The sequence below is a fragment of the Paenibacillus maysiensis genome, assembly GCF_000520815.1.
Lineage (GTDB): Bacteria > Bacillota > Bacilli > Paenibacillales > Paenibacillaceae > Paenibacillus > Paenibacillus maysiensis.
The window spans coordinates 1-57,671 of sequence record NZ_ASRY01000028.1 but is presented as its reverse complement, the minus strand read 5'-3'; the positions used below and the strand labels follow the sequence as shown (position 1 = coordinate 57,671).

The window sequence follows — 57,671 nt, the reverse complement described above, 5'->3', positions numbered from 1 at the left end:
ATGCAATCGCAAGGGCAAACGCAACGACCCAGCCCGTGCTCAGCCCGGTATATTTTGTCAGCAGTACGCCAGCCCCGCCAAAAGCGGTCATCGCTCCAAGTAAAACGACGGGTCTGAACCAATCTAGGCCCGGCAGCTCCAATCCATCCAGCCAACCACCAAGCACATCCCCGATCAACACACTGACCACAGTAAAGATAGCGCCCCCTGCCAACAACCACCAAAATATGGTTTCCATGCGGCTCCTCCTTCCATGTACCTTTTCAGTCTGGTTTCCAGCCTATAACTATGTTTACGTATTCAACCTTAAAAAGTTTCAAAATTTTCCTCTTAAATTCCAAATCAAACCCAAAAAAAGCACGTCCATACGTCTCAAGACGTACAAACGTGCTTGCAATATCGAATGACTAAATGACTGGATTACAGAGATGCTTTGTAAATTTCCACTACATCTTCGCGATTCAGCTTGTTAAAGCCACCAAAAGAACCGAATTTCACAGCCTTATCAGCCATAACGTCGATTTTGGAATCATCAATATCGTAATCAGCCAGACGGCTTGGCGCACCAATCGAGTTCCAGAAATCACGCAACGCCTGAATACCTTCCAGCCCTACTTCTTCGTCACTCTTGCCTTCCGGGTTCACATGGAACACATTCACAGCCAGTTGCTTGAAGCGTTCAGGCTTTACATGCAAATTGTGCTTCATCCAGTTCGGGAACAAAATCGCCAGTCCTCCGCCATGTGGAATATCATAAACAGCAGACACCGCATGCTCGATATTATGAGTTGCCCAGTCACCTGTCAGCCCCATGTTCAGGAAGCCGTTTAGCGCCATCGTACCACAGTACATAATCGTTTCACGCAGCTCGTAGTTCTCCAGATCGTTGACCAGGCCCGGAGCCGCATCAATAACTGTACGCAAAATCGTTTCACACCAGCCAAGCTGAACCGGAGTGTTAGATTCCAAATGGAAGTAATGCTCCAGCGTATGTGACATCATATCCACGATTCCGTACACCGTTTGATTTTGTGGCAGAGAATATGTGTTTACCGGATCAAGAATGGAAAACGCAGGGAACGCAAATACGCTGCCCCATCCCAGTTTTTCCTGTGTTTCTTCGTTCGTAATGACAGAACCTGCGTTCATTTCGGAACCGGTGGCGGCCATCGTCAGAACTGTACCTAAAGGCAATGCTGCCTGCGGAGTCGCTTTACGCTCTGCAAAATCCCACATGTCGCCATCATATTTCGCCCCGACAGCAATCGCTTTGGAGCAATCCAGCACACTACCACCGCCAACAGCCAGTACGAGGTCGATTTGATGTGTTTTACACAATTCCACGCCTTTATGTACTGTAGACAAGCGAGGATTTGGTTCTACACCAGCCAGTTCCGTTACCTCTGCGCCGATCTCTTTAAGTAGACTTATTACATTATCATACAAGCCGCTGCGCTTAATGCTGCCGCCTCCATATACAAGCAGTACACGTTTACCGTATTTAGGAACTTCACGCTTAAGAGCCTCTAACTGGCCTTTACCGAAGATCAATTGAGTAGGATTATAAAATTCGAATGCTTTCATCGCAAACGTTCGCCTCCAATATTTTCTAAAGTTTAATGTTAAGAAACTTCTCTATTATAACCTTTTCAGTTACAGGAAACAAATTTGCTTCTTTTTCAGAAAAAAAAACCACGCTCCTGAGGAGCATGGTTCCATGTCATATCTTGGGAGGGTTCTCGCACTGTATTATGTGCTGCCTGCATTTATTTTATTCACCTATTATATAACCCAATTGCTGTATAAAACGTCCAAACGCTTGTTGACCTTCCGAATTGCGCTTGTACACCCCTGCATGCTCCAAAATTTCACTGAATTTCAGTCCGACCTCATTTTGTACGGTACGAACAGCCGTCTCCTTGTCAGGCAGGCGACCGAATCGGGTGTTTAACTGGTAAATCCAGTCCACATGCTTGAATAGCGGATGCCCTTCCTGCTGCATAGCTACAGCCAACTCGTCGTTCCCACACAAAATATCTGCAATTTCATCCAGTTCATCCTTAAGCCGCCCCGGCAAAATCGCAAGCCCCATAACCTCGATCAGGCCGATATTTTCCTTCTTGATATGATGCATCTCCCGATGAGGGTGAAAAATACCTTCCGGGTGCTCACTACTCGTCCGATTGTTGCGTAGCACCAGATCCATCTGATACTTTCCTTTGGCATCCCTGCGTACAATCGGTGTCACCGTATTATGAGGCACCGTTTCTCCGTCCTGCTCTGTATGAGAGAGGACATCCGCTGCGGGATCGCTGTATGCCTTCCAGGCTTCAAAAGCGGCATTCCCCGCCTCCAGCAACGCTTCGACATCCGTTGAAGTAAAGCGGATCACTGACATCGGCCAGTTCACAATACCTGCTGTGACTTGCGGGAAGGCTTCATTGCGGTACACAACGTCCACCTCCGCTTTTTCAATAGGGAACGTATGACGTCCACCTTGAAAATGATCGTGAGTCAAAATAGAGCCCCCGACAATCGGCAGATCGGCATTGGAACCGATAAAATAGTGCGGGAACGCTTTCGTAAATGCCAGCAACCGCCGCAGCGTATCCTTCGTAAGCTTCATCGGCACATGATCGTGATGGAACACGATGCAATGCTCGTTGTAGTACACATAGGGCGAATATTGAAAGAACCACGGTTCCCCGTTCAATTCCACCGGAAGGATGCGCAGGTTTTGGCGGGACGGATGATTCACTCTTCCGGCATACCCAACGTTTTCACGGCATAATTGACATTTTGGATAAACAGGCGGCGGAAGAAGCTTCGCCATTGCGATTTCCTTCGGACTTTTCTCCGGTTTGGACAGATTAATCGTGATTTCCATATCTCCGTAAGGTGTCGGCTGATTCCAGTACACATTGCTGGCAACGCGGTCCATTCGGATGTAATTCGAGTCGATGGACAGTTGATAAAAAGCATTTGTCGCCGCCTCTATACCGCGTTCAGCCTCCGTTTGGTGAAACTCACGGATGACTTCAGACGGTCTTGCCATCAGGAGACCCATAATTTTGGAATCCAGCAAATCACGGTACGTAGCTGTGTTTTCCGATATGAGTCCAATCGTATAGCCATAATCAATCAATACATTAAGCACAGGCTGGAGAACTTCGGGGGCTGTAATGCCCCCTGCCTCCCCGCCGGAATAAGGCTCCGAAAACCCGAACTGCTCCAGCAGCAGATTACGGCTGTAATCTGTGTCTTGCGGACCGATCAATCCCCGGTTTTGTGCGAATGCAACCAGTTGCTCAATCGCATACAGAGCGGCTTGCTGTACAGTTTCGTCGATGTCTTGGGCCCCATACCGGGAATGTTCCCGGCCTTGACCTCTATCTGCGGATTGACTCTCGCTCATCATGTCATCGTCTCCCGTCTATTCGTCGCCGTAGCCCTGAGGGTGCGACTGATGCCAGCCCCAAGCTCCGCTAATAATGTCCTCCAGTTGGGTACGTGCCGGACTCCAGCCCAGCACTGAACGTGCCTTGTCAGAAGAGGCAACCAATACTGCCGGATCACCCGCGCGCCGTGGCTCTGTAACGACCGGAATGTCGAGTCCGGTGACCTTGCGTGCCGTCTCGATAACTTCCTTCACCGAGAAGCCCTGTCCGTTGCCCAGATTAAACACGTTGCTGTCATGGCCTTCGCGCAAATAATTCACCGCACGCACATGGGCATCTGCCAGATCGCTCACATGAATGTAATCCCGGATGCACGTTCCGTCAGGTGTAGCATAGTCCTCACCAAATACCGCGATGTGCGGGCGCTGTTTCAGTGCTGTCTGGAGTACCAGCGGAATCAGATGACTTTCCGGACGATGATCCTCACCGATTTTGCCGCTGTCATGCGCACCAGCCGCATTAAAATACCGCAAGGACACATATTTGATGCCCAATACTTTATCAAACCACGACATCATGCGCTCCATCATCAGCTTCGTTTCACCATATACATTTGTTGGCTCCGTACGGTCTCCCTCTTCAATCGGCACCTTCTCCGGTTCGCCATAGGTAGCCGCAGTGGAGGAAAATACGATTCTGCGCACACCAGCATCCTTCATCGCCTCCAGCAAGCTCAACGCGCCGAATACGTTGTTGTCATAATATTTACCCGGATTTTGCATACTTTCCCCAACCAGCGAGTTGGCTGCAAAATGGATAACCGCATCGATACTGTTTTCGGTGAACAGTCTGGACAGCAGCTCTTTATCTCTCAGATCACCTTCATACAGCTTGCCTCCGAGCAGCGCTGCCTTGTGCCCGGTTTGCAAATTGTCCAGCACCACAACTTCTTCTCCCCGATCCAACAGTTCTGCTACGGTATGTGAACCGATATATCCGGCTCCGCCTGTTACTAAAATGGCCATGTCATTCGTCCTCCTTCAGTTCTTTAACTCCGTCTCCTGCCTTGCATACATAAAAGCTGGCTTCCAGCCCTGTCCGGGTCTGATAAGCTTCGCCGACTTCCTTCACAAACCGTTCCACATCGTCCTCATGAACCAGTGAAACCGTACAGCCCCCAAATCCGGCTCCCGTCATACGCGAGCCCAGCGTGCCGAGAATACGTCTTGCTTCTTCCACCATTACATCCAGCTCCGTACAGCTGACCTCATACAGATCGCGCAGCGAATCATGTGAAGCGTTCATCAACTGTCCAAAGGCTGCAAGATCATTCGCCGCAAGGGCATCGACAGAAGCCAGAACACGAGCGTTTTCCTCCACCACATGCTGTGCCCGGCGGCGTACCGTTTCATCCGTAATATAATGCTGGAGCTCACCGAAGCGGGCTTCATCCAGCTGAGCGAGATATTCCAGCGACGGCTCCTGCTGCTGCAATATCGACAACGCCTCGGCGCATTGGCTGCGACGCTCGTTATAGGCTGAGTCTACCAGCCCACGACGTTTGTTCGTATTGCCAATGATCAGCTTATAAACGCCCGTACGGAAAGGCACCGTGCGGTACTCCAGCGTATCGCACATCAGCAGAATCGCATGATCAGCCGCACCGTTCGCTACGGCGAACTGATCCATAATGCCGCAATTGACGCCTACATAATTGTTTTCTGCCCGCTGGGACAACAGCGCAATTTCAACCGTGTCTGTTGCCTGCTTTTCGGCAGTGAGCAGCGCATAGCCTGTTACGACCTCAATGGAAGCAGATGAAGACAATCCGGCACCATTCGGTATTTCTCCATGATAGAGCAGGTCGTATCCGCTAGACGGATAAACTCCCTTTTCAGCCAGCTCCACCAGCACACCCACCGGATAGTCCACCCATTCGTCCGTCTTGTTGTTACCTATTTCTCCGCGCGGTATGGACACTTCATATGACAGGTTTGTCGAAGCAAAATGAATTTCATCATCATTTCGTGCACGAAGAATCAGCGTTGTACCGAATTCCAGTGCAGCCGGGAGTACATAGCCACCGTTGTAGTCGATATGCTCCCCAATCAAATTGACACGCCCGGGAGCATGAAATATCCGCAGCTCATGGCTGCTTTCACCATATTTGTCGATAAAACGTTTCTTTATTTCAGTAGTGTTCATATTCGCATCCACCTCATCACCGTTAGTAAAGGCCCCCTGACTTCCCTGTAACAAACTTAATCAGGTTGGCACTTCTTATGATTTCAGTATAAATGAAAGCGTCAAACAATGTAATGCATCCATGTGTTAAAGCTATGGATAAATGTGACTTTGATATGTACAATGTAAGTATACCGCATCTATTAAACCATTCACAAATCTAGGAAGGATGACCAGATTTGCAAACGCATTCATATAGTTATGCCGTGGCCTCCAATCCGGTCTTTTATGAAAAAAGCCCGCTGCACGTGCTTTTTGCCGGGGAGAGCCAAACTAAATCCGGTCATGCTGTCGGGCCGAAGCTCTATGATTACTATCTACTCCATTTCGTAGAATCGGGAAAAGGCATCTTCCGAACAGAGCAGCACGCATATCAGCTTGAAAAAAACGATTTTTTCCTGATCCATCCCGGTCAGCTTGTAAGCTACACCTCCGATGAAGAGGAACCGTGGCGGTATCGCTGGTCTGCGTTTACAGGACAGCATACCGAACAGGTGGTGCAGGAAGCAGGGCTACACGTGCATCAGCCTGTCTTCCACGCTTCCAGTGAGAGCCTGATCCCCGGCTATTTGGAGCAGATGCAGTTAGCCTTTTACAGCCGAAAATCCAGCTCGCATCTTGCAGCCCTTGGCTACCTGTATCTGATCATGGGGGAAGCGGGTAATCATTTAAGTGACTGGTCTGACCCGACCGGGGCGGATTCGCAAATTCGGCGGACGGTCAAGCAGATGGTCCAATATATGTCCACTCAATACGCGCATCCCGTTTCTATCGAACAAATGTCCGAAGGACTTGGCTATAACCGTGCGTATTTGTCACGCATATTCAAGAAGGAAACGGGCGTCTCCCCTGTTACCTATCTGCTCAAGCTGCGAATTGACAAGTCTCGCCAACTGCTACGCGAGCGTCCCGAGCTTTCGGTGGAGCAGGTGGCCGCTTCGGTGGGATTGACCGACGCTTTGTATTTCTCGCGTCAATTCAAGCGCTTCTGCGGTCAGTCGCCAACCCAGTATCGAAACAAGGTTCAGCAATATCCGCTTCCTGCTCCGTCTGATGATTAATCCTCAGTTGCAGCATAGGCAACAACCAATCCGTATGGTTCGGAACATAGCAAACAGCCCGCATCCTTCAACGATGGGGGCTGTTGCGTGTATATCGGGTATGAGAACATGCATGTTATACCGATGATGATGGAATATTTTTGGGCCTTTAGGCTGTGCCGCCGTCCTGTCCGTTCCCGGCATTCAGAATCGAATCAATCCGATCCAGCTCTTCCTGTGAAAAGTCCAGATTGGACAAGGCAGCAACGTTTTCTTCAATTTGGCTCACACGGCTTGCCCCAATCAGAGCAGAGGTTAAGCGACCGCCGCGCAGAGACCAGGCAAGTGAAAATTGAGCCAAGCTTTGTCCGCGTGCAGCCGCCATCTGATTCAAGGCGCGCACCTTACGGAGCGTTTCTGGCGTCACATGGTTCTCATTTAAGAAAACAGACGTACTCGCCGCCCGTGAATCCTCGGGAATTCCGTTCAAATATTTATTGGTCAGCAATCCCTGAGCCAGTGGGCAAAAGGCAATACTGCCGATCCCATTTTCGTCCAGCACATCCTGCAAGCCGTTTTCAATCCAGCGGTCGAGCAGAGAATATTTGGGCTGATGAATCAGCATCGGTGTTCCCAGTTCCTTCAAAATACGAGCGGCTTCTGCCGTTTGCTCCGCACTATAATTAGACACGCCCACATACAACGCTTTGCCGGAACGTACGATATGATCCAGAGCCTGCATTGTTTCTTCCAGCGGCGTATCAGGATCAAAGCGGTGGGAGTAGAATATGTCGACATAATCCAGCCCCAATCGCTTCAAGCTCTGATCCAGACTGGATATCACATACTTGCGTGAGCCCCATTCACCATAAGGTCCTGGCCACATATAGTAACCCGCCTTGGTCGAAATGACTATCTCATCCCGGTACGGCTTCAAATCACTAGCCAACACTTGTCCGAAAAATTCCTCTGCCGAACCGGCTGGAGGACCATAGTTATTGGCCAGATCAAAATGCGTAATCCCCAGATCAAAGGAGCGGGTAACCATGTTACGACCGTTCTCCGCATTGTTAATCCCGCCAAAATTGTGCCACAAGCCCAGTGAAATGGCGGGCAGCTTAAGGCCCGATCTCCCTGTGCGGTTATATTTCATGCTTTCATAACGATCATCGCTAGCCAAATAAACCATGCTATCCCAGCCTCTCTCGAAACAATGTTATGTCCATTACAACAACATCATCATAGCGCTTTTATCCGGTCGTTGACAAGAAAACGATTACAAACCCAATTGATTGCCGAGTTCTTCCATAACCTTGCCGATGGGATCGGTCATCAGGAGATCCGCCTTGTGATCATAAGAGGTGGGGTCTGTATTGAGCAGCACCGTATGTTTACCGTGAAAATAAGTAATCAGCCCCGCCGCAGGATGCACCGTCAGCGAGGTTCCTCCAATTAACAGCAGATCGGCCTGCGAGATAGCCTGAATGGACCGGACAAGCGTATCCTGATCCAGCTCTTCCTCGTATAAAACGACATCCGGTTTGATAATCCCACCATCTACCGGACATTTGGGCACTACCTCGGAGCTGTCCATCACTTCGTTCAGACTGTAAAAGCGCCCGCACTCCATACAATGATTGCGATGCACCGAGCCGTGAAGTTCCAGCACATTCACACTGCCTGCGGCCTGATGCAAGCCGTCAATGTTTTGCGTCACGACTGCTTTGAGGCGGCCTTGCTGTTCCAGTGACGCAAGGAAACGATGGCAGCCGTTCGGCTCTGCATCCGGATGCAGCATTTTACTCCGGTAGAAGCCGAAGAACACTTCAGGATGCTTCACAAAAAAGGAACGGCTAAGCATAACCTCCGGGGGATATGGCAATTTTTCCTCACTCTGATACAGACCAGCCGCCGAACGAAAATCCGGGATACCGCTCTCCGTCGACGTACCCGCCCCACCGAAAAAAACAATGTTTTGTGATTGCTGTATCCAATCAGCCAACGTTTTTACTTTGTCCATGTTTCACGCACCTCCAGCTCTTCATATCCGTGGACGATGATGTCCGCATCCAGCAAATGACCGGAACGTTCCGGCTCTGGCGCAAATCCGATGGCCCGCCGCACCCCGGCACGCTTGCCCATCTGCATATCCCCGTTGCTGTCTCCGATGACAACCACATCCGCTGGTGACAGTCCCAGCAAGGAGCAAGCTTTTTCAGCCATCTCCGGGTCCGGCTTACCGTATGTAACCCTGTCGTGTCCGATGACCTCGTCAAAATATGACGTCAGCCCCATCCACTCCAGGTGCTCCTGCGCAGCCTCTGTACTGTCAGAGGTCACAACTGCCAGCTTCAATCCGGCACGGCGGCTTTGCTCCAGTAGCGTCCGTAAGCCCGGAAACACCTTCGCTGCCCGATGTCGCCGCACATCAGCCATCGCCGTTTTGTTAAAATCCCGAACCAGCCTTACTGCTTCATTCCATGGTACACCGGCAGTATAAAGCTGCCAAGCCAGTACACCCGTGCTTTCATCCACTGTCCCCATCGCCAGCGGGCCGGAAGGATCATAGCCGATCACGTGCCCCTCAGGGTCGTGGATCGTACCCAGAATGCTGCCTTTTTCCACCATAAAATCTGTACCTGCCACAGCAAGATGCTGTTCCAGCATCTCTAGTATAGAACGGGCCCAGGGACCCCACAACTGAATAAAATCCAGCAGTGTGCCATCCTTGTCCAATAAAATGCCACGGCATGGAAACCGCTGTCCCTGAACGACTAACTCAGACATGCAGCCCGCCTCCTCATTACTGTTTTTTTGGAGCTGAATCTACACTCTCTTTCATCCAGTCCTGCAAAGCTGAAACCGTCTGATTCCATTGCTCGGCTGGGCTAATTTTCGCTGGGTTATCCCCCTTTTGGACTCCGTAGCTGCCGAATTGGGCATGATTGCCGCCCTCAACTGTAAAATACAGCGTATTGGCTGGTAGATAAGCTCTTCCACTCTGAACACTTTCCATTTTAATAACTCCATCATCACTTCCAAGCAGGGAAATGACCGGCAGATTTTTATCCTTCAAATTTCCTTTATTGTCTGGGTAGGAAGCAAGGAAAAATACGCCCTTGACCTGATCGGGATGTGCAGCGGCATAGCGGGCTGCTATAACACCACCTAACGAATGGCCTCCAATCACAAAAGCTTCTTTCGGATATGCCTTCAGTACCTCACCCGCCAAATCCGGGGAAGTCAATGCAAGATTCAGCGGCATTTTTGCAATGATCACATGATGACCCTTTTCCGCCAGACGGCGGGCCAAAGGAGCATAACTTTCGGGCTTCACCAACGCACCCGGATACAAAATAACTCCAGCACCATTTCTTTTTGCAGGCTCAAAACCAACCCAATGCTCCTGTTCGCTCACCTTCACAGCATCGGCTGCTTCTGCTAATGCCGCAGTGGCCGTGTTGTCAGGCTGATAGGGCGTAAATACCTTCCATGCTCCCCAGCCAGCGATAAGCACAATGACAATCAGGATACCCAAAAGAATTTTCCATATTTTCCGGGGACCGCGTGTCCCATATGAGCTGTATGATCTTCTCGTTCTTCTTCTCATTTTAAATGTTCCTTTCGTATTTCTTACCTCGTGATTCATGACTTGTGGATGAAATTTTTTTGCTGCGCAAATCAGCTTATCTATAGCCTTGTTAGGGTACCATCGTTGCGCACACAGGGTCAAATAAGAAGACATTTCCAGACATTAGCCCGGTCTTTTCCCCCTGTTCAAGCTTCCGCCACATATTAAGGACATGATAACGCTTACTATTGTGAATAAAATCACAATGGTAAGGCTCAGAGTATCGTACCTTGTTCCTTGTAAGGATTATTTTATACAGAGTTTACTCGGCTGAGTGCCGTTCGGAGGGAATTACATGACGACAAGCCATGACATACAAGGAGAAAGCTTTTTTCTCAATTTGCGCTTTATGCTGATCATATGCGTATTTGCAGGCAATGCTCTGGAGCCATTGGTCGGCTCGCTTCACATCGCCCAACAATGGTTTAGCTGGATATTCATGTTTCATATGCCGTTGTTTGTGCTCGTTACAGGGTACTTTGCTAAAACATCGTTAGCTGGGCCCGCAGGCCGGAAAGTCTTGCTTCAGATCGGTATGCAATATCTTATTTTCCAAACCCTCTATTCGATATTGGATGCTGTACTCTTCCATGTCCCTCATATTCATCATTCTTTTTTTGCACCTTATTTGCTGCTCTGGTTCCTTGCCAGTCATATTTGCTGGAGACTGCTGATGCTTGCTTTCCAGGGAATGCCGCCTGTTGTTCAAATAGGTATCTCCGTGCTGCTGGGTATCCTTGTCGGGTATCTACCGGTGGATGGCATCTGGCTCAGCATAAGCAGAACCTTTGTTTATTTGCCCTTTTTCGTAGCAGGGTATCATCTGCATTATGCAGATGTTCGTCGCTTCTTCACGACTCCAGTTCGTGTGATCGCAGGCGTTGTGTCCCTTCTGCTTATGGTACTGGCGGGAACGTCATACTACGGGATTCCGGCAGGCTGGCTGTATGGCAGCATGACTTATAGTGAACTGGGCCATACCGAATGGTATGCGGGGATTTACCGCATTGGCCTTTACGGAGTGCAATTCATAGCGGCCATTGCGTTTCTGAGCTTTGTTCCAGCCGTCACTGGACGTATAACTGAAATGGGGCGGCGGACATTATACGTCTTTTTACTTCATGGTCTGATTGTCCGCACCACTGTTGCCAAGGGAATTTACGATTATATAGACACTCCGATAGAAGTGATGCTGATTGTAGCGTGTGCTGCGGGTCTGTGCTGTCTGCTAACTCTGCCTTGGGTGCGGAATGCAACACATCCTTTAATCGAGCCACGGGTCGACTGGATGCTTAAACCGTCTCCTTACCTTTTTAAACGATCCGCATAACTTTTTATGTCCATTCTGATTCAAGTATCTGCACGCGACAATCCGCTATCAGACGGAAAATCAGGCGGACCCTGACCCTCTTTACTTAGCAAAGAGCCTGTTTCATCAAGGCGTGATGTGGTAAGTAAAGGATGCGCGCAACAAAAAACAACTTTTCATAAAGGAGTGATTTGTCATGGCACGTAATCAGGATCAGGGTAAAATGAGTCGCGAAGAGGCAGGTCGTATGGGTGGAGAAGCTACATCTAAGAAGCACAATAAGGAATTTTACCAGGAGATTGGTAAAAAAGGCGGGCAAGCCACTGCTAACTCCCATGATAAAGAATTTTATCAGGAAATTGGTAAACGCGGCGGCGATGCTACGGCAGAGTCCCATGACAAAGATTTTTACAGGGACATTGGACGCAAAGGCGGCAGAAATTAATGTGCAGTACCACATAAAACACCCTTCATCACTTTAAAAGCAAGCTCACGCCCATCCCGCTTATTGCGGAGTGGGCTTTTTCATATTTGGCCGACATCACAAAAATCCAATCGATTACTTTCTATATATGTAGAAAAAAGCTCACATCTATGATAGACTCTTTAGAAAACATCTGCGCTATTACGGCGTCCATTGAACGCCATACTATTTTATACTTTGGGGGGAAACCAGCATCATGACAGCAAAGACGAAAATGCGTTCCGATATGATTAAAAAAGGCTTTGACCGCGCTCCTCACCGCAGCTTGCTGCGCGCAGCGGGTGTCAAGGAAGAAGATTTTGACAAACCGTTTATTGCGGTATGCAACTCGTATATTGATATCGTACCGGGTCACGTCCATTTGCAGGAATTCGGCAAAATTGTCAAGCAAGCCATTCGTGAGGCAGGCGGTGTACCTTTCGAGTTTAACACCATCGGTGTAGATGACGGTATTGCCATGGGGCACATCGGTATGCGTTATTCTCTGCCAAGCCGCGAAATTATAGCTGACTCTCTGGAAACTGTCGTTTCCGCTCACTGGTTTGACGGCATGGTTTGCATTCCTAACTGTGATAAAATCACACCCGGCATGATGATGGGCGCATTGCGCGTTAACATTCCAACTATTTTCGTTAGCGGCGGTCCTATGAAAGCTGGTAAAGACAAGAACGGACGCTCTATTTCCCTGACCTCCGTCTTCGAAGGCGTAGGTGCATATCAGGCTGGTAAAATCGACGATCAAAGCCTGCTGGAATTAGAACAATACGGCTGTCCAACTTGCGGCTCTTGCTCAGGTATGTTCACAGCGAACTCCATGAACTGTCTCGCAGAAGCGATGGGTCTGGCTATGCCTGGTAACGGCACCATTCTCGCAGTAGCGGAAGAACGTAAAGAATTCGTCAAACAATCTGCACGTCAATTGATGGAATTGATCAAGCTGGACCTGAAACCGCGTGATATCGTGACTAAAGAAGCTATTGATAACGCATTTGCGCTGGACATGGCAATGGGTGGCTCTACCAATACAGTATTGCACACATTGGCACTGGCTCATGAAGCTGAAGTAGACTACCCTATCGAACGGATTAATGAAGTGGCGAACCGCGTACCTCATTTGTCCAAATTAGCACCTGCTTCCGACTATCATATCGAGGATGTTCATAATGCAGGCGGCGTAAGCGCAGTGTTGAATGAACTTCTGAAGAAACCGGGCGCGCTGCATGGTGACTGTATTACCGTAACCGGAAAAACACTCCGTGAAAATGTAGAGGGTCAGGAAATTCTGGATACCAATGTTATCCACAAGCTGGACAACCCTTATTCCGAACGCGGCGGTTTGGCTGTATTGTTCGGTAATCTGGCGCCGCAAGGCTCCATCATTAAAGTCGGTGCAGTTGATCCGTCTGTTGGTGGCTATCACAAAGGCCCTGCCATCTGCTTTGATTCACAGGAAGATGCGCTGGCTGGCATCGCAAACGGTAAAATCGCAGAAGGCCACGTTGTTGTTATCCGTTATGAAGGTCCTAAAGGTGGACCGGGTATGCCTGAAATGCTCGCTCCAACTTCGCAAATCGTCGGTATGGGACTTGGTGCCAAGGTCGGTCTGATCACAGACGGACGCTTCTCAGGCGCATCCCGTGGTATCTCCATCGGTCACATTTCCCCCGAAGCAGCAGAAGGTGGCCCTATCGCTTTTGTTGAGGACGGGGATATTATCGAGCTGGATCTGAACAATCGTACGATTGAACTGCAAATTAGTGACGAAGAATTTGAACGTCGTCGGGCGAACTGGAAAGGCTTTGAACCGAAGGTTAAAACAGGTTACCTGGCGCGTTACTCCAAGCTGGTGACCAATGCAAGCAACGGCGGTATTATGAAAATCTAATCCTTATCATGATATGTTTTAAAAACGAATAAACAAAAGCCTCCTGAACACCCTGATCACAGGGGTTGGGAGGCTTTTTAGCGTTAATTCAACTACTTGATCTCGTATCCGCTACTTGATGAGGCTCTGACCGTATCCTGAATAGGGCTAGCTTCATCGGTCACTCCGCTGTGGAGAACATGAGCAGCGTCCCGTGAATCTGTTGTGCTTTGGCCTTGACCCGTATGGTATAAATCTCCTGTCCAAAAACGGTCAAACAGAGTATCAATCGGCATCACAATCATCTTTGGCACCATTACGTCCCTTTTTTCATTCAACTGCTCTGGGCCGGAAGGATGGATAACACTAAATAACAGTTTTAAATATAGGGTTGACACTATCCTGAACAGTCCCTTGGGAAGATCTCGTATCTGAAAACCCAGCTTCTCCGGTCCCCGGTTAATCATACTCACTGCATAGACGGCCTTAATACCGTTCATTTTGGGATCATCTGCAATTCGGCAAGCGAGATCAGGAAGCTGTCGTTTAACAATCCGAATCAGTTGAATAGCCAAATGCACCATAGACTTGGCGGTTGTGCCTAATTGAAACAGCATTTTATTATCAAAATGCAGCTCGACGATGGCATCCCCTTTTTCCAGCCATCTGCCGTTCTCCATATTCACATTTGGCCCATGATAGATACTCCGACGGTAGTAAAAGATCGTATCCTCCTTGCGCACCGGACGCAGACGGAACAAGGCGTGAAATAGCCGCTCATACAGCAACCATCCGAATACCAACGTTTTTTTAAACCAGCCCGTACTGGATATTTCTGTCGTAGCAGGTCTGCTGGCAGACTGACGACAAAATAAGGTATCGACACGTACACTGCGCAGCTTCCGTTCTTGGGCAACCACCAGCAGCTTCTCCAGCGCAATCAGCATATTTTGCGGAGCACCTGCGTCTGCCCCCAATGTTGTACCACAATCATGGAGCAGCATCACCTCGCCACCCCTCAGTTTTTTGAGCATCCGCTCAGCCAACTGTTTTGCTTCTATGCTTGCCTTCCAGTCCCCGAACATGGAGGACCATAATACGATTCGGAGACCATTCGAGTTGGAAATATCAAAGAAATTCACAATTCCCCATGGTGGGCGGTAAAAGGTCGTTCCCTCCCCGGTTACCCGGCGAATCACTGCCTCTGTCCGGGCAATCTGTCTTCTGACCGTGACGGGCCGCATAAGCCAATTCGATTTGTGCACATAATTATGAATACCGATCAAGTGACCTTCGTCATGCATGCGTTTCAAAAGCTCCGGGTGTTTTTCCGCATGCATTCCTACAACAAAAAAAGTAGCCTTGGCATCAAAACGTTTCAGCAAATCAAGCAACTGCGGGGTATACACCGGATCAGGACCATCATCGAAGGTGAGCGCATACTCTTGCTCACTTTTGCCCCGCCGGAACACCCGGAATCCAAACATTCGACTGACCAGCGCCGGAATAAAAGCATAAAAAGTTGAAATGTAAAACATCCATAACAGCAAAGTCTGCACGTTTTATCCCCACTTTTCTATTTCTGGACTCCAAGCAGGCTTCCTGAGGAAAACTCACTTACTTATATGTTATCACAAAGACGTAAGCATGCCGAGATTTTGCTGCATTCTTACTTGAGCATAACAATCAATTACTGGTCTAACCCGATGCTGCTCTAGGCGGTTATACTGCTGCTCTTGATTCTGTACCTTGCACACCTATACAAGCGCATTGAGATCCAATTTAGTGTACAATAGATAAAAATCTTAAAGGAGTCGTTATATACATATGTTACCATTGTATAAAAAATATTGGCGGACCGTTTTTGATATCGGCCTGATTGTATTAACCGTGTATTTAATTATGCTTGTATCCAGTAAGCTGTATCAGCTCGCGGCCCCTGTGTTCCTGTCGTTCGTTGTGTTTTGGTGCATTGAGCCTGTGGCCCGTTATTTCAACCGCAAAGGCATGAAGAAGCCCTTCGCTTCCGCGCTCTCCGTTTTGCTGTTTATCATCCTTTTACTCGCTATTTTTTTTGGATTGGGTCTGATTCTCGTTACGCAATTTACGAAAGTGGCGCAAAATCTCCCACAATATACCCAAATTATCCAAACGGAATTCACGCGGTATCTTCATCTTTCCCAAGATAAAATTGCTGCTTTGCCACCAGGGATTACCGAACGCGTTAACGATTATTTTGAAACTGCGACCGCCATTGCCACCAAATGGGCACAATTGGGGTTATCCTTTTTCATACAGTTTCTCAGCTCCTTCACTGTCTTTATGGGTAACTTTGCAGTTGCCATTATTTTAGCTTTCTTTTTAAGTATGGAGATCAATCTCTGGAAGGGCATTGCCCGTAGTAAAACACCCAAGACGCTTAAAACCGCTTATCTTTTTCTGAAAAATCATGTACTCAAAGCAATTTCAGCCTTTCTAAAGGCACAAGCCATACTGGTAGGGATTACCTTTATTCTCGTATTTATAGGTTTACTCATTTTGCAGGTGGATAATGCCCTGTCGTTGGCTCTTGTGGCGGCTTTGTTTGATATTTTGCCCCTGCTGGGTGTACCTGTTATTTTTATTCCGTGGGCAGTCTATTTGTTCATCACGGGCAACACCGGCCTGGCTGTAGGGCTACTCATTGTCATGGCAGTTGCGGTAATCGTCCGCCAGCTCGCAGAGCCTAAAATCACCGGTAATTCCATCGGCGTTTCATCCGCTTATCTGATGCTTTCCTTTGCCATCATCTCGTTGTCGATCTTCGGATTGGCCGGGTTGATCCTGTCTCCAATCCTGATCATTTTACTGAAGGAATTATGGCAGCAAGGCTATTTGCAGCAATGGATTCGATTTCCGACAGAAGAATTCGAGGAGCCTCCTTTTATCGTTAAAATTCAGGAGGAAGATCGTGTAGCTTCTCGTGGGACCGAGGAAAATTGAGCTAACAGGTCCATCACTTGACCGAACAGTGCTGTTGCCTGATTGGCAGAATGCTGTGGCGCATTTTGTACCAGGACGGCAACGGCATAACGAGGGTGCTCCACCGGGCCATACCCGATAAACCATTGGTGATTCACGGCTTGACCATCCTTTAGAGCCTGAGCTGTGCCCGATTTTCCAGCCAGATGCCACGACTTGCCACGCAAGGATGCACCTGTGCCGTGGGCTACAACCTTTTCCATCGCTTCGCGAAGCGTAAGAGCTGTGGAAGCGTGAATCGGATGGCTCCCTTCGGGTGATGGAGAAGCGTGAGCTGGCAGATCCAGCAACGTGCCACCGTCCGCATAGCTGATGTGCTTCACCAGCCGTGGAGCATGCACCTGACCATTATGCAGCAATGTCACGATGAGATTGGCGGCTTGAAGGGGCGTGACCAGCACGTCTCGCTGACCGATAGCTGTCTGGACGCGCACACCCGGATCAGTCACATTTGTAAGGGAGCCGAATACGGCTCCCTTTTCTTCGTGATCCAACGGACTGAACTGCGACATGCCTGCAAGATTCCGCTCCTGCCAGCCGACGGTCCGGCTTAATCCGAGCGCAGAGGCTGTGGCCTGAATTTGGGCAGGGCTAAGCCGTTCACCCAGATGAGCGAACACAATATTACAGGATACGGCGAGCCCTTCCTCCAGGTTCAGAGCGCCGTGTCCTTCTTTTTTCCAGCATGCCAAACCATACTTCCCATAGGTCCCATGACAATGGAATTGCTCCTTCGGTTGGACTACCCCCGATTCAAGCGCAGCAGCCGCCGTAACAAGCTTGAAAATGGAGCCTGGCGTCACCGCCTTGAGGGCGCGATTAGACCAGCCTGTAGTCTGCTGCGGATCGACGCGACCAGGGTTATAAAAGGGACGAGACACCATCGCCAGTACATCAGCGTTCCCTGCATCCAGCACAACCGCTGCCCCTTCTGCCAGATGATTGGTTTCCGTCAGCTTTTCAAGCTGCTGCTGTAATGGAAGATCAATTGTCGTCTGGACCTGTAGAGGATAGTGATCATTGGATGGCACACTGACCCGTAACGGCACATGAGCCAGCGGACGGCGCTGCGCATCCACAAACCGGGAAACGAACGTTTCACCGACACCGCTCAGCAGCGGCTCCAGTGTTCTTTCCAGCCCGGCTGCCCCGGTCGGCAGTTGACCCGGTCGGTCTGGTCGTTCATACAGCAAGCCAAGCCACTGCTTGCCATTGGGTAAATTTGTGTAGCGTGTCGAATACGGTACAAGCTCTACCAGCGAAGGTGCGAGGCTAAGCAATTTATCCGCTTCATCCGGCTTGATTTGCAGGGGTTCTCCACGCCCGTCTCGCCATAACAACGGGGATTGCAGCCCCTTCCATCGAGCCAGCAGCTCTTTCTTGTTTGTCCGCAACAGCTTGGCAAGCTGTTCTCCGTGCAGGGCTGTTTTACCGTCCACATCAGGAAAAAGCACAGGTGTCCATGCCACGCCCCCAGTTAACGGGCGTCCGTACCGATCCGTAAATTGCCCCCGTCCCGAGTCGATTGCAATTCCCTCCTGTCGTTGTCGTACAGACATTTCCTTGAGCGAATGCCCTCCGTAAGCGGACATGTGGATACCTGCCGTCCCCTGTATCCAGGCCAGCCGCAATAGCAAAAGGAGTAGCAATGCCGTAATGCTCAATGCCGTATATGCAATTCGACGTTTTCGAATGAAACTGCTGCCACGCCTCGGCACACGCATCCTTCTTTCATCTTTTTTCCAGTAGTATGTCCTGTAATTGTTTTTTCCAATCTGTATACTATATGGCATATCATTTTGTTGAAAAGGAAAAACCACTCAAGCTTGAGAAGCCGAGTGGTTGGTTATTGGCCTTGCCTTCACGATTCTTTACGAATTAAACCCAACAGGCTTTAGTGATGATAACCAACAGAATAAAGAGTACCAAAATTGCACCCGTAGAAGTCCACATGCCGCAACCACCTTTAAATCCACCCATGGCTCGATCCCTCCTTTGATGTGTAGTACACTTCAGCATATGTAGAAGATTGCTCAAGGACAGGGCATTCAGGCAAACAAATAAGGCTCTACCAGTACAACGCAGTAGAGCCCACAATGTTATAAGAGAAATGTTTTCAAGACGATCACTAACAAAATAAATAGTGTCAGGATAGCAGCTATTGATGTCCACACTCCTCCGAAGCCTCTTTCCATTTCCCCCACAAGAACGCCTCCTTTGTTTTAACGTACTGTATAGGCTATGCAAGGTCTTGGCTAAGGAAAGGGCTTCTGGGTAAACAATAAATTCATATAACACGATAATCCTCAAACGCCAGCAAGCTCTACAATTTATGAATACGCACGCCCTTACACTGTAAACCGTGAAAGCTGCTCCTTCAAATTCGTCGATACCCCTTCCAGCTTATCAGACAATCCTACCAGTTGATTCCCGATATTTGCCTGCTCGATGCTGAGAGAAGCGACTTCCTGCGAAGTGGCGGAGGACTGTTCCGCTACCGCGCTCACACTGGTCATCGCCTCCGACAAGGTCGCCTGCGATTCGCTCAGCTCCTGAATAGATGAGGTAACCGTGCCCAATCGAAGCGCGAATTCTCCCATTTGCTGCTGTACCGATTGGAAAATGTCCGTCGTCTCCTGTACGGCTCCCATCTGCTGTCGAAACAGTGGGTATACCTCCGATAACGCCTGAACCGTCTCATTCATCTCGCCGACGATGTTATTAATAATTCCCGTCGCGGTGCGAATGGCTTGACGCGATTGTTCAGCCAACTGACGAACCTCATTGGCCACCACCATAAATCCGCGACCTGCCGTTCCGGCCCTTGCCGCTTCAATCGTAGCATTCAACGATAAAATATTCGTTTGCTTCGCAATATCCTGTAGCACATCCAGCACCTTGAAGACATCGGAGGTCGTCTCCTTCAGCTTGTCTACTTTGCTCATAAGCGCATGCGTTGTTTCCTCCGTAACCTTGGTCTTACCCAGAAGGTTTTTCAACTGAACCGTTCCTTGTTCACTGGATTGCTCAACCTCCTGTGCGACCTTGCTCATTTCATGGTTGGAGGCTATAACCGTATCCATTTGCTGTGATATGTTTCCGGTCAGTCCGCTGCCACGTTCAGCCTCTGTTGCCAAGCTGGCGGAGCCGTGAGCAATTTCCTCAGTAGCCGCTGCAATTTCCTTGGCTGAGATGGCTGTCTTCTTCGAAGCATCACTGAGTTCCGTCGCTGTATCCAGCACCTCTTGGGCTGAAACATTCGTCTGATCTACCAGCAAAGTAATCTGCTCCATCATCGTATCAAAGCTTACAGACAACTGCCCGATTTCATCCTGCGCGTTGTAGTTGGTACGAACTTGCAGATTGCCTTTGGCTCCTTCCAGCATCAGATCCTTTAAATGCGTTAAAGGGAGAGCCACAAGGCGCACCATAAACAAACCGATGAACAACGCGATCAGTGCCGCCACTGTAGCAAAAATCCAGGTCGTCGTTAAAATCCCTTCGGCATCTTTAACCAGCACAGATACAGGTACGACACCCAGGAGAATCCATTTGGAGGTACCCAGCGTATTATGCACGGCCAGTACATTTTGCACTTTCCCATTTGCTGACTGCTTCAAAATTTGATTTCCTTCAATACCCTGGAGCTGTGAAACGTAATCCAGCTTTTGTTTCCCTCCAGCCAGAGCCTCAATGTTGGAGCCTATAAAAACGCCATCCTGTGTAATAAGGCTAATCATACTGCCCGCACCCAGATCAATACTCTTCAACTGATCATCCACGGCACTGGACTTCAAATCCATGACCAGAACGTAAGTACCGCCCAAGCCGGACATGCTGTTCATGGAACGAGCCAGACGAAACGTCTTGCTGCCATTTTCATTTAATTGTGTAGGCAACCAGACGATCCCTTTATTTTTTAAAATATCCTTGAACCATGCCTCCTGTCGTACGTCCTTTTGTGTTCCTGTGCCCATAGCAGGCAGATCCGTCTGTTCAGGATACAGATAAAGCGAATCAATTTCCTTGTTTGTAAATGCAATATTCGTTAACTTTTTGTTTACTTCACCCATAGCGACAAACGAATCAAACGAATTTTTCTCCTGCTTTGCCGCCTTTTGTAGCTGATCACTTAATTCAGTATCAAAAAACACCTGTGTCGAGGTATCTTGAAAGCGTTCTAAAATGATATCCAGCTTCTCTGCCGTTTGTTGAACCGTTTGCTGGTATGCGGTAGCCGCATTTTGTTCAATTGTGTTTTTGGCTTTATAATATGAAATCATTCCCAGACTGATCACAAACAACATAATCGCTGTAAAAAAGATCACAAACAGCTTCATACCTACCGAACGAACCGGATTATAGTTTTTGACCAAATGCATAAAATCCTTACTGTACTTTTCCGGCTTGAGTAAGCGCTTTAAATTGTATGCGCCTACACGAGTAGCCTTAGCCAACCAGGGAACAACCTTCGAAGACGTCTCCACTGCTTTGTCTCCTTTAGCCGTTGTCGCCTTGCTGCCCTTGATACCTTTAATGATAGCCGTTTTTTTTGCTTGCTTCTTCGTTGTATTCCCCTCTTTTTTCAAAAAACCCATTTCTCTCACCTACCACCCTATAATTAGTTTCCTGATCCACGTATCCGTTATGTATCTATTATCTATATCATATCTATCGGAACTATTCGACAAGGAATGTAGCTTTCCTTTCAACTCCCACTAAATTTTGTGAAACTTTTTTCCTAGAAAAGTATTCAAAAAAAAGCCCCTCCAACCGATAGGAGAGGCTTTTGAATCTTTTTATCCGAGACCTAAGACTTAATTACTTCTTTTTACGCATCATGTCAAAATAAGATACAGGCTGATCTACCTGCATTTTGATTCGTTGAAGCGGGTGACGGGCAGCATCCAGTTCGTTGCCTTCTTCATCCCAGATCGTTCCGACTATTTGTTTAAAAAACGTTCCGTTCGGACCAAAAAACTCAATTTCATGTCCCGGTTTAAAATGGTTTCGTTGTTGAATGGTAGCTATACCACTCTCAGCATCGTAGTCCATAACCAGTCCGGCAAAATCATAAGGCACAGCCTTTTCCTCCGGCTCATAAATATGATCCTCATGATCCGGTGTATCGTAGAAAAAGCCGGTATTCAGCGGACGATTGGCCGCCTTGTTAATTTCTTCAATCCATTCGGGCTTGAGCACATAATTTTCAGGATCAGCCATATAGGAATCAATCGCTTGACGATAGACATTTACAACCGTAGCCACATAGTGAATGGATTTCATACGTCCCTCTACTTTGAAGCTATCCACACCGACATCAATCAGATCAGGGACATTTTCAATCATGCACAGATCCTTAGAGCCCATGGAAAAAGCATTATCATTTTCCTCAAACAATGGAAGCTGATTAACACCAAGTTGGAATTGCTTCAGCACATTACTATCCTGCGCCTCTTCCTCAGATATCCACACCTCGTCTTGGCGGGCATCCTCAAACAGATCGTATTTCCAGCGGCAGGACTGACAGCAGCCCCCACGATTGGAATCCCGGTCTGTAAAGTGATTGGACAGCACGCAACGACCGGAAAATGAAGAGCACATCGCACCATGGACAAAGGCTTCGATTTCGATGTCCACATGTTTTTTAATTTCTTCAATTTCCTTCAGGCTGGTCTCACGGCCCAATACCACACGCGGTAATCCTTCATTCTTCCAGAACTTTACCGCCTGCCAGTTCAGCGTCGATTGCTGGGTGCTCAAATGCACTTCCAACTCCGGCACCGTACGCAATGCCACAGATACAATCGCAGGATCAGCGACGATGACAGCATGAATACCCGCCTTGTGCAAATTACGCAGGTATTCTTCAATCCCCGCAATATCCTCATTGTGCGCATAAATGTTGGTAGCAACAATAACTTTGGCACCATATTTTTTTGCAAACTCTACGCCTTCCCGCATTTCCTCAAAGCTGAAATTATCGGCATTGGAGCGCAGACCGTATTTTTGTCCACCAATGTACACGGCATCCGCGCCATAGTGAATAGCGAACTTCAGCTTTTCCAGATTTCCGGCAGGAGCCAGCAGCTCCGGCTTATCCAGACGATTCCGTTTGCCCATATACTTTCTCGTTTTGGTCATCGTTCCCATGACGTTCCCCCCTCTGTGTACTCATTTTCAAATTAATAAACCTGTTCTTTATAGAAAAATCCGAAAGACAGTTCCCGTTCAGGATCTTGAAGACGGCGAACCTCATCCAGCCAGCTTTCATCATAAGCGTAAGCATCCGGATCGGCAGTAAAGGTATCCATCGCCTTGCGATAAGCACGAACGACCGCCACGTTATAAGCCGTAGGCTTCAACAAGCCCTCGATCTTAAAGCTGTGCACGCCTGCCTCCATCAAAATATGCAGGTCCTCCATAATACAAAAATCATCCGAGCTCATAATATGTGTTCCGTTGATATCCTCATAAATCGGAAACTTCTCGTCCTGCCGCTCTGCTTCGATCAAAAACAAGCCGCGCTCTCTGCCCAGATCACCTTCCACCGGACGTCCCTGGTGCAGCATATAGCTTTGTACAAGCTTGCGCTTGGAATGATAAATATTGGTCATGCCATGTACCTGAACCTGGGCCTCCATGTTCAGCTTGGGCACCATTTCCGTAATTTCGTCCATACTGAGCTCACGGGCCAAAATGACACGCGAAGCCCCCTTCTCTCCCCAATAGTTGGCGGTTGCAAAGTTGGTGGAAATCATTTCACCGTTCCAGAACAGCTTCAGATGAGGCGCGTATTCCTTCACCGCCATTAATACGGCCGGATCATTGAACTCAATGGCATCTACGCCGCATCCGGCAAGCGTCTGCACATATTCGGGAATGAACGGCAATAGCTCGTTCGTCATCAAATTGGTCATGGACACATACACCTGGGCCGCATGCTTCCGAGCCTCTTCCACAACCTCACGGATTTGATTCGGTGTAAAATGTCCCGGTAACCGCATCCCAAAGCGGTCATCTCCAATAAGTAATGCGCTCGCTCCAGCCTCCAGCATTTGACGAGCATCCTCCGGAGAGCTGGCAGTTACCAATAGTTCGGGTTTGTAAGCCATAGGCTCACCTCCTAATTTGTCTTACGGTTGCTTACCTGAATATTATGCAAATGTTCTTTATATGTCTTGGCAAACAAATGTCCGTGTGTTCCGTCTTTTTTGGTCACATAAAATAAATAATCCGTAGCGTCCGGCTGCAAAGCCGCCACCACTGATTTCAGACTGGGACTTGCAATCGGCCCCGGTGGAAGTCCCTGATGCAAATACGTATTATATGGGCTTTCTACAGCTAAATCCTTGTAGTACAGCCGTTCCTTTTGCTTGTCCAGCATATATTGAACGGTAGCATCAATTTCCAGCTTCTTATCCTGCTTGAGCCGGTTATAAATAACGCCAGCCACGACAGGCCGTTCATTATCCACAACCACCTCGCGCTCCACCAGAGAAGCAACGGTCAGCAGTTGATGCAGCGTTTCATCCCGCTCTTTCAGCTTGGCGTCCAAATCGGGAACAGTCTCCAGCCGTTTTTGCGTCTGTTCCAGCATCGCCTGTATAATATCTTTGGTCGTACTGCCCTTTTTCAGCTCATAGGTTTCCGGGAAAAGATAGCCTTCCAGCGCATAGCGAAGCCCCGCCTGCTTTGGAATGTCCCGCACCAGCGCGACGTCAAAAGCGGACGGATCGTTGGCCAGCTGCAAAAATTGCTGCCGGTCTGCCAGTCCTTCCTTTTGCAGCTTATCAGCCATCTGTCTGATCGTAAATCCTTCCGGTATCGTAAAACGGATCATTTCCTCTTTCACAACATCTCCTGCCGAGAGCTTGGCAATCAGCTGATCGAAGGTAACACCAGGCTGAGCCTCATATTTTCCGGCCTTAAATGTGCTGCCTTGCTGTTTGAATTTAAGATAGGCCTTAAACACGAGCGCATTACGTATGAGTCCCTTTTGCTCCAGCGTATCTGCTATAGCGGATGTACCCATTCCCTTCACTACTGTAAATGCAACCGGCTGCGTCTTCGTCTGGACAGGCTGCATGGCATTCCAAATATATAGAGTTGCTCCGCCTGCTATGATCACAAACAATAGAAGCAACGTAACCAACGTCGTCCTTCGCTTCACTTCTACCCAACTCCTTCACAGCCAAAAAGGGCGGACTGGTCCGCCCTTTCAGGTTTGATCTCCTCGTTATCCAGACCTTACAGCTCTTCCGGCAACGTGCATTCATCATACAGCTCGGAAATATCTTCCCACTCATCGTCATCCTCAATCGTGGTGATGGAAATTTCACCTTCCGGGGATGGGCTCACATGATACAGCTCATGCTCGCCTTCAGCAGCTCCAGGTTTACGCAATACGGCGTACCGTTGCTCTCCTACCTTGAACTCTGCTTCCAGTTCCATGCGTACCGCACGGCCCTGTTCATCCTGTAGCTCTACATCGCCGCCGAACGCTTCCTTCAAATCAGAGGTCCAGCTCAGGTCTTCACGTGAATAGTTCGTCATTTCCCGTCTTCCTCGTCCTCTTCTTCCACAAATGTATTAAAGGTCTCTTCAACGATTTCCCATTCGGCATCGTCTTGGATCACAAACAATTTAATATCATCGCCTTCTTCCTCGTAACGGAAGGCGTACACATCGGACTCGTCGGCTTCAGGGTCCACTGGCGCAACCATCATGTACTTCGCTTCGGAACCGTCTACCTCAAACTTCATAATGACCTCGAACTCTTCCTCGTTGCCCTCGTCATCGGCAATGTAAATAATTTCCGGCTCTTCTTCCATACCCACTTGATTTTCAGCCATTACGAAATCCCCCTCACCTTGTACTGTGTGCGTCCAAATAGTTTTGCAAGATCAGGCTTGCGGCCAGTTTGTCTACCACCTGCTTGCGTTTTTTTCGGCTGACGTCGGCCTCCAGGAGCGTGCGCTCTGCCGAACGCGTCGTCAGCCGTTCATCCCAAAGGTGAACGGGTAAACCCAGTAACTCCTTGAGTCGGTTAGCAAACTCAATGCAAATCTCACCGCGTGGACCCACGGTACCGTTCATGTTTTTCGGCAAGCCTACTACAACCTCGCCGACCTCATTGTCACGGACCAGATTTGCAATCTTACCGAACTCACTGTCGTCACCGCGTCGTTCTATGACTTCCAATCCTTGGGCGGTCCAGCCGAAGGCATCACTTACGGCGACCCCGATTCGGCGGTCCCCGTAATCCAATCCCATTACTTTCATGCCTGTCTCCTAACGGTGCTTGGCCAGATAGAAACGAACCAGCTCTTCAATCAATTCATCGCGTTCTTTTTTGCGTACCAGGCTTCTGGCATTATTATGCCGTGGCACATAAGCCGGATCTCCTGACAACAAATACCCGACAATCTGATTAATCGGATTGTATTCTTTTTCCACCAAAGCATCATATACGGTCAACAAAATCTCCTGAGCAGAAGCTTCCTTCTCATCCGCCTTGACATTAAATTTGACCGTTTTGTCCATGGAATCCACTGTTGACACCTCGCTTCCACAAAACATGTGTACATGTTTATGCCAGCTTATTCTTATACATCATACCATAAGCAGAGCCCTTCAAGGAAATGTCTAAGTTCGGTTTTTTCCAAAATTCCGCAAAAATTATCGAACTTTATCCTTGAGAAGCCGCCACTACCAATTCACGGGCGCGCACGAGCGCTTCGTCCAGCTTGCTGGCATCCTTGCCTCCGGCTTGCGCCATATCCGGACGACCACCCCCACCACCGCCACATACCGCAGCGATTTCCTTCACAAGCTTGCCTGCATGAAGCCCGGCCTTGGTATGCTCTGCCGGTACAGCTACGACAAAATTGACTTTGTCGTCCATCGCAGCCCCGAGCACCAGCACAGCAGCCGGAAGCTTGCCTTTCAGCTCATCGGCAATCGCACGCAGCGCATCCATACTGGAAGCCTGCACGCGTGCAGCCAACAGCTGCACTCCGCCAGCTTGCACGACCTGATCGGTCAACTGACCCGCTTCAATAACACTCAGCTTGCTTTGCAGCGATTCATTTTCACGACTGAGGTCTTTAATTTGCTGCTGCAAGGATTCGATGCGTCTTGGCACCTCGGACAGCTTGGACTTCACCAGACCTGCCGATACTTTTAGCAGCTCCAACTGGCCTTCCATATATTCAAAGCCAACGCGTCCGGTCACCGCTTCAATCCGGCGAACACCCGATCCGATGCCGCTCTCGCTGACAAGCTTGAACAGTCCGATTTGTGAGGTGTTGCTCACATGACAGCCGCCGCACAGCTCAATGCTGTAATCGCCTACCTTGACGACACGAACGATATCTCCATATTTTTCACCGAACAGCGCCATCGCTCCAAGAGCCTTGGCTTCATCAATCGGTTTCAGTTCAATATTAACATCCAGTTGGCTCCAGATGGCACGGTTTACCCGCAGCTCAATATCTGCCAGCTCTTCTGGTGTAATGCTTCCAAAATGGGAGAAGTCAAAACGCAGACGCCCAGGCTCTACCAAAGAACCCGCCTGATTGACATGGTCACCCAGTACTTCCTTAAGCGCTTTGTGAAGCAAATGCGTAGCGGTATGATTTTTTTCAATTTCGCCGCGAGATGCTTGGTCTACTTCCGCTTTCACCGTATCGCCAACGTTCAGCTCACCAGCTTCGACGACGACCTGATGTACATGTTGGCCTTGAGGTGCCTTGAACAGTCCTTCGACCTTCGCCGTTACCGTACCCCCGCGCAGCAAGCCATGGTCACTAACCTGTCCGCCGCTTTCAGCATAAAAAGGAGTCACGTCCAGCACAACCTGACAAGTCTGTCCTTCACTAACACTATCCACCAGCACATCTTCATATACAATAGCCACAATTTTAGACTCGGTTACAAGGTCATTATATCCAACAAAATCGCTTTTAACCGCCAGATCAGACAAGGCTCCACCCTGAATCTTCATGCTGGCATTGTCCTGATGAGCGTCACGCGCACGTTGCCGTTGCTCCTGCATCGCTTCATCAAAGCCTTCACGGTCTACTTTTAAGCCTTGCTCGTCCGCATAATCCTCCGTGAGATCGAATGGGAAACCATACGTATCATACAGTTTAAAAGCGTCCGCTCCACTGATGACCTCGCGACCTTCCGCTTTTGCCTGAGCACTGATATCAGCCAAAATAGCTAATCCATCCGTCAGCGTTTCGTGGAAGCGTTCCTCTTCTGTTTTGATCACCTTGATGATGAAATCACGCTTGTCCACCACCTCAGGGTAGTACACGCCCATGACATCCCCCACCGTTTCCACCAGTTCAAACATAAATGGACGGTTCATGCCCAGCATTTTTCCGTAACGCACAGCACGGCGTAGCAAACGACGGATAACATAACCACGGCCTTCGTTGGAAGGCAGTACACCGTCACCAATCGCAAAAGCTACGGTACGAATATGGTCGGCAATCACTTTGAGAGCCACATCGCTGTCCACATTTTCGTTATATTTAACCCCTGCCATAGCGGCTGTTTTCTGAATAATCGGTTGGAAAATATCCGTATCGAAGTTGGAATCCACATTTTGCAAAATGGATGCAAAACGCTCCAATCCGGCGCCTGTATCAATATTTTTGTTCGGAAGCGGCGTGTAGCTGCCATCCTTGTTATGGTTGAATTGTGAGAATACGAGGTTCCATACTTCCAGATAACGCTCGTTTTCCCCGCCCGGGTACATTTCAGGGTCCGTCATGTCGCTGCCGTAAGCTTCGCCGCGATCATAAAAAATTTCCGTACAAGGTCCACAAGGCCCTTCGCCGATATCCCAGAAGTTTTCTTCCAGTTTGATGATACGTTCAGCAGGAAGCCCCACCTTTTCGTTCCACAGCTTGTACGCTTCCTCATCCTCAGGATACACGGTTACAGCCAGACGCTCCGGGTCAAAGCCGATCCACTTCGGATCAGTCAGAAACTCCCACGCCCACACAATGGCTTCTTCCTTAAAATAGTCGCCAATCGAAAAATTACCGAGCATTTCGAAAAAGGTGTGGTGACGGCGCGTTTTGCCGACATTTTCAATGTCATTCGTGCGAATACATTTTTGCGAATTGGCGATACGCGGATTTTCAGGCTTCACACGTCCGTCAAAATAAGGCTTAAGCGGCGCCATACCCGCATTAATCCACAGCAGGGAAGGATCTTTATGCGGAACAAGCGGTGCGCTTGGTTCAATCACATGTCCCTTACTTTCAAAAAACTCCAGCCATTTGGAGCGGATTTCACTAGCTTTCATTTAAGTAGCCTCCTAATTATGGTGTCACTTGTACTTGGCACAGGCCATAAAAAACAGAAAAACGCCCCTGAACGGATCAGGGACGATTGTATCGCGGTACCACCCTGGTTATCGTCGTCCCCTCTGTACGAAATGCTACATGCGCAAGCTGCGCACCCAACATCTGATTAACGGACGAGCGATCGCCTTGTTTTCACTGGTAACGGGAGCATCCCGGCGGGTTCAGCCGCACTCCGAAATGAGCTTTCCCTACTGGATAAACACATTTAAACATACTCAATTCAGTATATCCGTGTCATTTAGCCGTGTCAACGCGATTTCAGACAAGATACATACGGTATATGGACGAAATCAGATCGTTTTGCGCTTCACGTAATAAGCAAAAAAATGCTGAAGCGCCACCTTCAAGACCGCCATCACCGGAACCGCTAAAATTAACCCGGTTATTCCTGCTATTTCCCCGCCCACCAGCAGTGCGAAAATGATGGCAATCGGATGCAAATGCAAGGTTCGTCCAACCACCTGGGGAGAAATGACGTTACTTTCCAGTACTTGAATACAGGTGTTGACGACTATGACCAGCAGCACCATTTTAAAAGAAACCGTAGAAGCCATAACAACCGCCGGAGCAGCCCCCAAAAACGGGCCTAAATACGGCACGATATTGAACACAGCCACCACTCCTGCCAGCAGCAGCGCATAAGGCATGCCAATCAGCATATATCCGATATAGGCCATCACCCCAATAATGACGCACACCAGCAGTTGTCCACGTACATAGTTACCAAGCGCCTGATCAATTTCCTTGAGCACCGTTACAATGGCCTTGCGGCGGGATCGCGGGAGATAAGACACAATAGCCCGTTCGAACACATCGAAATCCTTTAAAATATAAAAAATGAGAAATGGCACAATGAACACATTGAACAACATATTGATCATCCCGCCGATGTTATCCATAAAAGCCGCAATGCCTGTAGCCATCCGATTTTCGAGTTGAAAAAACCACTGATTCATGCCCGAGCGTACCCCTTGGGGTAAAATACTTCCGTCCATGTTCGTCATTAATCCCTGTGCATGCATGGTCAGCTCGGGCAGGTGCTCATTCAGCTCATCCAGTTGTTCAATAAACATCGGAATCAGGTTCATCAGAATGACGACGAGGCTGCCCAAAAATACGGCATAAATGAGCAGAACGGCTACACTTCGAGGTACCTTGCGTCCGCCCAGCATATTGACCACAGGATTAAGCACATAGGAAATAATCATCGCCACCGCAAATGGCGCAATAATCGTTTTCAGAAAATCATACAGATGCAAAAACAAAGGCCGCAGCAGCCAGATAAAATACAGAATGACGAGTCCCAGCAGTGTCCATATTCCGTATCGGAACAGCCTGCTTTTCGTTAATTGCTCCATACCGTGCCCCCTTACCGGACTAGCCTCTTTTAAGTATATGCCTGTACCTTTACTTTAATCCTTCCTGTAGATCTGAAGGCACCCAAAAATAACCATTGTAAAAAAATATGAAAACGACTGAAAATGATTAACAAAGTGATTACGTCTGACGATATACATAAAAAGAACTATCTTAAATTTTCACATTTCTGAATCATCGGGGGTATTTTTATGAATTTGAAAATGAAGCTTATTCTCCTTTTTACCTGCATTGTTGTCGTTTCAGCAGGACCTTTGTCCGTGATTGCCCTGACAAGCATTAAAAATCAGGCTAACCATGATATCCAAGAGCTTATGAATAGCAAAGTCTCCGAGACCGTCAACCAGCTCGACGGATGGACACACGGAAACGCCAAAATTATCGAAACACTGGCTGCTGGGCTGCAATCCAGCGATATTTCATCAGATGCCAAAGTGGCTTCACTGAAGGCAGCCTTTCAGAATTATAAAGATCAAGCTATTTCCAACATTTATGCAGGATTTGAGGATGGAACCTACTGGGGTGGCTCCGGCTGGTCTGATGCGGGCTACGATCCTCGCACACGTCCGTGGTACAAGGATGCCAAAACCAAGGGGGAATTGTATTATTCCTCACCGTACATTGATGCAGGAAGCCAGGACTTCACCATTTCCATTGCAAAGCCTCTCAAGGACTCCAATGGCTCTATCACTGGGGTGATCAGTGAAGATATTATGTTAAACGACATGACAAAAATCATTAAAAACATAAACCTGAACGGATTAGGCTACGCATTTCTGATTGACCAGAATGGAGTTGTCGTCGCGCATCCGGACAGCAAGCTGGCTGGTAAAAATCTCAAGGATACGCCCGAGTTGGGTTCATCCACGGCGGCCCTGCTCAGCGCCCCTTCGGGAAAAGCCGACTACAACTACAATGGCAGTGATCGCCAGCTTTATTTTAAGAAAATGCCCAGTACAGGCTGGATTGTAGGTTTGTCTATTTCAAAAGATATTGCTTTTCAGGAGTATTACTCCACTCGTAATTATTTGCTCATTATCGTTGCTATTATCTTTGTCGTTGCTATGGTACTGGCGATCTGGGCGGCGAACAACTTTATCAAGCCGATTCGGAGGCTTCAAGCGAACGCCAAGCGGGTGGCTGAAGGGGATATGACAGCGCGTGTGGAAATTAAGGGCAAAGATGAAATTGCCAGCTTGGGTACGGATTTTAATATCATGTCGGATAATCTCTCTCACTTGCTGCGCAAAGTGGCAGATACGGCTGATGAGGTCTGCTCAGCTTCTCATGATATGCACCAGCACGCCAAGGATACCGGTACTATTGCATCCCAAATATCCAGTGCGGTTCAGGAGCTTGCCCAAGGAGCAAGTGATCAGGCTGAAGCTGTATATTCCGGCTCTGAAAAGCTGTCGCATATGACAGGCTCCATCGACCAGATCGGTGAAAGCGTCAAGCGAACCCAAGCCGCCGTGCTGGAAACGGACTCTGCCGTGCTGGCCGGGTACGAAACAGCGGAGCGTCAAGCGAAGCTTGCAGCCGAGTCCAGACAAACCACAACCGCTGTAGGTGAAGCTGTAGACTCGCTCACGTTGAAAACACAGGATATTGGACTGCTGGCGGGGGCCATCCATGATATCGCAACCCAAACAAACCTGCTTGCGCTGAATGCTTCCATTGAAGCAGCCCGCGCCGGGGAACACGGACGCGGCTTTGCCGTCGTTGCCGGGGAAGTCCGCAAGCTGGCTGAACAAGCAGGAAGTTCCAGTGACAGCATTATGCACAAGCTGGAGGAGATCAAGGTTGCGGGACTGCGGAGCGCAGAGGAAATGAAGAAGGCTCTCGCTGTAACAGTAGAACAGGAGCGTGCGGCTACCGCAACGAGACTGGCGTTCGAGTCCATACGGGGAGCTTCTCAGCATATGCTTACCCAGATTGAGGACGTATCCGCTGCGGCTGGTCATCTCCGTACAAACGCCGGACATATTTCCGATGTTATTTCCAGCGTAGTCGCCGTATCTGAGCAAAGCGCAGCTTCCACCGAGGAGGTGGCTTCCTCCGTGCAGGAGCAAGGGCACTCCATGAACAATATTGCCGAGCTTTCCGCCAAACTTGACTCGCACGCAGACCTGCTGCTGGAAGAGGTTAAACGCTTTAAGCTGTAAAACATTTCTGCCCAAAAAACAGATAAACAGCATGCTATACATCTAGACACGAATCTACATGAAAAAGAGGGTGACTCCCAGGCTATTACAGCCATCGGGAGTCACCCTCTTCGTTATTCATCAAGCATGGTCCTATCTGTTATCCGTTCATCTGCCGAACGGTATAGTCCACACCACATTAGATGGACTGCCTGTCCCTACCCCAGAGTGAACTTAGGAAGAAGCATGGATTTGCGGCAGGTCCTGCTGTGCCATGTCATCTCCAAAGAACAGGTCGTCCAGCGAACTGAGCGTTCCATCCTCTTCCACTTGGTAGACGGACATTTTTTCACCATTCACTTGAAGTTCGATGAAGCATCCCCAACAATAAAATTGATGGGAACCGATTTTGCCGATATCTTTGGAATTACAATTCGGACATCTCAATAAACTCACCCTATCCATTAACAGAATATATGGCTTTTTCCAAACGCTGCTCGCTTAACGGGGGCACCATAACAGCATTCTCCCCGATGGACATTTCTTCGGTGCAGGGCAGCCATTTCCGCCCTTCTATAATATCCGACACAAAACCATCGCTGATTTCCAAGCCTATTATGTTATTGCCCATTTCCTGGTCAAAATAAACATCCGAAATATGTCCGAGCATAAGCCCTTCCTCTGTAAGCACGGATAAATCCTTCAGTTTACCGGGTCCAAGCAAATACGTATGTTGTATATCATTGGCCTCCGTTTTACGGACAGCCTGCTGATTGCGAATCATAATCGCATCTTCGCCATAAGCAACGATGTCATCCCAAGCTACCATTTTCACTTGAGAAGAAAAAAGGCCCTTGCCCTCCAACTCGATCCCTGTAATTTCCCAATCAGCCGTCACCATAAAATCGTGTATTTTACCGACCTGCTTCCCGTCCTCAACATCAAAAACGGCAAGTCCGATCATATCCTGAAGCTTCATAATAGGGTGCCTCCTCATTCTGCAATCCGAACGGAGGTGCGGTCCTTTTCCTTCATGCGTGTCAGACCTTGGTTCCGTTCATGCAATGAAATGGAAAACCGCCCCTCCCTTCTATATAAAGTGCGGAGAAATCCCTAGTACCTAATACGCAGCCGCTTCCATATGGTTTCAATTTTCTTGGCCGTGTATTCCATTTCTTCCGTAGTATTACCCAAACCGAAGCTAAACCGAACCGCTGATTTCAAAACATCTTCAGGAAGAACCATCGCCTGCAATACATGCGACAGTTCCAAGGACCCGGATGTACAAGCTGAACCGCTGGCTGCTGCAATTCCTTCCATATCCAGATTCATCAGCATGGTCTCCGTACCGATAGCCGGGAAGCTGAGATTCAGAACATTCGGTAAAAAATGCTTAGGGTCGCCGTTGATTACAAAAGCGTCTCGGCCCAAAGTGTCTTCCAGTGCTTTGAGTAGCGTTTGGCGAAGATTCATATCGTGCGTCCAACGTTCCTCTATAGAGGTGCTGGCAAGAGAAGCTGCTTTAGCCAAGCCCGCAATCCCGGCAATGTTTTCCGTCCCTGCACGGCGTTTTTTCTCCTGTAGTCCCCCGTGCATCAAAGGCTGGATACGTGTACCCTGACGGATATACAAAGCTCCAACGCCTTGCGGGCCGTTAATCTTATGACCGGATACGCTAAGCAAATCAACCGGAAGGCTCAGGCAATCTATCTGTATATGTCCGTAAGCTTGAACCGCATCTACGTGAAATACAATGCCATGCTCTCCCGCAATCTGCCCCATCTCATGGATCGGTTGAATTACGCCTACCTCATTGTTGGCATACATCATGCTGATCAAAAAAGTATTCGGTCGAATCGCAGCCTCTATATCCGCTGGATTGACGCGCCCAAGGCTATTGACTGGCACATAGGTCACTTCGTAACCCGCTTTTTCGAGTTCAGCGCAAGCATGAAGCACCGCATGATGCTCAATGGCAGTCGTAATGATATGGCCCGAAGTACGGCCATCTGCGGTAGCCGTCCCGAACAGGGCCAGATTATTGCTTTCTGTCCCTCCGCTTGTAAATATGATTTCTTCGGGCTTGCAGCCCAAAGAGGCCGCAACGGCATCCCGCGCAGCGCTGACGGTGCGCTTGGCATCCCGACCAAAGGCATGAACGCTTGAAGCGTTGCCGAATTGGCCGGTCATGATGTCCATCATAGTCTGCACAACCTCAGGATGCATAGGAGTCGATGCGGCATGATCCAGATAAATTCTGTTCATGTCAATTCACCTCAAATATAAAACATGTAGTTATCCAATTCATCATGTTCCTGGTATGTGATCAAGTCCTTAAGTGTAGTAGAATCCAACACTTCAGCAATGCTGTCACGAATCCGTAGCCAGAGCTGACGCTTCGCCGGATCGTCCTCTTCAGTGAAATCCACTGGGGAAATCGGACCTTCCAATACACGAATAATGTCTCCAGCCGTTACACCTGCCGGTTCACCCGCCAGAATATAACCGCCGTAAGCACCACGGATACTTTTTACCAAACCTGCATTGCGCAAAGGCGCAATAAGCTGCTCCAGATAATGCTCGGAGAGCTGATTTTTCTCGGCAATACTTTTCAATGACGTCGGACCTTCGCCAAACCTGGCTGCAAGCTCCATCATAATCGTCAGGCCGTAACGTCCTTTTGTTGATATTTTCAATTGTGCCACCTCACTTATAGTAACAATTCCGTTAAACACGCGGAATAACTGGTGTTATATACCTCTCTATTCCGATCTTAACCCTCAGCTTATGTTAACATATTAGGACAGGTAAAGGGAAACTTTACGGTAACAATCTTAAAAAAAGTTGTTTTCAGGCGATCTGGAACGGCTTTGGCCCATTTTATGGAGCTTTCTCCCATCGTTCTCCGTGTCGTTGGATCATCCAGCCATCGTAACTTATTTTCGTTTATGTTATAATAGGACGGTTCTACAACAATATTGAAAGAATTGGGTGATGACCATGGCTAAAGCCAATCATGAAACCCGTGTCGTCGTCGGTATGTCCGGGGGCGTCGACTCATCTGTTACCGCGCTGCTGCTGAAGGAGCAGGGCTATGACGTAATCGGCATCTTCATGAAAAACTGGGATGACACGGATGAATTCGGCCGCTGTACGGCTGAGGAGGATGCGGAGGATGTACGCCGTGTCTGCGAGCAGATCGACATTCCTTACTATACCGTCAATTTTGAAAAAGAATACTTCGATAAAGTATTCTCGTATTTTCTTGATGAATATAAGGCTGGACGTACTCCAAACCCGGATGTCATGTGCAACCGCGAAATTAAATTCGGCGAATTTCTCAATAAAGCGCTGGATTTGGGCGCGGATTATGTTGCTACAGGACATTACGCCCGGGTTGTGGAGGAAGACGGTCGTTTTACCTTGCTTCGCGGTGTGGACAGCAACAAGGATCAGACCTATTTCCTGAATGCATTGAACCAAAAGCAATTGTCTCGGGCGATGTTCCCTATCGGGCATTTGCCGAAGCCGGAAGTCCGCAAAATCGCGGAAGCTGCGGGACTGTATACAGCCAAGAAGAAGGACAGTACAGGCGTATGCTTCATCGGCGAGCGAAATTTCAAGGAGTTTCTGAGCGGATATCTGCCTGCTAAGGGCGGAGACATGGTGGATATCGCTACAGGTGAAGTCAAAGGTCGCCATGATGGTCTGATGTACTACACACTCGGCCAACGGCAAGGCTTAGGTATTGGCGGCTCCGGTTCAGGCGAACCGTGGTTCGTAGCTGACAAGGATCTGGAAAAGAATATTTTGTATGTGGTACAGGGTGACCGTCACCATAGCCTGTATTCCACCAGCCTGATCGCAACCGACGTAAACTGGATAGCGGGCATGGATACGCGTCCTTCCGGTGAATTTCGTTGTACAGCCAAGTTCCGTTATCGCCAGCCTGATCAACAAGTGACTTTACAATGGCTTGAGGACGGAACCGTACACGTCGTATTCGACGTACATCAAAAGGCTATTACGCCCGGACAAGCTGTCGTATTTTACGATGGCGAACGGTGTCTGGGCGGCGGAACCATTGACAAGGTTGAAAAGCTCCAGCCTGAAACGATTTAAATGAATGCCCGTTTCGCGTTGGCATAAGTATTTAAAAAGAAGGCGTCTCTCCTATTTGTGGAGGGATGTCTTTTTTATGAAAAGATGCTCTTTTCTCCATTTGGGTATATGATGTAGACAAGAAATCATACTTCAATTGAAAAGGAGCGTGCCTCTATGTCTGATTCATTGGGAATGCTGACGCCGGGTAAGAAGGTTGCTTTGAAAGAGTGGGACCCCAAGGATACGAAGGATATCAGAAATAAAGAAGAAATTCAGCAGGAAACAGATCAATTGAAGGAACGTTTCGCGGTATTACAAAGCAAATTATTTACGGAAAAGAAGCAGGCGGTTTTGTTTGTATTCCAAGGTATGGATTGCAGCGGAAAAGATGGAGTCATCAAGCAGGTATTTTCCAACCTCAATCCGGCGGGTGTGACAGTCCACAGTTTTAAATCGCCTACAGCCGAAGAATTAAGTCACGACTTCCTGTGGCGTGCCCACAGCGTAACCCCGGGGCGGGGATATATCGCGGCGTTCAACCGTTCTTATTATGAGGATGTGCTGATTACACGTGTTCACGGTCAGGTATCCGACAAGCAGGCCAAACGAAATATTAAACATATCAAACATTTTGAACAACTGTTGCTGGATAGCGGTGTAAAGGTCGTCAAAATCTTTTTACATATTTCAAAGCAATTCCAGCTGGAGAAGCTGATCGACCGGATTGAAAAGCCGCATAAAAACTGGAAGCTTGATCCGAGTGATTTGCAGGAACGTAAATTTTGGAAGCAATATACCCAATATTATGAGGACGTACTCGAACTAAGTGCAACCAAGCAGGCTCCGTGGTATGTTGTTCCTTCGGATAACCGTTGGTACAGGGATTATACCGTGCTGCGAATTGCCGTCCAAACGCTGGAGGAAATGAAGCTGTCCGATCCTGAACCAAGACCGGAACTTGAATCCCTTTTGCCTGAGCTGTATAAAGAACGGGATAAAAAATAGCTTCGCAGGCACAGCACTCCATCATATGTTCAATTAACACACCAAATAAAAAAGCTTCCGAAACCTTACTCAAGGCTGAAAATGCCGGGAGTAGGGATTCTGGAGGCTTTTATTGCGTCAACTAACCCCATACCCTACAGCCGCAGCTACAGCTCCTACCACCACCGAAGACAGCACATACACAGCCGTACGCCGATATTCTCTACGCTCCATCAGTTGGAGAGATTCATACCCGAATGTTGAAAAGGTGGTATAGCCGCCACAAAAGCCTGTTCCCAGCAGCATCCAGAGCGCAGGCGAAAGGTTGTGCTGCATAAATTCGCCGTACAGCCAGCCGAGCAGCAATGAACCGCTGATGTTAATGATCCATGTTCCCCACGGAAATGCGGTGCCAAACCTTTTTCCAGCCCACATGCCAAGCCCGTATCTCGCCAATGTACCGACCATTCCACCTGCCGCCGCCCACCAGATCATAAGCTTCCCTCCTTGGGGGCAGCTTGTGTCATTTTCGTGCCCAGACGAATACCTGTCCATGTCAAAAACAGACCTCCACATACACTGAGCAACAGATACAACACAGCCGTAAGCGCACGATCATGAACCGTCAGGCGCACGGCATCCACTGCAAAGGTGGAAAAGGTTGTAAAGCCCCCAGTAAAGCCTGTTCCGATGGCAAGTCGCCAGCGAGGCTTGATCCGCCACGACCGCAAAGTTACCGTAAAGAACCAGCCGAGAAACAGACAGCCGATCCAATTAATGAACAGCACGCCAAGTGGAAAATCGGCCCCTGCCGCAGGCAGCAATGTTTGTACACCGTAACGGGCAGAGGTTCCGAGCGCTCCTCCTGCCCCGACGAATAGCACGTCTTTCATCTTTATGTCCCCTTCTTCACTCTTGCAGTATTCATGGTGTAACCATAACAGTGGCTAAACCTGATTTTACACACTACGTATATCCGTCTGCTACATATATTTTACGACTGTGAATCCCGCCACTGCTGGTTTTGTCTGATTTTCGACTCATTCCCCTGCTCTGTAGCCTGGTAAAAGGTCCGGTCTGCTATCGAATCAGGCAAATATTGCTGTTTCACATAATGATTCGGATAATTGTGCGGATATTGATAGCCGACATGACCGAGCTTCTCCGAGCCTTTGTAATGTGCATCGCGCAAATGCAGCGGCACCTCAGCAGATTTGATGTCGTCCATAGCCGACATTGCCCGTGAAATCGCCGTATATACGGCATTCGATTTTGGGCTCTCCACGGCGAACAAAATAGCCTGCGCGATGTTCAGCTTGGCCTCCGGCCAGCCGTTATTGCGATAAGCTTCAAGCGCACTCACTGCCTGCACCATCGCCTGCGGATTTGCCAGGCCAATATCCTCACTGCTCGCTGCGATGAGGCGGCGAAGAAAGGTCATCGGGTCCATGCCGAGTTTCTCCACGGCGTACAGAAACCAGAACAGCGCCGCGTCGCTGGAGCCGCGAATGCTTTTATGAAAGGCGGACAACACGTCATACTGCGTAGACTCGTCTGCCTTGACAATCGGGCGGCGAATGGATTCCTCCGCGACTTCCAGCGTCACGTGAATCGTGCCGTCTGCCAGCGGAGGCGTCGTGAGCGCCGCCAGTTCCAACGCGTTCAAGGCGCGGCGGATATCGCCGTTCGCCATGGACGCGATATGATCCAGCGCAGCTTCGTCCACCTGAAGCTGCATATAGCCGAGCCCCTTGTCCGCATCGCCCAAGGCACGGCGCATGGCTGCCAGCGAATGCTCCTGCGTCAGCGATTCGAGCTGAAACAACGTAGAACGGCTCAGCAAGGCGCCGTTCACATAGTGAAAGGGGTTTTCGGTGGTGGCGCCGATAAACACGATCGTACCCTTTTCCACCGCAGGCAGCAATGCATCCTGACGCGAGCTGTTGAAACGATGTACCTCATCGAGAAACAGGATCGTCTTTTTGCCGTACATGGATTTATTCGTTTGTGCGCGGTCAATGACTTCCCTCACGTCCTTCACTGACGCTTCCACTGCATTCAGGCGGACAAATTCGCCTTGCGTGTGTTGTGAAATGATATGCGCCAGCGTCGTCTTGCCACATCCCGGCGGCCCATACAGGAGTATGGAAGAAACCTGATCTGCCTCTATAGCTCTACGCAGCAGCTTGCCCGGACCAACGACATGCTCCTGTCCAATATATTCGTCCAGCGAAGTCGGACGCAGTCGGTCAGCAAGCAGTCGATTGCTTGGCGTCGAATCCTGGGAATATGAAAATAAGTCCATTTCATTCACTTCCTTATGGTGATATGAGAGAACACTCTACCCCTGCGGGGGTCCATTTGCATCGCGTTCGCCCATGCGGTGAAAACCCTGAAAATTCAAACGATCTATTCTCCTAAAAACGGTATGAACCGCCTTTTATTCTACCATACCCACAGACAAGTTGCAGATAGCACGGTCACGGCATCGCTAGATATTTACATACCTGCAACCTGGCAAAAGAAAGAACAGCCGAACGAAAGATAAATTTCGCGGCTGTTCTTATTACTGATATGACATATGACTCCCATGATGTTCGCCATTATGGTAGCTTAAGCAGTTACTTCACCTGTTCCTGTACATAACTCGGAAGCGCACCCTCATGTAACAGCCACAGCTCATGCAGCGCACGGGTACAGCCCACATACAGCAGCTTGGCATCCCATGCCAGCTCTCCATAATGTTCTCGGTCGGCATCCGCCACAATGACTGCGTCGAACTCCAGCCCTTTGGATAGGTACACAGGCAGAACGGACAAGCCGCCTTCGTATTGCTTTTTACCGCCGTCAATCAAATTCACATTTAATCCTGCATTCGTAAAAGCCTCATGCAGCTCCACAGCTTCCTTCAAGGTACGTGTCAGCACAGATACAGTGCGATATTCCTTGGAAGAAAGCTCTTGCAGAGCGGTCAGCAAACTCTGTTCACGCCCCGATGTACCATATGGCAGTGTACGCACCGGATCGCCGCTACGGAATACCGGAACTGCCGTAATGCCGCCGCGAACCCCCTGCTCCAAAATCGTATTTGCAAATTCTATAATTTCCAAGGTCGATCTATAGCTCCGCGTAAGTGCAAAATACCCCGTATGTTCCGGCGCAAAAAGAGAACTCATTTCCTCCCACGCATGTACACCACGGTATTCGTGAATCCCCTGCGACAAATCGCCAAGTATGGTAAAGGAATGCCCTTTTACGAACAAATCGAGCAATGCGATATGAAAAGGTGAAAAATCCTGTGCCTCATCAATGACCACATGGTCAAAACGTTGAGACGATTCTACCTCATGAATCAGCACATGAAGATATACCAACGCAGTAAGATCCTCTTCGCGGATAACCTGTTTACGCAGATCCGACTGTGTGGTCTTAAAAATAGCAGCAGGCAAAGAAGCCTTCAACTCCGCAGCCGTGTCTGCGGGTAATCCTTTTGCTGCCTGAAAAAGCTGCTTGTAAAGCGTCAGTGCGTCATATTGTGGCCATTTTTTAGCATATGCCTTCTCCCGGGGTCCCGCTTTTTTCTTACGTTCCTTGAGCGTAGCCGCCGAGGGGGACTTTTTCAGCTCCATTTCAATCCAGCGATGGACTCTTGCAAGTACGCGTTCTTTTCGCTTTGCAAGCGGATAAGGCTTGTATTCCTCATTAAACCAGTTCAAAATCTCGGCTCGCGGAAGCACCGCCCCATCCCATGGTGAAAAATCTCCCTCCGGCACCGAAACAGGCTCCAGCCGTTCCACAAAAGCTTGAAGCAGCTTCATAAAGTGAATCGAACCCTTGAATCTTCCCGGCGCCTCATCCATAGATTCCGTTCTGAGGCTGCCGCTCTCAAACCAATAAGCTAACGTTTCAGCAGGATCAGCTATAGGTAAATCGAGACCCAACAGGTTAAGCGCCCAGTCCGCAAATGTACTTTGCTGAATATTTCCGACCCCCAGCTCTGGAAGTACATCTGAAATATAATCGAGAAACATATGGTTCGGTGCAAAAATAACCATCTTGTCCGCCGTTACTTGCTCCTTGTATTGATACAGCAAAAATGCGAGACGATGCAGCGCTACCGTCGTCTTGCCACTACCCGCTACCCCCTGAATAACGAGGGCTGTATTTTTAGCTGCACGGATGATTTGATCCTGCTCCGCCTGAATCGTAGATACGATATCCCGCAAACGGTTATCCTTGTTTTCTCCCAGACGATAGACGAGAAATTCATCGGAAACCGCAGGCTCGTCGCTTTCACGGTTGTACGTATCAGCTACCCGTTCTAGTATTCTTTTACGAATAACAACGTTGCGCTTTAGATACACCAAGCCCTCAATCGTTCCCTCAGGAGCTTCGTAGGACGCGGTTTCTTCACCGCCTGTAAAAGAATAAAACAAACTGGCAATCGGCGCGCGCCAATCAATCACAAGCGGATACGCAGACGCTTCCTCACGCTCCACTCCAATTTTGCCGATGTAAAGCGGCTTACGCTGTCCCCTGCCACGTTCGTCAAAATCCATACGTCCGAAATAAGGCTCCTGTGCGCTTTTTGCCAAAGCCTGGCGTTTTTCCTCTCGCCCGGATTCCAGCACCTGCTCCGTAAAATCATGCCCCGTGTACACCGGCGTATTGCGAAGCCGTTCCAATCTGCGATCAATTTCCTCCATAGCAAGCGACAGCCTGTGCTGTTCTTCTTGATAGGCACTTTGAAACCCGTTCTCCATTTCAGTTACCTCCTAAGAATATCAAGTCTCGATTTCTGCATCCCATCCACTTGCTCCGACACAAAAAAAGGAAAGTAAGCGTAACACATTTAACCACAAAAATCCAATCTTATTTCCTAATACGCCTGTTTTCATATATGAAAGACTTCTTATTAAACACGTAAATCAACACAGCTTCATTCACAATTATTTCTTTTCATAAAAAAAATCCCTCTTACAGCAGTAGGTTTTACGAATGAACCTGTCTGTTGTAAAGGGAACATATCACTTTGTGGACAGCCCTTCTTCATTAAAATGGGTCGTCTACGAACCGCATTGCCGTTATATTGCAGGTGGCGCTAGACATAAATATTCCAGCATGATTGTGACTGCCAGTAAATCAGCGGAGCCACCAGGACTAACATTTTTTTGCACAAAATCATCGTTCATTTGATGAATCATGGCGACACCTCTCTCTGACAAGATACCGCCCGCCTCTAGCACCTGCTTGGCATATTGCTGGACATAGGTTAGCATCTCCCTATCGTGTCTACCAACGACATTCGTATCTTCGTTGACAACCATCAGTTGTAACAGGGTTTGAACACAGATATCATTCACATGGTATCGTTGCGATGACTTCAACTCACGATAGACGGGCAGAGCAGATTCTCGTACGGTAGGAAAGCCCGCTTCCACCTCGCCACGTATGCCCGTCATGCCCCACTCTTTATACAACCGTTCGCCGACCGTTAAGCCTGTTGATTTTTTCAGGGATGCAAGCTCACTCGCACATAAACCTTTGGTCATCTGAGCAATGGTCTCACAAATGACTTGTTCATCCAGTCTGCTAGCAGCTGCTCGTGTCGTACAACAATACGCGGCGGCGGCACAAATAATTCCTAGCGAAAAAATAAGACCTTTATGTGTGTTCACCCCGCCTGATGCGGCAAACATAGCCTGTTCGGCTTCCTGTCCCAAGGGGCGCAGATTCGCAAATAGTATACGAAGATCCTCTCCATGAAACGAACCTCCCGCCTGTGTACATCTTTCAAAATAGCCGGAAAGTGCGACCGCACTAGACATAAACGTAAAGAAGTCCATATCCTTGTGAGCACCCCGATTAAACCGATCTACCAGTCCCGGCTTTGGGCTGGCGGAGACCTCTGTTAGCAGCGCAAGGACAGCTTGTTGACCAATGCTTTCACATAATAAGCTTGTTGCAATCATACATACCAACAACCTTCTTCCCTGATTTTTTAATGAAGATGAACGATCATGCTCATTTGACTACTTGATGCTTTCGCGTATAACTGTCCACCAGTGCTTTGATAGCTTCCAGCAATTCGGGAAGTGCATGTGCTCTACTCCGTCCGCAACCATGCGCAGCCTGCTCGCACATGAGACATTTTCGCTTGCCCAAGCCAAGTTCAGCTCTGGAGATTGCCCTTCCATTGGGTCCAATCACATCCAGATCCAATAATCTTCCTAGTGGATGCCTATCTTCAATCGCAATAGCCAACTTTTTCAATATTCGCGCGTCTGCCTGAACGGCAACATATGCTTCTGGGCCTGTTAGCAGATCATACGCTTCACTGTGCAGCGGTGTCATTGGGTTCACCGCCAGTTGACTCAGCAAGATACGATAGCCTTCTTGAAAAACGTATTTACTTGTTGGAGAGGACTTCTGTGGTCCTGGGATATTGATCGTCATGCTGATCAGAGGTACCGCGTACCTGCGGATCAGTTGTCTTTGTCTATCTGCCCGGTTTTCGCGTGCCTGTAGCATTTCTTCAAGGGTAACCTCATACGAATACATGTTATGACATCTCCCTGATCCGCCTGATGATTTCTCCAGCTTCCACTGACAATAAAAACTGATAGGTCGTGTCCGGTACAAGCTGCTTCACTTTATCCATTTGGCCCAGACGGATATATTTACGGACCGCAGAGGCGCTGATGACATCCCTTCCCCATAGCAGTCGCGGTATTTCCTCTATGTCTATTCCAACGGAAGGCAGTAATTTTTTCATGATCGTGTTGTACCTGCGGGTCAAGACACAGCTTGGCTCCTGACCGATATACCGTTTTTGAATATTTAGCAACGGAGCTATATACTGGCTAAATATTTTTAAATCTAGTGATATATGCGTACTTGCTGCCTCTTCATCATTTTTGAGGAAGTAAGAAGGAAACGTTGCGCCCGAGATGATATAGTCTTTGCCTTTGTGCACGATCACATTGGCCAAATGTCTCACGCCTTCTTCCACTAGTCTATATCTGACATCTGATGGAAAAATGGATCGGTCCTCCCAAACTACAAAAAGATGTACCTTTTCCCAAGCCGCCGCTGCATGCTCGATTAAGTGCAGATGTCCAAGTGTGAATGGATTACAGTTCATGACAATCGCAGCCGAAGGCACGAGATCGCCCGATTCCTGCAAAAGCTCTTGCTGATACTGCCGGACACCATCCCATCGGTTTTCCAACAAGACAGCCTTGGAGGATTCCTCCACAATTAGATAAAAGCCGAGATCCTTGAAAATTTGTTTATTTACTGGTTTTGTATACATAAACAGGTGAGCCCTTCCCCGCCTGTATTCTTCATTTACTAAATGGCTAACGATTTGTGCCGATAGCCCCTGGTCTTTATAAGCTTCATCCACAGCAATGCACTTCAGTACACTACCTGAAAAGGAACCCGTAGCGGCAATGTCGCTGCCATCTACAATTTCCATCGTATATTCAATATGATGGTCTATTCTAAGACCTTGGCGCTTGAGGAAATCGCGAAGCCTTCTTTGAGCGTCTTCAGAGGTTGGATTTAAAATCTCTTCACGCAAATGTTCCATCCACATAGCCATAATGATCACCGTTTTTCTGCATGGAGTCAGAATAAGCAGAATGGCGCATCCCACACTCTGCAAGCGAAAGGATAGGATGCGCATCCTGTTTATTTGTTCTGAAAAGACAATGTCTTTATTTTCTTACAACACCGCTTTGTTCTGCGACGATTTTTACTGCTTTGCTAACTGCTGCACTTACACTTTTGTCAATCGCATCTGGAACGATATAGGTATCATCAAGCTCCCCGTCTGTTACCAGATCTGCGATGCTTCTGGCTGCCGCTAATTTCATTTCCATCGTGATGTCCGTGGCCTTGGCATCAAACGCGCCTCTGAAAATACCGGGGAATGCCAGCAGGTTATTGATTTGGTTGTGAAAATCCGATCTGCCGGTCGCAACAATTCTTGCTCCGCCTTTGTGTGCTTCCTCCGGCAAAATTTCTGGAATCGGATTGGCAAGGGCAAAAATGATGCTTTCATTGCTCATGGTTTGTACCATTTCTTTTGTCATCACATCTGCAACCGATAGGCCGATAAAGATGTCCTTGCCTTTGATGACTTCTGCAAGGCTGCCTGTTTCTTGATCACGATTCGTCAGCTTGGCGATTTGCTGCTGAGGTTCATTGAGAGAGGTGTCGCCTTCGACCAAGGCACCATCAATATCGCAGAGAACGATACGCTTCGCTCCTGCAACAAGCAATAGCTTGGCGGTGGCAATACCCGAAGCTCCTGCTCCATTGATGAGGATGCGCACATCCTCCATTTTTTTGCCCACAAGTTTCAAGGCATTAAATAACCCTGCAAGCACAGCAACTGCCGTTCCATGCTGATCATCATGATAAACCGGAATGTTCAGTTTTTCTTTTAATTTGTCTTCAATATAGAAACATTCCGGCGCCTTGATGTCTTCAAGATGAATGCCTCCAAAACCTGGGGCGATCACTTCAACCGTGCGCACAAACTCGTCTGGATCCGTGCTGTCGATACAGATAGGGAACGCATTCACCCCACCAAATTCTTTGAGCAACAAGGCCTTGCCCTCAATGACAGGCAGCCCTGCCTCAGGGCCAATATCCCCCAGACCCAGCACTGCTGTCCCATTCGTCAGAATCGCCACGGTGCTCCCTTTAATCGTGTATTCATAGGCTTTGCTCTTATCTTTGGCGATTTCCTTGCATGGCTCGGCAACGCCAGGTGTATAAGCTATCGCTAAATCCTGTTTACTTACGACTGGTACTGTCCCTGAAATTTCCAGCTTACCGTTTCTTACGCGGTGTGCCTGTAAGGCGGCTTCTTTTATACTCATAAGTTTGTTTGTACTGAGCAGCTGCTCAATACTTCCTCCTCTTGGTTTATAATTTTAGCGTCCTTGTTTCACTTGACGAATTACATCAATTACGGAACCATCACGATATTTGATAACACCCACAATTTTATCTTCCCATTGAATCGGCTCTGGTTTGCCGACAATCCGCGTAGCCTTCTCTTGCAACTCTTCGATCGTGAAGACAGGGAGCTTGGCGGCTTTGAAGCTAGCCAGGAGATCCTGGCGGAGAGGGTTCACAGCGATGCCCTGATCGGTAACCAGTACGTCAACCGTATGACCTGGTGTGATAATGGTATTTACACGATCAAGAATGGCAGGCATTCTTCCGCGAATCAGCGGAGCGACGATGATAGATACTGCAGCGCCTGCCGCCGTGTCGCAGTGTCCGCCGGAAGCTCCACGGATGACCCCATCGGACCCGGTAATTACGTTCACATTAAAATTCAGATCAATCTCCAGCGCACTCAGCACAACAACATCCAGTTGGTGAGCAGCGCAGCCTATATTTTCAGGGCTTGCATAATATTCCGCACAAATTTGTTGATGGAATTTGTTCTTTCTCAGCGATTCTACGGCACGCAGGTCGAAGCTCTGCACGTCCAAAAGCTTTTCAATCAAACCTTCTTCATGCAGGTCAACGATTTGTTGGGTAATACCCCCCAGCGCAAAGCTTGCTTTGATATTGGCGGCAAGCATTTTTTCCCGTAGAAATCTGGTAGTTGCAAGCGCAGCACCTCCAGAGCCGGTTTGTAATGAGAATCCATCCACGAAATATCCGGATGCTTCAATCACATCTGCCGCGTTTTTGGCAATTAACAGTTCCTTCGGATTCTTCGTGTAACGGGTAGCCCCTGAGACAATCCCCTTCTGATCACCGATGCGATCCACGACGACCACATAATCCACCTGGGTTTCAGGAATGGCGAATGGAGTGTTCGGATAGGAGACCAAATGGTCAGTGATCATCACAACATTGCGCGCATATCGTGCATCTACCATGGCATAACCCAGGGAGCCGCATGCCGATGGAGCTTCGTTTGCGCTGGAAGTTCCGTTTGCATTGCCGTATGCATCGCAAGAAGGAGCGCCCAAAAAGGCTACGTCAATCGGACATTCCCCTGATGCAATCGCTCTTGCGCGACCACCGTGAGAGTTAATCGTCACCGGAATATCAAACCATCCGTAGGAATATGCCTGAGCCAGCTCGCCTCTAAGGCCACTGGTCTCGATTCTGCGGATGACACCGTTTCGCACATGCTCTACCAACGGCGCATGAATATCCGTCAAGGAGCTGGCTGCCAGGACAAGATCACGAATGCCCATTTTGGCGATTTTATCCATAACCATATTCAAGATAAAGTCCCCGTTGCGGAAATGGTGGTGGAACGAGATCGTCATCCCATTACGCAAGCCTGTAGCTTCAATGGCTTTCTCCATCGAATCCATGATTTTGTTTTTGGCAGGATTTTGCTGGCGGTCTTTTAACCGCTCTGTATTTTTAAATTGCCCGTAAGTCGATTTGCGATCAAAGGGAGTTATCGCATCAAGTCCCTCAATAGCCAGAGGAATTTCTCTCCCAGCACCGTTTAGCATAACATTCACCTTACTCTACGTTTATTTTTGCCGCTTCCGCCAGGTCAAGCACTCTACGCGCACGTTCTACAATCGGACGGTCAATCATTTTACCGTCGAGACTGATCACACCTGAGCCTTTTGCCTCCGCTTCGAGACTGGCCTCAATGATCCGCTTTGATTTTTTGATCTCTGCTTCCGTTGGCGTATAGATACGGTTTACAATCTCGATCTGACGCGGGTTAATAATAGATTTGCCATCAAAGCCTAGCTGTTTGATCAGCTTCACCTCGTTGGCAAAGCCTTCCTCATTATTTACATCCGAGTAGACTGTATCGACAGCAGCAATGCCAGCAGCTCTTGCCGCAAATAATATAAGGCTTCGTGCTGTCAATAGCTCAATGCCCTCTGGCGAGCGCGTTGTCTTCAGGTCTGTGACAAAATCCTCCGCTCCGATGGCGATACCGATAAGCCGCTTGCTGGCAACCGCAATTTGCGCCGCATTCAATGCGCCCATGCCACTCTCAACCGCTGCAAAAAGCTTGATTGTCCCATGCTCCATGCCGATCTTTTGTTCAATTTCGGTAATCAATTCATCCGCCTCAATCACGTCATCGGCGGTCTCCGTTTTCGGCAATCGAATGGCAGTTGGCTTCGCTCGTACAATCGCTTCAAAATCGTCTCTGCCATACGGCGTATGGAGTGGGTTTACCCTGACCAGTACCTCAATTCCCCCGAAATCAAAGGTTTTCAAAGCCTGGTAAACCAGCAAACGCGCCGCATCTTTTTCGTATAGGGAAACGGAATCCTCAAGGTCGATCATAATCGAATCTGCCCCATAGATATGGGCGTCCCGGATCATCCCTGGGTTATTCCCCGGAACATACAACATGGTCCTTCTCAGTTTCTGCATCTATTCCGCCTCCCATGGTCGGCAGTCGCCCTCGACCACTCTGCTTACGGCTGTCATTACTCTAGCCTTAATGGCGCAATCCAGTGCGCCTTTATCATTCGCGCGGACATATGCATGCTCAATGCCCATTCCTTGTAATGTTTCGAGAATCACTTTGCGAATCTGGTTCCCAAACTGATTCTCTACGGTACTTTTCAACTCGATTTCAATACCTTTCGTCCCGTTCGGCTCAATGGAAATCGTAATATCGCTTGATTCCAGTGTACCGGCCATGCCTACTTGCTGAATAATCAATGTCTACACCTCTTTTGCTAATTGGATGGTAGATACTCTCCATCTTAAGGATTACAGAACCTTATAAATCATTTGTGCCATATCTGAACCTGCTACAGGCTTACACATGTATTCATCAATGATCAATCTCTCCTTGTATGCCACCACATGATCCTCGACATAGCCGGTAATCAGGATGATCTTCATACTTGGGTTGATTACCTTAATACGTTCAGCTAATTCCGTACCCGTCAGATAAGGCATTGCCTGATCCGTAATGACCAGATCGTAATGGTTTGGAGACTTTTCAAACCGCTGCAATGCTTCCACACTGTCTGATTCTGTCTCAACGTGGAAACCATACGATTCCAGTCCTCTTCTCATCGCTTTCAATACGCGCTGTTTATCATCGACCAAAAGAATACGCTTTTGTTCAGTAAACACAGGGTTCTTATTTATCTCTGTCTCTTTTGCTACAAACTCCGTTTTCGGCAGATACACCGTAAACGTGCTACCCTTGCCCAGTTCCGAATCCACGGTAATAAATCCTTGATGTTTTTCGAGAATGCTTTGGACGATATACAATCCAAGCCCCGTACCCTCTCCTGTCGGTTTGGTTGTGAAAAAAGGATCAAAGATTTTCTGCAAGGTATCGTCACTCATCCCTCTACCCGTATCCGAGACAGATAAAGTAACGTAATCGTTGACTTCCAAGACGTTCTCGCGGATTTTTTTTACCTCTTGCAAGGGAGAGGTATCCAATATGATTTTTAGTTCGCCACCGATTGTTTTCATTGCTTGATAGGCATTGTTGCACAGGTTCATAATGACTTGATGAATCTGTACTTTATTTGCAAAAATAACGGCTGAATCTACCCGTTTTTTGAACACAGCATTCACTTTGGGCGAGAGGAAGGATTTTACGAGTCCCAGTGCCTCTTCGACCTGTTCTTCAACCTTGACCGGAGCGTTTTTCTTGACCTTTCCACTCTCCAGCCGGCTCAATAGCAGGATTTCCTCGATTATCAATCTTGCTTTCTCGGAAGCATCATAAATCTCACTGACGTAATCATAAATTTCTTCAGCAGGTTCTATCCTGCTAAGCATGATTTCTGCATAGCCTCTGATGGGAGTTAGCAAATTATTGAAATCGTGGGCGATTTCCCCTGATATCGTGCCGATCAACTGTAGCTTCTGCGAGTGCTGCAATTGTAGATCCTTTTTTCTCAACAGCTCGTTTTTGTTATTCAGTTCCCGCAAATACCTCGTCTCGTATTCCAGAGCCTCTTTATTTTTCTTCGTCCTCATGATGATATAAACGGCACAAGCCAACGTCAGGACGATCATTGAAAAAATCTCAATGGTTTTAATTCGATTTTGTGCAATCGGTTCTCTCACATCATCGTAGTTCATGGCGGCGGCAACCACCCAAAACGAGTCACCGAGATGAACACGAGAAAATGCCTCGATCTTTTTCGTCTTGGTATAGAATTCGTCACCCCACCAGTACGAATTGTAGAAAGCCGAGCCTTGTTCCTGGGTAAGCTGCATTTTGAACAGTTTCTCTAGGTCGCGGTAATCAAGCCCCGGGTATTTAGCCTTAATCGCTGATAGCGATAACCCGATATTTTCTTCGCTCGGGTGCATGAGATAGTAGCCTTGCTGATCCTTGACATGGATATAACCCTTGGTCCCCACGCGAATCGGCTTCAACAGCTTCTCATACACAGCGTTTAGATTTACCACACTGATAAGCGCACCTTGAAATTTCCCGTCGAGATAAACAGGCTGAAACAGATGCACAATATAATTGCCTTGCCTCTCCAGCTTGGCACTTGCGATGAACGGTTTTTTTTCTCGCAGCACCCTTTGTATATCATCCTTGATTAATTCATAGGCTTTAATCGCATCTCTACGTGTGCGCTTGGGAAATGTGTGTACCACTCTCCCCTCTAGGTTCACCTGGCTAATCCGATAGATGCTATCTTTTTTGGCGGCATAATAAGCAGATAGGTTTTCGTCAATCACAGCTTCATTCTTATTTGCTATGGCGAGCGACATCTCCCGGTTTCCTGTCAATATTTGCAGCGTGTGCATTTGTTCGTCGAAAAAGGATTCAATAGACGTGCTGTTTAACTTGGCAATCGTTAGCAATTGCTGCTGCTGCTGTTCAATTACGGTACGTTCTCCGTCCATATACGAGCCATAGGCCATCCACAGCAGAACTAGAAAAGAAATCGGAAGCGCTAGCTTAGTGATGAATGAAAAATGACTTCGATAATGAAACAGTATCTCTCGTTGAAATCTCATCCTGTTTTACCATCTCCATCGAGCTAGTAGCCCATCAGTCCCTAGCCCTAGTACTAGGACTGGTTCGCTTCCGAATTATACCAGTTATTCACATTCGTCTACGAAATGGTGTCTCAAGACAACTTCATTGTAATGACAAGATCTTAAAGTATCCTGTCAAATTATTAATTTTTTTTAAGATTTCACTACCTTAGTGTGTAAGGTATCGCAGCAGGAAAATAGCAAGTGTTACCGTTGCGGCACCACCGAGACGTGTGGATACCTGGGCAAATGGCATGAGTCCCATTCTATCGGCTGCGGAAAGAATCGCAACATCCCCTGTTCCACCTTGGCTGCATCGAGTAGAAGTAATAATCGCAGCTTCAACCGGATACATTTTCATCCACTTACCAGCAAAATATCCACCCACAACCACGGTTAATACAGTTACAAAAATGGTGATGAAATAAGCAGGGCTAATTACAGAAATCAGTGCCTCCCATGGTGTTTTAGCAACACCTACCGCAAGCAGGAGCGGGTACGTTACAGCGATAACAAAGAAACGTTGCATCTGTTGCGCTCCGTCTTCAAGGAATTTTGGCAACCAACCAAAATATTTTGCCAGGAATGCCGCAAAGAGCATTACGATCGGACCAGGCAGACCAACAAACTCAGCGGCTAAGGAACCTACCATGAAGAATCCGATAGCTAAAATTGCTCCGGCAGCCATTTGGTAAAGATCAAGCGGTTTTTTGTTTTTATCCTCTGCAAGTCCCAAAACATCGCTATCCCCTGTTTTGAGTAGCGTGCCGTTACCGGTAAGTTCTGGTTTTCTATCTCCCAGTTGTTTCAACAAGCCGGACAGGATAATAGCACACAAGCTACCCAACATGACCGCAGGAATAATCATGGCAAATTGTTCACCTTGAGTCGAACCTAAAATTTGGCTGTAGCCGATAGAGAGTGGAATCGCACCTTCACCAACGCCTCCCGCCATGATAGGAGCAAGGATATAAAACAAGGTATCATACGCTGGGATTCCCAAAGCCACACCTGTAAGCAAACCGACGCCTGTTCCGAGAATGGAACCAATCGTCAAAGGGACAGCCAATCTAACGACCGCTTTAATCATGAGTTCCCGGTTCATACCAAGGATACTACCCGCGATAACGATTGCGATGTACACATACAGGAAATTGGTATTATCCATAAAGTCAGTAACGGAATCAATTGCTGACTGCGGGAGAAGATGAGCATACACCATGTAAGAAGGAACAAACGTTGCCATAATGGCTGCTCCGCCAATATCCTTCAGAATAGGAATTCGCTTTCCAATTTCCGCCAGAATAAAGCCATACAATACCATGACAGATACAGCCCCAGGCATGTCATTACCGAGCTTTCCGGAGTTCATCAGCAAGTAGACAACAGCCATAAACGGGATGTAAAGACCTACAGGAATGACCCCTCCAATCTTGTAATTCAACACCTTTTGCCATTTGGACTCTGTTCGTGGCTGTAGCTTAAGCTCTGCGGCTTCTTGTAGATTATTAGTGACCACTTGATCGCCTCCTAGATGATCAATCTGCGTTTATCCTCGAATCAATCGCTAGCCCAGGTTTTCACAAGACTTTGTTGTAAAACGGTTTCACTCATTGGATGATTCGAGATAACTAAATTGTAAAAAGAAAATCTTAAAGTATTCTGAGTAATCCTTAAATGTTTTTAAGAACCTGTGACAAAAATATGTTAGCGCTTTCAAAGAAAAAAACTACGGTTGACTCATTTACTAACACAGCTTGTTCAGCATTTTGCATAATATGCTTCCGGCTAAAGAATCTCGACGAGCACGACAAACTCACCGCAGCGGAGAATATGTTCATTCCCACTGTGGCGTCCCGTGGTTCGTCGGTACATCGTCCTGGTTTGACTAAAAAACGTTCTGGTCATTATGTGTCCGGTTTTAAGTTTGCAGTCTAGACGACGGGCTTGGCAATATCTTTGAGATAGAGGTATGTTTGAGGTAGAGGTATGTGTGAGGTAGAGTCGCTACAATTTTATTAGAGACATTGTGATGCCGCCCTCCAAAGTTATGTATTCCCTTTTATTACTACTAAATTAAGGATGGCTAGAGAAATAATCAGCCGTAGAAAAAAAAGCCCCCCGAGTCCATCGGCGTGCTTTCAAGAGAACGTATACAATTGAATAGAAGTATATTGTTAATCTATCTTTCAACGGAAAAACGATATCCGATTCCCCAGACGGTTTTGATATATTTCGGATTCGTGGGATTTTCTTCAATTTTGGTCCGCAGGTGTCTGATATAGACCATAATCGTATTATTATCGACAACCGTATCTTTCCAGATGTTTTGATATAGCTGTTCTTTCGAGAAGACCTGATTGGGGTGCTCCATAAAAAATTTCATGAGTTGTAATTCTTTTGATGACAACGCGATTTCCTGATTATTTTTTTGAAACGTATAGGTATGATGATTGAATAGAAATGGTCCCAACGCAATGTGTAAGGCTTGTTGTTTTGATTCCTGAAGCTGGCGATATCTTTTAATCTGGTTCTTTACCTGAGCACAAAGCACAGGAGGACTAAATGGCTTGGTAATATAGGCATCTGCCCCAAGTCCAAGTCCAATGATCTGATCTGTGTCTTCTTTTTTTCCGCTCAGAAAAATGATTGGCGTATGGATGCCCATATTACGCGTTTGACCAAGCACATCATAGCCATCAATATTTTCCATCATAATGTCCAGGAGGACGAGATCGAATGGCTCCTCGCTAATCATCCGCATGGCTTCCACGCCGTTTTCAGCCTGAAGCACAACCATTCCATCGCCTTCAAGAACCGTTTTAATCAATTTTCTGATAGCGATTTCATCGTCAACAACCAATACTCTCGGTTTGCTCATTCTTGACCCCATTCCTTTCTAAAAATCCTCTTACGAAAACCCTTTTTAACAATATAAAAAAAACAAAAAACACATCACTTTTTTATTCATGACAAATATTTAAATATCTGTATATAAATGAGTTCATACGGAGTCAATCCCATTTATTTTCTTAGTGCGTTAATGGGAGCAAGTTGCTAAATGAATTGACTTTATTCTTGCTTCTCGGTGTCCACTTTTAGTCTAGCATCATTTTAGCCAACTCTATATGTTGTATGTCATACAGCTTCATTCACAAATATTCCTTTGTTTCTGCTCTTATATTTTGCTCTTATGCTCTTGAACTTTGCTCTTGAACTTTGCTCTTGAACTTCCCCTGCCCTTCACATAAAGTATGGACCCTTGCGGCACCAGCGAAGCGGGTGATTTGAATCCAAAGAAGCGGAGCGTTCGCCTTTGCCTCTGAATTCCAACCTTCTGTCTTATTACAATCAGAGGAATTCAGAGGCAACAGCGATCGGAGGATCAAATCGCACGCGAAGCGGCCTCAAACACGCTCCATACTCCTCTCCCCCATCTCCACAAACTGCTTTTGAGCCAGCTCGCGGTATACCTGATGGGACTCTATTAACTCGGCATGAGTTCCTGCCCCCGTCACCTTACCCTTGTCCAGCACGATAATCTGATCGGAGTGAACGACCGTAGACAAACGGTGAGCGATAACAATCGTCGTACGACCTTCCATCAGATTCGCCAGCGCTTTCTGCACCTCATGCTCGGATGAACTGTCCAGACTGGAGGTAGCCTCGTCCAGCATAAGAATATCCGGGCTACGTAGAAGCGCACGAGCAATGGCAATCCGTTGACGTTGCCCGCCGGAGAGCTTCATTCCCCGCTCACCCACCTCAGTCTCATAGCCTTGCGGTAAATCCATAATAAACGCATCCGCGTACGCCATCGTGGCTGCCTGTCTCACTTCCTCCAGATCAGCTTCCCGTCCCAAGCCATACGTGATATTATCTCTGACTGTTCCGGTCATCATGGAGCTTTCCTGCGACACATAACCGATTTTGGAGCGCCAGGAGGATAATGTATATGACGATATCGGTTCATCTCCATAACAGATTTCCCCTGTATCTGGTACATAAAAACGCTCCAGCAATGAAAACAGCGTCGATTTACCACTCCCGCTCGGACCTACAAACGCTGTCGTACGGTTAGCCGGGATTACCAAATTCGCGTTATGAAGTACCTCTTCACCTTCGGTATAGGAAAAAGCAACATCACGCAGCACAATATCCCTGCTTTCTTTTGCTGCTTCCAGCTTCAATTCCAGTGGCTCCTCTTCATGATCCAAAATCGTCTGAATCCGCTCGGTAGCTCCAACCACCTTTTGCAAACGTGAATACAAGGTCGTGAATTGTGCCATCGGCGTAATTACCTGAAACAGCAGCAAAATAAAAGCCACCAAATCCCCCGCGGTCAGCACACCCGATGCGACTCGAACACCACCTACACCCAAAATAATAACCAGTACAGCGGTCAGCAAGAAAGTAGAAATGGGACCTACCAGTGCCAAAATACGAGATTCCTGCAAGCCAAAACGGAACATCCGGTAAATCCGATCCTCTCCGGCCTGTGCTTCTCTGCTTTCCGTGCCGTAAGCCTTCACCAGCCTGATTTCGCCGATAACCTGACTCAGCACTGAGGTCAGATCTGCCATCTCGTCCTGCTGCTTTTTGGAAATACGATACATTTTCCGTCCTACCGGAAATAAAATAAGAGCTGTTAGCGGAACAATAGTCATAATAATGAGCGTCATAACCCAATCCAGATAAAATAACAACGCAATACCGCCAATAATTGCAATCACATTAGAAATCAGGTTGACAAGATACTCCGTAATGAGGTTCATAATCAGGCTTGTATCATTGGTGACACGACTCATCGTATCTCCTGACCGATTCCGATCAAAGTACGGGATCGGAAGAGACAAGATTTTATGCCATAAGCGTTTGCGTAAATTAGCCACAATTTTATGCCCGGCATAGTTCAGCATATAAATGGAAACCGCCGAAGCCACTGCTTGAAGCACAAAAGCACCAAGCAAACCCAAAATGACCATTCGGTTCAGTGAAGAAAAGGTCAAACCGTCGATCAGTCCCTTGGTCATCAGCGGTACAATTAAACCGGCAGTCGTCTGAACCAGGGTCAGGATCATGGCAATGGTGAGAATGGCCTTGGGTGGATGTGCGCTCGCAATCAATTTGATAAACCGACCCATACCAGCCCTATCGGGTCTTTTAACCGGCTTTTCCTGCTTCCAGTCCTGTTGTTCATCTTGCTCTAAATGATGCTCATTTTCCATAAAACATCAACCTCGCTTCCAATTCTGACCATTCTTGTCCAAACAACAACACCCGCGCTCTGCGCGGGTATGAACAGTACAGCCTATCTTCGAGTTTACTACACCAGAGAATGAAGCACAAAGTTAGCCACAAACAATACAGAAATGATATACAATGCGACAGGCACTTCCTTGCCTCTTCCTGCTGCCAGCTTGGCTACGGGGTATGCAATAAAACCAAAGGCCATCCCGTCTACAATGCTATAAGTAAAGGGCATCATCACCATGACCAGAAATGCAGGAAACGCCTCGGTAAAATCACTAAAATCCATCTCACGGACATTTTGTACCATCAGACCGCCAATGATGATGAGCACGGGCGCAATGGCACTATCCGGAATATAAGCTAGTAACGGAATGAAAAAGAAGGTTGCCCCGAACAAAATGGCAGTGACCAGCGGCGTCGCCCCTGAG

51 protein-coding genes (1 of these 51 running past the window's edge) are annotated in these 57,671 nt (G+C 48.0%); 9 read left to right on the top strand and 42 right to left on the bottom strand.

Annotation, left to right across the window (positions count from 1 at the left end):
- The 5 genes from L696_RS0102305 to L696_RS0102285 form a co-directional block, all read right to left on the bottom strand.
- A protein-coding gene (locus L696_RS0102305) for an NfeD family membrane protein (protein WP_025682210.1) crosses the window boundary here: on the bottom strand, positions 1-238 show its start. The gene continues 278 nt to the left of window position 1, outside the view; only the first 238 of its 516 coding nucleotides appear in the window; it begins with the start codon at positions 236-238; its stop codon lies off the left edge, out of view.
- Between the two features lie 182 nt (positions 239-420).
- Complete coding sequence (locus tag L696_RS0102300) at positions 421-1,584, bottom strand: iron-containing alcohol dehydrogenase (RefSeq protein WP_025682209.1); 1,164 nt, start codon at positions 1,582-1,584, stop codon at positions 421-423.
- A 187-nt stretch (positions 1,585-1,771) separates the two neighbouring features.
- Positions 1,772-3,415, bottom strand: coding sequence for a UDP-glucose--hexose-1-phosphate uridylyltransferase (locus L696_RS0102295; protein WP_025682208.1), 1,644 nt, complete (start codon positions 3,413-3,415; stop codon positions 1,772-1,774).
- An 18-nt stretch (positions 3,416-3,433) separates the two neighbouring features.
- Positions 3,434-4,423: a UDP-glucose 4-epimerase GalE gene (gene galE, locus L696_RS0102290; protein WP_025682207.1), complete on the bottom strand. Its 990-nt coding sequence runs from the start codon at positions 4,421-4,423 to the stop codon at positions 3,434-3,436.
- Position 4,424: 1 nt separating this feature from the next.
- Positions 4,425-5,603, bottom strand: coding sequence for a galactokinase (locus L696_RS0102285; RefSeq protein ID WP_025682206.1), 1,179 nt, complete (start codon positions 5,601-5,603; stop codon positions 4,425-4,427).
- Between the two features lie 218 nt (positions 5,604-5,821).
- Between L696_RS0102285 and L696_RS0102280 the strand changes: the two genes are divergently transcribed.
- On the top strand, positions 5,822-6,703 hold the full coding sequence (locus L696_RS0102280) for an AraC family transcriptional regulator (RefSeq protein WP_025682205.1): 882 nt from the start codon (positions 5,822-5,824) through the stop codon (positions 6,701-6,703).
- A 148-nt stretch (positions 6,704-6,851) separates the two neighbouring features.
- Here L696_RS0102280 and mgrA read toward each other — a convergent pair whose 3' ends face one another.
- From mgrA to L696_RS0102260, 4 genes are all read right to left on the bottom strand, one after another.
- The gene (gene mgrA / locus L696_RS0102275; protein WP_025682204.1) at positions 6,852-7,871 is read right to left on the bottom strand and encodes an L-glyceraldehyde 3-phosphate reductase; all 1,020 of its coding nucleotides are present in this window, start codon (positions 7,869-7,871) and stop codon (positions 6,852-6,854) included.
- Between the two features lie 87 nt (positions 7,872-7,958).
- On the bottom strand, positions 7,959-8,702 hold the full coding sequence (locus tag L696_RS0102270; RefSeq protein ID WP_025682203.1) for an NAD-dependent protein deacylase: 744 nt from the start codon (positions 8,700-8,702) through the stop codon (positions 7,959-7,961).
- Complete coding sequence (locus L696_RS0102265; RefSeq protein ID WP_025682202.1) at positions 8,690-9,469, bottom strand: HAD family hydrolase; 780 nt, start codon at positions 9,467-9,469, stop codon at positions 8,690-8,692. Before L696_RS0102265 ends, L696_RS0102270 begins: the two co-directional genes overlap by 13 nt.
- 16 nt (positions 9,470-9,485) lie before the next feature.
- Positions 9,486-10,292, bottom strand: a complete 807-nt coding sequence (locus L696_RS0102260; RefSeq protein ID WP_025682201.1) for an alpha/beta fold hydrolase — start codon at positions 10,290-10,292, stop codon at positions 9,486-9,488.
- Positions 10,293-10,608: 316 nt separating this feature from the next.
- Here L696_RS0102260 and L696_RS0102255 point away from each other — a divergent pair, with 316 nt between their 5' ends.
- The 3 genes from L696_RS0102255 (at position 10,609) to ilvD (ending at position 13,991) form a co-directional block, all read left to right on the top strand.
- Positions 10,609-11,643 carry an acyltransferase family protein gene (locus tag L696_RS0102255; RefSeq protein ID WP_025682200.1) on the top strand — a complete coding sequence of 345 codons (1,035 nt, stop codon included), beginning with the start codon at positions 10,609-10,611 and terminating at the stop codon, positions 11,641-11,643.
- A gap of 175 nt (positions 11,644-11,818) precedes the next feature.
- Positions 11,819-12,067, top strand: coding sequence for a KGG domain-containing protein (locus L696_RS0102250; protein ID WP_014282920.1), 249 nt, complete (start codon positions 11,819-11,821; stop codon positions 12,065-12,067).
- A 235-nt stretch (positions 12,068-12,302) separates the two neighbouring features.
- On the top strand, positions 12,303-13,991 hold the full coding sequence (ilvD, locus tag L696_RS0102245) for a dihydroxy-acid dehydratase (RefSeq protein ID WP_025682199.1): 1,689 nt from the start codon (positions 12,303-12,305) through the stop codon (positions 13,989-13,991).
- A 92-nt stretch (positions 13,992-14,083) separates the two neighbouring features.
- Here ilvD and L696_RS0102240 read toward each other — a convergent pair whose 3' ends face one another.
- Complete coding sequence (locus L696_RS0102240) at positions 14,084-15,529, bottom strand: polysaccharide deacetylase family protein (RefSeq protein WP_049827242.1); 1,446 nt, start codon at positions 15,527-15,529, stop codon at positions 14,084-14,086.
- Between the two features lie 268 nt (positions 15,530-15,797).
- Here L696_RS0102240 and L696_RS0102235 point away from each other — a divergent pair, with 268 nt between their 5' ends.
- A complete protein-coding gene (locus tag L696_RS0102235) occupies positions 15,798-16,952 on the top strand; it encodes an AI-2E family transporter (RefSeq protein ID WP_025682198.1) in 1,155 nt (384 codons plus the stop codon).
- Here the strand turns inward: L696_RS0102235 and L696_RS0102230 are convergent.
- The 11 genes from L696_RS0102230 to alaS all read right to left on the bottom strand — a co-directional run bounded on the left by L696_RS0102230 (position 16,907) and on the right by alaS (position 29,316).
- Positions 16,907-18,715, bottom strand: coding sequence for a peptidoglycan D,D-transpeptidase FtsI family protein (locus L696_RS0102230; protein WP_209440927.1), 1,809 nt, complete (start codon positions 18,713-18,715; stop codon positions 16,907-16,909). The genes L696_RS0102235 and L696_RS0102230 overlap by 46 nt on opposite strands.
- Positions 18,716-18,869: 154 nt before the next feature.
- Entirely contained in the window at positions 18,870-18,971 is a 102-nt protein-coding gene (locus L696_RS29130; RefSeq protein WP_081750672.1) for a YjcZ family sporulation protein, read from the bottom strand.
- A gap of 368 nt (positions 18,972-19,339) precedes the next feature.
- Complete coding sequence (locus tag L696_RS0102215) at positions 19,340-21,589, bottom strand: methyl-accepting chemotaxis protein (RefSeq protein WP_025682196.1); 2,250 nt, start codon at positions 21,587-21,589, stop codon at positions 19,340-19,342.
- A 223-nt stretch (positions 21,590-21,812) separates the two neighbouring features.
- Positions 21,813-23,144: a peptidase U32 family protein gene (locus tag L696_RS0102210; RefSeq protein ID WP_025682195.1), complete on the bottom strand. Its 1,332-nt coding sequence runs from the start codon at positions 23,142-23,144 to the stop codon at positions 21,813-21,815.
- Between the two features lie 32 nt (positions 23,145-23,176).
- Positions 23,177-24,106 carry a peptidase U32 family protein gene (locus L696_RS0102205; protein WP_025682194.1) on the bottom strand — a complete coding sequence of 310 codons (930 nt, stop codon included), beginning with the start codon at positions 24,104-24,106 and terminating at the stop codon, positions 23,177-23,179.
- An 11-nt stretch (positions 24,107-24,117) separates the two neighbouring features.
- The gene (gene mltG, locus L696_RS0102200) at positions 24,118-25,146 is read right to left on the bottom strand and encodes an endolytic transglycosylase MltG (RefSeq protein WP_025682193.1); all 1,029 of its coding nucleotides are present in this window, start codon (positions 25,144-25,146) and stop codon (positions 24,118-24,120) included.
- 95 nt (positions 25,147-25,241) lie between these two features.
- Positions 25,242-25,547 (bottom strand): DUF1292 domain-containing protein, encoded by a 306-nt coding sequence (locus tag L696_RS0102195; RefSeq protein ID WP_025682192.1) that lies wholly within the window; start codon positions 25,545-25,547, stop codon positions 25,242-25,244.
- Positions 25,544-25,846, bottom strand: a complete 303-nt coding sequence (locus tag L696_RS0102190; protein ID WP_025682191.1) for a DUF1292 domain-containing protein — start codon at positions 25,844-25,846, stop codon at positions 25,544-25,546. Before L696_RS0102190 ends, L696_RS0102195 begins: the two co-directional genes overlap by 4 nt.
- Before the next feature lie 13 nt (positions 25,847-25,859).
- The gene (ruvX, locus tag L696_RS0102185) at positions 25,860-26,276 is read right to left on the bottom strand and encodes a Holliday junction resolvase RuvX (RefSeq protein ID WP_014282932.1); all 417 of its coding nucleotides are present in this window, start codon (positions 26,274-26,276) and stop codon (positions 25,860-25,862) included.
- Positions 26,277-26,285: 9 nt separating this feature from the next.
- The gene (locus tag L696_RS0102180) at positions 26,286-26,546 is read right to left on the bottom strand and encodes an IreB family regulatory phosphoprotein (RefSeq protein WP_007431624.1); all 261 of its coding nucleotides are present in this window, start codon (positions 26,544-26,546) and stop codon (positions 26,286-26,288) included.
- A 136-nt stretch (positions 26,547-26,682) separates the two neighbouring features.
- A complete protein-coding gene (alaS, locus tag L696_RS0102175) occupies positions 26,683-29,316 on the bottom strand; it encodes an alanine--tRNA ligase (protein WP_025682190.1) in 2,634 nt (877 codons plus the stop codon).
- Positions 29,317-29,350: 34 nt separating this feature from the next.
- Between alaS and L696_RS30165 the strand changes: the two genes are divergently transcribed.
- A complete protein-coding gene (locus L696_RS30165) occupies positions 29,351-29,692 on the top strand; it encodes a hypothetical protein (protein WP_155985294.1) in 342 nt (113 codons plus the stop codon).
- Here L696_RS30165 and L696_RS0102170 read toward each other — a convergent pair.
- Positions 29,668-30,735 (bottom strand): AI-2E family transporter, encoded by a 1,068-nt coding sequence (locus L696_RS0102170; RefSeq protein WP_025682189.1) that lies wholly within the window; start codon positions 30,733-30,735, stop codon positions 29,668-29,670. The genes L696_RS30165 and L696_RS0102170 overlap by 25 nt on opposite strands.
- 210 nt (positions 30,736-30,945) lie before the next feature.
- Here L696_RS0102170 and L696_RS0102165 point away from each other — a divergent pair, with 210 nt between their 5' ends.
- On the top strand, positions 30,946-32,919 hold the full coding sequence (locus tag L696_RS0102165) for a methyl-accepting chemotaxis protein (RefSeq protein ID WP_025682188.1): 1,974 nt from the start codon (positions 30,946-30,948) through the stop codon (positions 32,917-32,919).
- 213 nt (positions 32,920-33,132) lie between these two features.
- Here L696_RS0102165 and L696_RS0102160 read toward each other — a convergent pair whose 3' ends face one another.
- The 4 genes from L696_RS0102160 to cymR all read right to left on the bottom strand — a co-directional run bounded on the left by L696_RS0102160 (position 33,133) and on the right by cymR (position 35,594).
- Positions 33,133-33,345: a hypothetical protein gene (locus L696_RS0102160; protein WP_025682187.1), complete on the bottom strand. Its 213-nt coding sequence runs from the start codon at positions 33,343-33,345 to the stop codon at positions 33,133-33,135.
- A 10-nt stretch (positions 33,346-33,355) separates the two neighbouring features.
- On the bottom strand, positions 33,356-33,877 hold the full coding sequence (locus L696_RS0102155) for a PRC-barrel domain-containing protein (RefSeq protein ID WP_025682186.1): 522 nt from the start codon (positions 33,875-33,877) through the stop codon (positions 33,356-33,358).
- Between the two features lie 134 nt (positions 33,878-34,011).
- Positions 34,012-35,163, bottom strand: coding sequence for a cysteine desulfurase family protein (locus tag L696_RS0102150; RefSeq protein ID WP_025682185.1), 1,152 nt, complete (start codon positions 35,161-35,163; stop codon positions 34,012-34,014).
- An 11-nt stretch (positions 35,164-35,174) separates the two neighbouring features.
- The gene (gene cymR / locus L696_RS0102145; protein WP_014282941.1) at positions 35,175-35,594 is read right to left on the bottom strand and encodes a cysteine metabolism transcriptional regulator CymR; all 420 of its coding nucleotides are present in this window, start codon (positions 35,592-35,594) and stop codon (positions 35,175-35,177) included.
- A gap of 304 nt (positions 35,595-35,898) precedes the next feature.
- Between cymR and mnmA the strand changes: the two genes are divergently transcribed.
- Entirely contained in the window at positions 35,899-37,020 is a 1,122-nt protein-coding gene (gene mnmA / locus L696_RS0102140; RefSeq protein ID WP_025682184.1) for a tRNA 2-thiouridine(34) synthase MnmA, read from the top strand.
- 156 nt (positions 37,021-37,176) lie between these two features.
- Positions 37,177-38,007 carry a PPK2 family polyphosphate kinase gene (locus L696_RS0102135; protein ID WP_025682183.1) on the top strand — a complete coding sequence of 277 codons (831 nt, stop codon included), beginning with the start codon at positions 37,177-37,179 and terminating at the stop codon, positions 38,005-38,007.
- 117 nt (positions 38,008-38,124) lie between these two features.
- Here the strand turns inward: L696_RS0102135 and crcB (L696_RS0102130) are convergent, their stop codons facing one another.
- The 16 genes from crcB (L696_RS0102130) to L696_RS28090 all read right to left on the bottom strand — a co-directional run.
- The gene (gene crcB / locus L696_RS0102130; protein WP_025682182.1) at positions 38,125-38,481 is read right to left on the bottom strand and encodes a fluoride efflux transporter CrcB; all 357 of its coding nucleotides are present in this window, start codon (positions 38,479-38,481) and stop codon (positions 38,125-38,127) included.
- Positions 38,478-38,879, bottom strand: coding sequence for a fluoride efflux transporter CrcB (crcB, locus tag L696_RS0102125; protein WP_025682181.1), 402 nt, complete (start codon positions 38,877-38,879; stop codon positions 38,478-38,480). Before crcB (L696_RS0102125) ends, crcB (L696_RS0102130) begins: the two co-directional genes overlap by 4 nt.
- 101 nt (positions 38,880-38,980) lie before the next feature.
- Positions 38,981-40,291, bottom strand: a complete 1,311-nt coding sequence (locus tag L696_RS0102120) for a replication-associated recombination protein A (RefSeq protein ID WP_025682180.1) — start codon at positions 40,289-40,291, stop codon at positions 38,981-38,983.
- 316 nt (positions 40,292-40,607) lie between these two features.
- Complete coding sequence (locus tag L696_RS0102115) at positions 40,608-42,749, bottom strand: HelD family protein (protein ID WP_025682179.1); 2,142 nt, start codon at positions 42,747-42,749, stop codon at positions 40,608-40,610.
- A gap of 321 nt (positions 42,750-43,070) precedes the next feature.
- On the bottom strand, positions 43,071-43,958 hold the full coding sequence (citG, locus tag L696_RS0102110) for a triphosphoribosyl-dephospho-CoA synthase CitG (protein WP_025682178.1): 888 nt from the start codon (positions 43,956-43,958) through the stop codon (positions 43,071-43,073).
- Positions 43,959-44,010: 52 nt separating this feature from the next.
- Positions 44,011-44,547: a citrate lyase holo-[acyl-carrier protein] synthase gene (gene citX, locus L696_RS0102105; protein WP_049827239.1), complete on the bottom strand. Its 537-nt coding sequence runs from the start codon at positions 44,545-44,547 to the stop codon at positions 44,011-44,013.
- Position 44,548: 1 nt separating this feature from the next.
- On the bottom strand, positions 44,549-45,592 hold the full coding sequence (citC, locus tag L696_RS0102100; RefSeq protein ID WP_245233267.1) for a [citrate (pro-3S)-lyase] ligase: 1,044 nt from the start codon (positions 45,590-45,592) through the stop codon (positions 44,549-44,551).
- Positions 45,593-45,707: 115 nt separating this feature from the next.
- Positions 45,708-46,880, bottom strand: coding sequence for an NAD(P)-dependent malic enzyme (locus L696_RS0102095; protein WP_025682176.1), 1,173 nt, complete (start codon positions 46,878-46,880; stop codon positions 45,708-45,710).
- A 54-nt stretch (positions 46,881-46,934) separates the two neighbouring features.
- Positions 46,935-48,494 (bottom strand): citrate lyase subunit alpha, encoded by a 1,560-nt coding sequence (citF, locus tag L696_RS0102090; protein ID WP_025682175.1) that lies wholly within the window; start codon positions 48,492-48,494, stop codon positions 46,935-46,937.
- 10 nt (positions 48,495-48,504) lie between these two features.
- Positions 48,505-49,386, bottom strand: coding sequence for a citrate (pro-3S)-lyase subunit beta (gene citE, locus L696_RS0102085; RefSeq protein ID WP_025682174.1), 882 nt, complete (start codon positions 49,384-49,386; stop codon positions 48,505-48,507).
- Positions 49,387-49,680 (bottom strand): citrate lyase acyl carrier protein, encoded by a 294-nt coding sequence (gene citD, locus L696_RS0102080; RefSeq protein ID WP_025682173.1) that lies wholly within the window; start codon positions 49,678-49,680, stop codon positions 49,387-49,389.
- 51 nt (positions 49,681-49,731) lie between these two features.
- Positions 49,732-51,969, bottom strand: a complete 2,238-nt coding sequence (locus L696_RS0102075; protein WP_049827238.1) for an ATP-binding protein — start codon at positions 51,967-51,969, stop codon at positions 49,732-49,734.
- Between the two features lie 190 nt (positions 51,970-52,159).
- A complete protein-coding gene (locus L696_RS0102070; protein WP_025682172.1) occupies positions 52,160-53,509 on the bottom strand; it encodes a 2-hydroxycarboxylate transporter family protein in 1,350 nt (449 codons plus the stop codon).
- Positions 53,510-54,172: 663 nt separating this feature from the next.
- Positions 54,173-54,871, bottom strand: a complete 699-nt coding sequence (locus L696_RS0102065) for a response regulator transcription factor (RefSeq protein WP_025682171.1) — start codon at positions 54,869-54,871, stop codon at positions 54,173-54,175.
- 526 nt (positions 54,872-55,397) lie between these two features.
- Positions 55,398-57,218 (bottom strand): ABC transporter ATP-binding protein, encoded by a 1,821-nt coding sequence (locus L696_RS0102060; RefSeq protein ID WP_025682170.1) that lies wholly within the window; start codon positions 57,216-57,218, stop codon positions 55,398-55,400.
- Positions 57,219-57,316: 98 nt separating this feature from the next.
- The coding region (locus L696_RS28090) for a solute carrier family 23 protein (protein ID WP_280740111.1) at positions 57,317-57,671 on the bottom strand (355 nt) is incomplete at its 5' end.

Excerpts from the sequence above, each read along its gene's own strand:
- L696_RS0102300 (WP_025682209.1), bottom strand. The coding sequence starts at position 1,584 with ATGAAAGCATTCGAATTTTATAATCCTACTCAATTGATCTTCGGTAAA.
- L696_RS0102295 (WP_025682208.1), bottom strand. The coding sequence starts at position 3,415 with ATGAGCGAGAGTCAATCCGCAGATAGAGGTCAAGGCCGGGAACATTCC.
- galE (WP_025682207.1), bottom strand. The coding sequence starts at position 4,423 with ATGGCCATTTTAGTAACAGGCGGAGCCGGATATATCGGTTCACATACC.
- L696_RS0102285 (WP_025682206.1), bottom strand. The coding sequence starts at position 5,603 with ATGAACACTACTGAAATAAAGAAACGTTTTATCGACAAATATGGTGAA.
- mgrA (WP_025682204.1), bottom strand. The coding sequence starts at position 7,871 with ATGGTTTATTTGGCTAGCGATGATCGTTATGAAAGCATGAAATATAAC.
- L696_RS0102270 (WP_025682203.1), bottom strand. The coding sequence starts at position 8,702 with ATGGACAAAGTAAAAACGTTGGCTGATTGGATACAGCAATCACAAAAC.
- L696_RS0102265 (WP_025682202.1), bottom strand. The coding sequence starts at position 9,469 with ATGTCTGAGTTAGTCGTTCAGGGACAGCGGTTTCCATGCCGTGGCATT.
- L696_RS0102260 (WP_025682201.1), bottom strand. The coding sequence starts at position 10,292 with ATGAGAAGAAGAACGAGAAGATCATACAGCTCATATGGGACACGCGGT.
- L696_RS0102255 (WP_025682200.1), top strand. The coding sequence starts at position 10,609 with ATGACGACAAGCCATGACATACAAGGAGAAAGCTTTTTTCTCAATTTG.
- L696_RS0102250 (WP_014282920.1), top strand. The coding sequence starts at position 11,819 with ATGGCACGTAATCAGGATCAGGGTAAAATGAGTCGCGAAGAGGCAGGT.
- ilvD (WP_025682199.1), top strand. The coding sequence starts at position 12,303 with ATGACAGCAAAGACGAAAATGCGTTCCGATATGATTAAAAAAGGCTTT.
- L696_RS0102235 (WP_025682198.1), top strand. The coding sequence starts at position 15,798 with ATGTTACCATTGTATAAAAAATATTGGCGGACCGTTTTTGATATCGGC.
- L696_RS0102230 (WP_209440927.1), bottom strand. The coding sequence starts at position 18,715 with ATGCGTGTGCCGAGGCGTGGCAGCAGTTTCATTCGAAAACGTCGAATT.
- L696_RS29130 (WP_081750672.1), bottom strand. The coding sequence starts at position 18,971 with ATGGGTGGATTTAAAGGTGGTTGCGGCATGTGGACTTCTACGGGTGCA.
- L696_RS0102215 (WP_025682196.1), bottom strand. The coding sequence starts at position 21,589 with ATGGGTTTTTTGAAAAAAGAGGGGAATACAACGAAGAAGCAAGCAAAA.
- L696_RS0102210 (WP_025682195.1), bottom strand. The coding sequence starts at position 23,144 with ATGGGAACGATGACCAAAACGAGAAAGTATATGGGCAAACGGAATCGT.
- L696_RS0102205 (WP_025682194.1), bottom strand. The coding sequence starts at position 24,106 with ATGGCTTACAAACCCGAACTATTGGTAACTGCCAGCTCTCCGGAGGAT.
- L696_RS0102195 (WP_025682192.1), bottom strand. The coding sequence starts at position 25,547 with ATGACGAACTATTCACGTGAAGACCTGAGCTGGACCTCTGATTTGAAG.
- L696_RS0102190 (WP_025682191.1), bottom strand. The coding sequence starts at position 25,846 with ATGGCTGAAAATCAAGTGGGTATGGAAGAAGAGCCGGAAATTATTTAC.
- ruvX (WP_014282932.1), bottom strand. The coding sequence starts at position 26,276 with ATGAAAGTAATGGGATTGGATTACGGGGACCGCCGAATCGGGGTCGCC.
- alaS (WP_025682190.1), bottom strand. The coding sequence starts at position 29,316 with ATGAAAGCTAGTGAAATCCGCTCCAAATGGCTGGAGTTTTTTGAAAGT.
- L696_RS0102170 (WP_025682189.1), bottom strand. The coding sequence starts at position 30,735 with ATGGAGCAATTAACGAAAAGCAGGCTGTTCCGATACGGAATATGGACA.
- L696_RS0102165 (WP_025682188.1), top strand. The coding sequence starts at position 30,946 with ATGAATTTGAAAATGAAGCTTATTCTCCTTTTTACCTGCATTGTTGTC.
- L696_RS0102155 (WP_025682186.1), bottom strand. The coding sequence starts at position 33,877 with ATGAAGCTTCAGGATATGATCGGACTTGCCGTTTTTGATGTTGAGGAC.
- L696_RS0102150 (WP_025682185.1), bottom strand. The coding sequence starts at position 35,163 with ATGAACAGAATTTATCTGGATCATGCCGCATCGACTCCTATGCATCCT.
- mnmA (WP_025682184.1), top strand. The coding sequence starts at position 35,899 with ATGGCTAAAGCCAATCATGAAACCCGTGTCGTCGTCGGTATGTCCGGG.
- L696_RS0102135 (WP_025682183.1), top strand. The coding sequence starts at position 37,177 with ATGTCTGATTCATTGGGAATGCTGACGCCGGGTAAGAAGGTTGCTTTG.
- crcB (WP_025682182.1), bottom strand. The coding sequence starts at position 38,481 with ATGATCTGGTGGGCGGCGGCAGGTGGAATGGTCGGTACATTGGCGAGA.
- crcB (WP_025682181.1), bottom strand. The coding sequence starts at position 38,879 with ATGAAAGACGTGCTATTCGTCGGGGCAGGAGGAGCGCTCGGAACCTCT.
- L696_RS0102120 (WP_025682180.1), bottom strand. The coding sequence starts at position 40,291 with ATGGACTTATTTTCATATTCCCAGGATTCGACGCCAAGCAATCGACTG.
- L696_RS0102115 (WP_025682179.1), bottom strand. The coding sequence starts at position 42,749 with ATGGAGAACGGGTTTCAAAGTGCCTATCAAGAAGAACAGCACAGGCTG.
- citG (WP_025682178.1), bottom strand. The coding sequence starts at position 43,958 with ATGATTGCAACAAGCTTATTATGTGAAAGCATTGGTCAACAAGCTGTC.
- citX (WP_049827239.1), bottom strand. The coding sequence starts at position 44,547 with ATGTATTCGTATGAGGTTACCCTTGAAGAAATGCTACAGGCACGCGAA.
- citC (WP_245233267.1), bottom strand. The coding sequence starts at position 45,592 with ATGGCTATGTGGATGGAACATTTGCGTGAAGAGATTTTAAATCCAACC.
- L696_RS0102095 (WP_025682176.1), bottom strand. The coding sequence starts at position 46,880 with ATGAGTATAAAAGAAGCCGCCTTACAGGCACACCGCGTAAGAAACGGT.
- citF (WP_025682175.1), bottom strand. The coding sequence starts at position 48,494 with ATGCTAAACGGTGCTGGGAGAGAAATTCCTCTGGCTATTGAGGGACTT.
- citE (WP_025682174.1), bottom strand. The coding sequence starts at position 49,386 with ATGCAGAAACTGAGAAGGACCATGTTGTATGTTCCGGGGAATAACCCA.
- L696_RS0102075 (WP_049827238.1), bottom strand. The coding sequence starts at position 51,969 with ATGAGATTTCAACGAGAGATACTGTTTCATTATCGAAGTCATTTTTCA.
- L696_RS0102065 (WP_025682171.1), bottom strand. The coding sequence starts at position 54,871 with ATGAGCAAACCGAGAGTATTGGTTGTTGACGATGAAATCGCTATCAGA.
- L696_RS0102060 (WP_025682170.1), bottom strand. The coding sequence starts at position 57,218 with ATGGAAAATGAGCATCATTTAGAGCAAGATGAACAACAGGACTGGAAG.